Genomic DNA, 57,671 nt, shown 5'->3' on the forward strand with positions numbered 1-57,671 from the left:
AATATCGGTAACCTGAATAATTTTTGGCCAATTTTTGAACCGCTGTATTTGAAGTCTCAAACTTTCCATCTTTGTTTTTAAAATAAGCATCATAATACAATGCTTCTGCTGCTAATTCTCCTTTGGCAATCGTAAGCAATTTAGCATATCCTGCTCTCGCTTTTGTTTCGTCTCCTGTTTGCATTGCGGAGCGAGCAATGATAATTTGCGCATCACTTTTTACATTGTCATCAGTTTTTGGATTACTCAACACTTTATCAGCATAAATAACCGAGTTTGAATAGTCTTTTTTATCGTAATAACATTTCATCAAATTAGATTGTGCAAATACTTTGTTTTGAGGAAAGTCAGCTTCATTTTCGAGACGAAGCAATACGGGAATCGCTTTTGCATTATCATTGTTTTTCAATAAAACTTGAGACAATCGAGCTAAGGATTGTTCCGTAAATTCACTTCTGGGCTGACCGACTACGTATTCATAATTAGGAATAGATTTGGTTTCCAACCCTTCAGCGAAGTATGCTTGCGCCAAGTAGAAATTAGCCTGTAAAGAATGAATTCCTCTTGAAAAACTGGCATTGTACGCCATAAATCCAGAAATAGCCTGCTTGTTATTGTTCTGCTCAAATTGCTTTAATGCAGATTCATAAGTGTCATTATCTAAATCCACATCGGTAACTGCAACAAAATCTAGAGTTCTTACCCAAGTTGCATATTCAGCTACTCTTCCACCGTCAACATAAATCAATCTTGCCGTTGAAACCGCCTCAAGTGCCGCAGGAGTTTTAGGAAAATCAGATGCTACTTTTTTAAATTTAGTTAAAGCATCCGCATTTCTATCAGAGTTATAGTAAATTAATCCTTGACGCAAAATTGATTTTGCAGTATAAGATCCGTTCTTAAATTCAGAAATTAGACGATCGAATGTTTTCAAAGCCAAATCTTGTTTTCCGCTTGCAACATAAGTGTTAGCCAATTCGTACATGGCATCGTCACGATAATTGGATTTTGGATACAATTGTAAAAAGGAATTCAACTCCTCAATTTTTTTATCATTTTTGGCAACAAAACCATAACAAATTGCTTTTTGATAAAAGGCATAATCGGCATCAACACCCTTCATATCAATCGCCTTATTGTATGCCTCCATTGCAGGCCAATATTTTGATGTTACAAATTGACAATCTCCTAATCTTAGGTAAGAATCAGTCAATCGTACTTTATCGTCTTTTACTGTTTCAATTTGGTTTTGAAAGTAAGTCGCCGCCTGATCGTATTCTTTCAATTTGAAATAAGCATAAGCGATATTGTAATTGATGTTTATATATTCTGGCGCAGATGAAGCACGAGACGATCCTGAAAATTGTCTAAAGCTCAATGATGCATTTTTATAATCATCTAAAACATACTCCGTTTCTGCTTTCCAGAAAGTAGCTCTTGCTGTCATGGCCAGATCAATTTGCCCATCGATAGATTTCTTAAACATTTTTAATGCTTCTGCATAGTCCCTGTCAGCATATAATTCTAATCCTCTATAAAAAGTAACTTTTTGATACACCAATTTATTCTCAGGACTTCTATTTTTTTCCAATAAAAACAATGCTTCCTTATAATTTTTTGAAGAGATATAGGAATCAATCAACAATCTTTCTACGACCGAACGGCTAGCGTTATTCGGATATTTTTTTGTAAAACCCAACAAAACCGCAGGTACACTTTGGTACGAATTCCCTATTTCATAACTTAATTTTGCATAGTTTAAACTCGCATCTTCTTGGATTGAAGTATCAAACTCCATTTCAGAGGCATTTTTAAAAGCATTCAAAGCTTCCTGCTTTTTATCTAACTTCAGATAGCTTTCCCCTAAATGATAGTAGGCATTTTGTGCCACAAAATCTTTTCCGTTTATGATCTTATTGAATTGTGAAATGGCGTTTTCAAAATCACTTTGCTTGTAATGCGCATAACCCAATTGGTAATAATCAGTATTATTCCATCTTCCTTTTTTTCCTTTGTATGCTGCCAAGTAAGGAATCGACTGCTGATACTTTTTTAAATTAAAATAGCTTTCGCCAATGATTTTATTCAGTTCTGACTTTTCAATCGCATTCGATTTAGCCATCGCTTTTTCTCCCAGCTCAATTGCTTTTTGAAAATTACCCAGTTTAAAATTCATGTCGGCTTGGTAATATGAAAGCTTTTCTTTGTATTTATCTTCCCCAGAAACGGCATCAAAATACTTAGTTGCTTCCTTATAGTCATCCCCTTCATAAGCGATAAAACCTAAATAATATTTAGCTTGAGAACCGTACTCTTGAGAGTTTACAACCTTATTAAGATAAGTGGTTGCTTCTTTTTTATTTTTCGAATTAAAGAAACTGTATCCTTTTTGGAAATTAAATTTATCCCTATCACTGGCACTCAATTGACTTTCATTAACCTTTTCAAACCACTGTAATGCTTGAGGATAGTTTCCCTGATCAAAATAATAATGGGCCACTTCTATAAACGCCTGATTACTCTTGGCACTTGTAGGATAATCTGAAACGAAACGCTCCATAAGCATGTCGGCATTAGCCTGGTTCATACGGATCGCGCAAGTCGCGTCATAATAAGAACAATCTGATTTTAGTTCGTCATCATTCGTTTCCGATTTTACTTTTTCAAATATAATTTGGGCCGAAGCAAACTGACCATCATTAAACAACAAAAGTGCTTTATTAAAATCTTTTAAATCATGGGTATATATCGTTGACTTTTGTGCCGACACAGAAAAGGATGCAACAAAAACCAGTAAAAAGAGAAGCCAGGAAAGTTTACGCATTTTATTATTTTTTAATATTCAAATGTATCATATTCTATGGTCTATAACGAATCACCTTTCGGTTTTATTATGAACAAATTTTTTAACAAAGGCAATTTAAGCTCGTAACGGTACTTCTGCCTATCTCTGAAAATCACAAATCGTCGTACAATTGGATTCCTACGACTATCATTATTCCTTCCAGTATTTATATTCGTATCAATCCGTCTTAATACATGAAATTTATTTTGAATACCACCGTTATCTTATTACTTTTACCCAATAAACAAATGCTAATTATGTCTCAAGCTGTACTGTCTTTAAAAAACGTAACCATTTATCAAGAAGATAACGTTATTTTATCTAATATTAATTTGGAAGTAAACCATGGTGAATTCTTGTACATCATTGGAAAAACAGGATCAGGAAAGAGTAGTTTGATGAAAACGCTTTATGCTGACTTACCATTAGTAGAAGGTGAAGCACACATTGTAGACTTTGATTTAGCAACCTTAAAAGAAAATGACATACCGTTTTTGAGAAGAAAAATAGGTATTGTATTTCAAGATTTCAAATTACTGCCGGATCGTACGATTAAAGACAATATGCTATTCGTACTCAAGGCCACAGGATGGACCGTTAAAGAGGATATGGACAGAAAAATTGACGAGGTATTGGATAAAGTTGGTATGAAAGATTATGCCAACAAAATGCCACATCAAATCTCTGGTGGAGAACAACAACGTGTTGCCATTGCCAGAGCATTGCTTAATGACCCCGAACTTATCCTTGCTGATGAACCAACGGGAAATCTAGATCCACAAACAAGCGCTGAAGTACTTGAAGTTTTGAGAAAAATCAACGGTAATGGAAAAACGATAATAATGGCTACCCATGATTATGCCTTGTTAATGAAATTCCCGTCGAAAACATTGAAATGCGAAGACTCTAAAATATTTGAAGTGGTTCAAAGAACGGTGTAATGCTTTCTATCCTTATTCCAATATATAATTACAATGCGTATCCTTTAGTAAAAGAATTGCATTCGCAGTGTTTGGAAGCCAAGATTGATTTTGAGATTATCTGCATTGATGATGCTTCTCAGGAGCATCATCCCAAGAACAGTGCAATTCAATTTTTATCACATTGCGTCCATAGTGAATTACCCAAAAATATCGGAAGAAGTTCCATTCGAAACTTATTAGCCTATAAATCAAAACAGGAATGGTTGCTTTTTTTGGACTGTGACACGTTTCCTGAAAGTTCTAGTTTTATTGCTAACTACATCTACCAAATTAAAACGGCAACAAAAAAATCTTTTTTTGGCGGACTACTTTATACTAGGGAAAAACCAACTGACGAACAATTGTTACGATGGGTTTATGGGAAGAATCGAGAAGCTATTTCCTTATCTGAAAGAAAAAAAAATCCCTATAAAACAACATTCGTTTCTAATTTTGTGATACAAAAATCTGTTTTTGAAACGATTTTGTTTGATGAAAGAATCGGCACGTACGGATATGAAGATTACACTTTTATTGCCGCTTTAAAGCATCAAAATATTGCCGTTGAGCACATCGAAAATCCAGTGTTTCATCTGAATTTAGAAACATCCGAACTATTCCTTGCAAAAACTAAAATAGCTCTTGAAACACTTTTGTCCATTTCTGAAAACAATTGCAAAGTCACAACGGAAAGCAAAATAACTAAATTGCACAAAACACTTTGCTTTTTAAAAATGGATTCTTTGGTTTCTACATTATTCCCGAGACTTCAAATAAAACTCGAAAAAAACCTTACCTCAAAAAAACCGTCTCTAATTGCATTTGACATCTATAAAATAGGTTATTTTTGTTCCTTAAACAGCAAATAGATGCCTTTCTTTTCGGTCATAATTCCACTTTTCAATAAAGAAAATTTCATTGAAGCCACTTTAAAAAGTATCTTAAATCAAACCTTTACCGACTTTGAAGTAATCATAGTTAATGACGGCTCGACAGATAATAGTGAGAAAATAATTGCCGTATTTAAAGATCCCAGAATTCGCAGTTTTACAAAAGTGAATACCGGAGCATCATCGGCAAGAAATTACGGAATCGAAAAAGCACAATCCAATTACATTAGCTTTATAGATGCTGACGACTATTGGTACCCTACATTTTTAGAAGAAATATTCGGAAAAATCAATCGTTTTCCTGACATCAAAGTTTTTTCAGCAGCAATAGAAATCGAAACTTCAAAAAGGACGTTTCCTGCACACTATTCAATAAAAAAAACGGGGGATTATGAAATTGTAAATTACTTTACTGCAAGTACTAAGGAAACCGTAATATGTACTTCCTGTGCTGTTTTTAACAAAACTGTTTTCGAAGAAATAGGAACTTTTGACACCTCGATAAAGAGCGGTCAAGACACGGATATGTGGATTCGTGTTGGCTTAAAATATTCTGTTTTGTTTTCTTGGAAAATTTTAGCCAGGTATGTTTATGATGAAAATAGTTTGTCAAAAAACAAAAACTATTTAAATACAAAAGTTGATTTTTTAAAATTTAACGAAGACGAAAAAATAAATCCCAATTTGAAAAAATTTCTTGATTTGAATCGGTTTTCGTTAGCTATAAAATACAAATTAGCAGGAAATAAAATGCTATTTGAGAATCATTACAGCGCCATTGAGTTAAAAAATTTAGCAGTGAAAAAAAAGATTCTACTACTACTTCCCTCTTTTATTTTGAGACAACTAATTGCTTTAAAAACGGTTTTAACGAACTTCGGTTTTGGCTCATCGGTTTTTAAATAATTTAAACTCTTTATAATCGCGGATATAATCAGCTTCATCAAATACAGCTGAAGACATAACCAGACAAACCGCTCCCGACGAAAAATTCTCCAATTCTCTCCAAATTCCATCTACTATCAACAATCCGATATTAGGTTTGTTAAGTGTCATTACTTTTTTGGACTTTCCATCTTTTAATACCACATCAAAGCTACCGCTTAGTGCGATTAAAAACTCTCGCTGCTCCATATGGCAATGGCCTCCTCTTTTACTTCCGCCAGGCACATCATATAAATAATATACTCTTTTAAAATCAAAAGGAATGGTGTCTCCTTCCACTACCGAAAGATTGCCTCTACGGTCCTTGATTTTTGGAATTTCAATAAATTGAACATCATTATTAGTTGTCATTGTTTTAGTGCAAAATGGATTCCCATTGTTTTGAAATAGTTTCTGAAGATAAATGCGCCACACTTTTGGAGGCGTTTTTTTTACAAATAGCATACAACTCGCGATCTAAAATCATACTGTTAAAGGCAGCTGCGAGATTAATAGCATTATAATTTTCTACTAACAAACCGTTATACTCATCGATTACTATTTCCCGTGGTCCTGAATTACAATCAACAGCTACAACCGGTGTCCCTAATGCAAGGGATTCTACAATCGACATTGGAAAACCTTCGTAATGACTTGTTAAAACCGTAAATCTCGCATTTTGAACAATAGCAAACGCATTGCTATTAAAAGGCAAAATTGTTACATAACCGTCCAGTTGAAATCCTTTAATCGAATCTTGAATCTTGTTTAAGTCGGGACCATCTCCCATGAGGAATAGTTGAAATCCCTGCAAAAACAATTTGGAGATAAAAAAAGCTTCAAGCATTAAGTTGAAATTTTTTACTTTTTCATCAAATCGCCCAAAAAACAAGATGTAATCTACAGTAGTCGCAGTACCCTTATTAATTTTTGTTCTAGAAAAGTCAAAAGGATTATATATTGTCTTCGTATTCTTTAAATCAAATTTCAGTTTTATCTCTTTTTCAATAGCGTTTGAAACACATACTATTTTAACTGCCTTTCGATACAAAAACTGAGACCAAAATGCAGACTTTGGAAAGTAGTTTTCTAATTTAAAACTATGAACTATCATTATCTTTTTTCTCCCTCCGTAAATCCAATTCGTGATTAATTCTCTTAGCAGATTATTTCTAGGCCTATTATCGATTATATAACTAATCTGTTTCTCCTTTAAATAGTCGTTTAATAGAAATCCCTTTTTTATTTTCTTAAAAAAAGGAAATCGACTTTCACTATCTATTCCCAAATTCAACAACTCTCCTGCATATTCATAATCAACGACATCATTTATAATGATAGTATGCACTTCTATATTTGAATTTTCCAACATAAAACTTAACAACGAAGCAAATTTTTCCGCTCCCCCATTTCCTAATGAGTTCGAAATTATAGCGACTTTATTTTTGTTTTTTACCATTCCTGTCTAAAAGTAAATATATTTGTCAAATATACATAAAAATGAAAGTTTTACTTGTTGGCGAATTTAGTAGATTACACAACTCCCTTAAAGAAGGCTTACAGGAATTGGGACATGAGGTTTCCATTGTAGGACACCAAGACGGTTTTAAAAACTATCCGATTGACTATCCAATTAAAAAAAAATGGGACAGCGGTTTCTTTAAAAAAATTAAAGTCGGAATTTATTTGCTGTCTGGATTTGACGTCAGCTCCTATTTGACTTACCGACAGTTTAAAAAAAATAAAAATCAGTTTACCGGATTTGATGTTGTACAGCTTATCAACGAAAACAGCTTTTATTGCAACTTTTTTCATGAAACAAAAATTCTAAAACATCTCTTTAACAACAACTCGAAAACTTTCTTGTTATCTTCCGGTTATGACTATTTAAACGTAAAATATTGCTTTGAAAACCCTAGCTACAAATCGATAATTCAAGCGTATTTATTAGGTCGAATAAGTACAAAAAGCTTTGAAAACGTATTGAAATTCAAAAAAAAATCGTTTAAGAAACTTCATCAATTTATTTACTCAAACATTAAGGGCATTATTGCCTCTGACATGGACTACCATTTTCCTTTGCTTCAAAATCCAAAATATTTAGGTCTAATTCCCAATCCAATCAACACCACCAAAATTGACTTTAAGCCATTAGAAATCGAAGAAAAACGATCATTTTTCACGGAATCAACGAAGCTAATTATCAAAAAAAAGGAAATGATTTTTTCGAAAAAGCATTAAAAATAATCGAGTCTAAATACGGGGACAAACTAGAAGTTATTACAACACGAAATATTCCTTATGCCACTTACATAAATTCCTATAATAAAACGCATATACTGTTGGACCAAACGTATTCCCACGACCAAGGCTACAACGCTCTTGAAGCAATGGCTAAAGGAAAGGTTGTTTTTACAGGCGCAGAACAGCAATTCATGGAGCATTATAAACTGACCGATAAAGTTGCCATCAATGCCATCACTGATGTAGATTATCTGGTTAATGAATTATCCTTTTTAATTGAAAACCCCCATGAAATTCTTGCAATTGGCAAACGCGCAAGAGCATTTATAGAAAAAGAGCATGACTATATCAAAATAGCGGAACAGTATATAGAAACTTGGAGAACAAGCTAAAACAAACTTTTCCTAAAATATACCCCAATACCAATTAAGTACAAGAAGTACGTCAAGGCATGCGCCATCACAACCCCCTGAAGCCCATAAATTGAAACTAAAAATATACTGGAGAAGTAGGTAATAGAAAGAGATAACAATTCAGCAACAATAAAGGAAACCGTTAACTTTTTCGCAAAAAACTGATAACCTAAAATCAATGAGGCCACTTTTAATACATCTCCTACTAATTGCCAAAAGAACAAACCGGTAACCTGTAGAAATTCCTGCGTAAAAAGTAATTTAACGATAAAAAAACGAGTAAAATAAACAATAGTCACTCCTAAAATAAAAACGGGTAATATCCCTTTATAAAAACTCCAAAAAACAGTTTTTGTTTCCTGAGTGTTTTTCGCTACTGAAAGCTTAGGTAAGAAATACACCGCCAAAATAGTAGTTACAAAAAGTAAATAATAGCTCGAAATACGGGTCATCGTTTCCCAATATCCTGCTTGATCGATGCCTAGAGTTTCAATAATATTATTCCGAATTGCTAAATAAACCAGAGGCCCTAATACAGAGGAAACCAATGCCATCATAGAATACGACGATAATTTTTTTATGATCGCGAAGTCAAAAGATCTGCCCTTGATTGTTTTAAAAATATTTATTTCTTTATTTAAAAAATAAACGCTCACAAAAAACAGTAAAGCTGGCGTACTAACAAGTGCTACCAAAGCACCCAAAGTTCTATACTCAACAATCAGAATGATGGAAACCAATAACCCTATTACATTCCCTATACTGTTGACCCAGATTACCTTTTTATAACTACCTAAACCATTGAGTACTGCAATCAAAAAAAGCGAAACCACATACCAAGGCAGGGCCAATGCTAATGCTTTGAAAACAGACTGGTATTGATAATTAGTACCGAATATTTCTTGGTTCCAAAATGCAGCAAAGAAAAATAAAACACCGCTTAAAAGAAGGGCAACAACAACTAAACTTATAAAAACAGTAGACAATATTTTTTGAAGACGCAGCTTGTCTTCTTTGATTTCGGCAACATATTTTACGATTCCGTTTTGAAAACCTAAAGTAGAGACGCTTTCTAATGAAGTCAGAAAATTTCTGAGATTCCCAACTAACGCCATACCACTTGGCCCAACAAAAACAGCCAGCAATTTTGAAGTTACCAGCCCGATTCCAATTTTTAAAATAATACTCAAACTATTTAAGGAACTAATTTTAAACAGCTGGGAGCGGTATATTTTTTTCAAAACTTCCAAATCAATACTTATTTAAAATTGCTATAATAAAAGTGACTTCTTCAGTAGTCAAAACGGGACTAATAGGCAAACTCAACACCGTTTCATGTATTTTTTCAGTAATGGGAAAAGACAGCATATTATAATCGGGTAATGCTTTTTGTTTATGAGGTGGAACCGGATAATGAATCACGGTCTGTATTCCATTTTCATGCAAATATTGCTTTAATTCCATTCTATTTTCTGTTCGAATGACAAACAAATGAAATACATGATTGTTGGATAAATTCCATTTGGGCAATTGTATTTTATCATTTTCAATTTCTGTTAGATACCTTTTTGCAATCGTTCTGCGTTTTTCATTTTCGGCATCTAAATGAGGTAATTTCACATTTAAAAAAGCGGCTTGTAACTCATCTAATCTTGAGTTTACTCCCGCATAATCATTATAATACTTGGTTACTGAACCATAATTACGAAGTGAAAAAACTATTTGGGCTAATGCCGAATCATTTGTAGTTATAGCACCACCATCTCCAAGTGCCCCTAGATTTTTCCCAGGATAAAAACTAAAAGCAGCCGCATCACTACGATTACCTGCTTTTTGTAGTTTGCGATTTGGAATTTGGAATTTGGAATTAGCGATAGCGCCGTGAGCTTGCGCAGCATCTTCTATCACAAGTAAATTGTGATTAATTGCGATTGCATTTATAACTTTCATTTCTGCTAATTGTCCGTACAAATGAACAACAAGAATCGCTTTGGTTTTTAAAGTGATTTTTTCTTCGATTAAATCAGAGTTGATATTATAAGTTTCGAACTTTGGCTCGACCAGAACCGGAATTAGATCCGCTTCTAAAATAGCTAGAATACTGGCAATATAAGTGTTGGCAGGAACAATAACTTCATCACCTTTTTTTAGCTTTGCTAATTCAATGTAGCCTTTAAAAATCAAAACCAAGGCGTCAAAACCTTTCCCTACCCCGATGCAATATTTAGCCCCGCAATAAGTTGCAAAATTACTTTCAAAAGCTCTGACTTCTTCACCCAGAATGTACCAGCCATTTTCTAAAACTGTTTTCATTTTCTGTTGAAAAGCAGTTTCATACGGAGTATTTATTTTTTTTAAATCTAAAAATGGTATCATATGAGAATCATTTTATAAAAATCCTGACTATAAACAGAGCAACCTAGCTCCTCTTTTTGTCTCAAAAGACCAGTATGATATCCTTTTTCATTATCGTCATTCACAATTCCCATATCAAAAAATTGTTTCCCTTCTCGCTTGTATTTTTTTATTAAATTAATGAATAAAAAATCCAATGCACGCAACTCCTCCCCTTTCTTAGTAGTAGCACCATACTGTGATTTTACAACTGTATCTGTTTCAAACAGTGTAATTCCGGCAATTATATCATTGTTATGATACACAGAAAACTGCTTGATGTTATCCGGAAAATTACTCTTTAACTTTGTTATTTCTTGTAGGGTATGAACTGGATTAGCATCGTATTTCTCCAGTAATCTAGGTTCTAAAACCAATTCCCAAAAAAATTGTAATTGCTGTTCTTGAACTATTTCTAAATCGAGATCTTCAATTTTTCTAAAATGCTTTAATTTACTTTTTGAAATAGTTAATGGCAGTGCTAAATTTATGGCCAAATTCATTTCTTTTTTATCTAGAAACGCTCCGTTTTTAAATAGAAAAAAATCTATTTCATGATTCCCCCCAGAAGAATAAAAAGAAGGAATAGGTTTAAAATAAAAAAAATGCATTCCTTTCTCTTTCAAAAAAAACAAAAGAGATTCAATAATATCAGCAACTATTTCTCCATTTACTTTAGAGGAATAGACCAGTCCGCCATAAGTCAAACCTTGATGGGAATAAACAGCCTCTCCAACTCTGTTTGCAGGCAATACCGCAATTAACTTATCTTCCTCAAAAATCAGTAACGAATAATCTTGAAATCGCTCCTCATGGTATTCCATAAAATCACGATGAAAAAGAAAGGTAGCATTTTTGGCTTTGCTTATAAAAGCATTCCATTGGTCGAAGTATTTAGATTCGTATTGTTTTACTATGTATTTTTTCAAAGTCAATTTTTAAACATTGGGAAATTAGACAATTATTCGATAAATATCTTACTATTTATCGAATTAGATTTGTAAAAATAAATCACTAAATTTAGATCCGCTACTTTAAATTATCTATGAAGCAAAAATTACCTTATTATTTTTTTACTTTAATTCTTATTCTATCTTCTTCCATGTACGGACAGGATATTTCGCTGTACCATCAATATAACGGGAGATATGATTTTGTTTTTTTTGGAAACACTTTAAACACCTTTGAAAACGGCACTGGGGGACCTTGCGTAATTAATACAAGTTCATCAGCATTACTATCCTTAAACCCAGATGATGAAATAGAAAATGCTTACCTATATTGGGCTGGCTCTGGATTTGGTGATTTTTCAGTAAAGCTAAATGAACAAGATATTACTGCCCAACGAACCTTTAGAGTCACTCAAGGTTCGTCAGGACTTCCTTTTTTCAGCGCTTTTGCTGATATAACGGCACAAGTTAAAAGTACCGGAAGTGGCGTTTATAATTTAAGTGAATTAGACTTAAGGGACGTACTAGATTACTTTTGCTGGAATGGAACCAATTTTGGAGGTTGGGCAATTGTCGTGGTGTATAAAAATGCTAATCTACCCTTAAACCAACTTACTGTATATGATGGTTTACAGTATGTCCCGGATCAAATAAACATTACCCTTAACAGTTTAAATGTTATTGACAATAAAGATGCAAGAATAGGATTTGTTGCCTGGGAAGGCGACCGATTTATCAGTGTTAATGAAACCCTAAGTATCAATGGAAATCCAATCAGTAATTTACCCTTGAACCCCGTAGACAATGCATTTAACGGGACCAACAGTTTTACAGGTTCCACTTCGCTTTACAATATGGATTTAGATGTATATAACATTCAAAACAACATTAGCATTGGAGATACTTCGGCACAAATCCAACTTACTTCCGGCCAAGATTTTGTGATGATCAATGCCATTGTCACCAAATTAAACAGCCAATTACCAGATGCAACACTACGTATTAATAACCTCGATCTAGCATGTGACTCTAGAAAAATCGCTGTTGATTACAGTGTGTATAACACAAATAGCACCGCTATTATTCCTGCTGCAACACCAATCGCAATATATGCAAATGGAATATTGATAGGCACTACGAAGACCCAAAATAGTATTCCAATTGACGGAAAAGAAAACAATAAAATTACCTTAGACATCCCCGAAAACATTAAAAACACCTTTGATTTAGAGTTTTCTGTCGATGATAACGGAACTCGAATCGGAATTGTAACGGAACTGAACGAAGAAAATAATTTAAGTATTATTAAAAATATTTCTTTAAGGATTTCTCCAAAAATTAACCCAGTACCTGACCTGGAATCCTGCAACCAAGGTTTTGGAATTGGTTCTTTCAATTTTTCAAATTATGAAGAACTAGTCAAAGTAACTGCTGAAGACGCCGTTAGTTTTTATACGTCGCTGGAAGGGGCAACTCTTGGAGTCGAAAATGGCGCCAATACAATATACAACACTTATAATTTCAGTACTGATAAAGCTATCACGACTATTTACATTAGAATTAAAAATGAGTACTGTTATAGCATTACTTCTTTTCACTTAACCACTAAAAATTGCGCTCCAACAGTTTACAACTTTATTTCCCCCAATAATGACAATCGCAATGACACCTTTACAAATAAAGGACTCCGTGATGTTTTCTTAAATTTTAAAATATCGATATACAGTCGCTGGGGTGCATTACTATGGCAAGGCAACAATAGCACAAGTGATTGGGATGGTTACGCCAACAAGGGAATGCTGTTAGACAACCAAAGATGCCCCGACGGAACTTATTATTACGTTATTGAACTAAACGATTCTGACTACCCGATTCCGTTAGTCGGTTTCTTGTACTTATCTAATTAGTTTTAGATTAACAATCTAATTTTTTTCTAAAGTGGGCAAATACCATTTGAATTTTACCGCCATCAAACGAACTACAATAATCACCAGCGAGCTAATTAGATATAAAATATCATTATCCAAATTGAATTTTCTTAGAATAAAAAAAATAATTCCACCCAGAATACAAATGGTAGCATAAATTTCTTTTCTGAAAATTACCGGAATCTCCGCGCATAAAATATCTCGAATAACGCCGCCAAAGCAAGCGGTCATTGTTCCTAAAGCAATACAAACGATAGGATGCAGCCCAATATTAATTCCTTTTTCGAGACCTATCAAGGTAAAGACCCCTAGTCCAATGGTATCAAATAGAAATAGTGATGTACGCAGTCTCTCGAATTTTTTTCTAAATAATAGAGCTAAACCAAAAGAGAGACATATTACATATACATACTCTAAATCAAGCATCCACCCCACGGGTGTTGTTCCAATCATCACATCCCGCAAGGTTCCTCCACCTACCGCTGTTACAAAGGCAATAATAAATACACCAAAAAGATCAAGCTTCTTACTCATGGCAGTCAACGCTCCCGACAGCGCAAAAGCAATTGTTCCAATGATATCCAATAAATGAAACATGCCTTTTGTGATTTTAAGTTGAGGAATCCAAATTGTTTTGTCTACAACATTTGCCACAAAATTAAAAAAAAATACTAGTGTAGAGTAAATCCGGCCAACATATATATAGAATCTCTTTTCCCATTTAGAAATATTCTGTTTCAATCTTTAAAAACTGCCTTTTCTCTATGTATCTTTGTTTCCTAAATATTAATTAAATTTTAGAATATCTTGAAACAAATCACTTCAATTCAAAATCCATTCATAAAATCTTTGGTATTATTACAAGAAAAAGCTAAAAACCGCAAACAAACAGGTACTTTTTTAATTGAAGGAAAACGCGAAATTTCCTTGGCGCTAAAAGGAGGTTATAAAATAGAGACAATCTTATTTTATCCTGAAATCTGTACTGAAATTGAGGCAAAAAAAATATCGAGAACTACTGAGCTGATTGAAATTAACAAAGATGTATTTCAAAAACTGGCCTATCGTGATACCACAGAGGGTATTTTGGCTATAGCCAAAACAAAATCGCAACAGTTGTCTGATTTAAAATTATCAGACAACCCATTGATTCTTGTTGCCGAAGCACCGGAGAAGCCAGGAAACATTGGTGCTTTATTGCGAACTGCTGACGCAGCTAATCTTGATGCCGTAATTATTGCCAATCCCAAAAGTGATCTATATAACCCAAATATTGTGCGTTCTAGCGTAGGCTGTTTATTTACAAACCAAATTGCGTCTGGAACGACAGCAGAAATTATTGCTTTCCTAAAAGAAAGAAAAATCAATTTCTATTGTGCCACATTGCAAAATTCAACAGCGTATCATACGCAGGATTACACCACGCCTACCGCACTAGTTGTCGGTACGGAAGCAACTGGCTTGACCCAAGAATGGCGTGATGCTGCGACCCAAAACATTATAATCCCGATGCAGGGTGAAATCGACAGTATGAATGTTTCGGTTGCTGCGGCGATATTGATTTTTGAAGCTAAAAGACAACGAGGATTTTAAATTAACATTTTTTGATTTCAAAAATAAAAAAGAAAAACACAATTCAAAAAACAAGAATATGAAAAATAAATTATTCGCCCTACTAACATTAATCACAACAACTCTTTCTTTCGGACAAATAACAGAACCGCAAGTTGATGCATTGGTGAACAAAACCTTAACCGCATTTAATGTCCCTGGAATTGCAGTAGCGATTATAAAAGACGGACAAGTGGTTCTTGCCAAAGGGTATGGAGTAAAATCTATCGATACAAAAGAAAAAGTGGATACCAATACTCTATTTGGTATCGCTTCTAACAGTAAAGCTTTTACAAGCGCATCCTTAGCCATATTAGTGGATGAAGGAAAAATAAAATGGGATGACAAAGTCATCAAATACCTCCCTAATTTTAAAATGTATAATGATTATGTAACGCAGGAATTCACAATTCGTGATTTATTGACCCACAGAAGCGGACTTGGCCTTGGAGCCGGAGATTTAATGATTTGGCCTGACGGAAGTAATTTTACTGTGACTGATATTGTGCAAAACTTACAATATTTGAAGCCTGTTTCAGGATTCAGAACTAAATATGATTACGACAATCTTTTGTATATTGTTGCCGGCGAGGTAATTCATTTAGTCAGTGGAAAAAGCTGGTGTGATTTTGTCGAAGAGCGAATTATGGAGCCATTAGAAATGAATCATAGCGTAGCTTCTTTTGTTCGCTTAAAAGACACTACTAACATCATTGCGCCTCACGTACCCATAAATGGAAAGCTGAAAATGATTAAACGTTACCAAAACCAACTTTTTGATGCAGCTGCCGGAATTTATTCTAGTGTGAACGATTTGAGCAAATGGGCCATCATGCAAATGAATAATGGAAAATATGGTCCTGAAAACAAGCAGTTATTTTCAGAAAAAGAGCATGATGAAATGTGGCAATTGCAAACTATTATTCCAACTAAAACGAGCGCTCCCTATAATACCCATTTCAATGGATATGGGCTAGGTTGGTTTTTAAGTGATGTAAAAGGATACAAACAAGTGACACATACCGGTGGTCTGGAAGGAATAGTGACGCAGACTACCTATATTCCTGAATTGCAGTTAGGAATTATTGTATTGACAAACCAACAATCAGGCGCTGCATTTAATGCTATCACAAACACAATAAAAGACAGCTATTTAGATATTGCCTCAGAGGATTACGTAACTATATACCGTAACCGTATTAAAGCCAATGAAGAGAGCGCTGACAAAGTGACTGGTGAAGTTTGGGCTACAGTTGCCAAAAACAAAAAAGACAAAGTAAAAATTGACTTAGCTTCAGTCACGGGAACGTATCAAGACAAATGGTTTGGAGATGTTGTAATAAGCGAGAAAAAAGGAAAGTTGTTTTTTGAATCTAAACGTTCTTCTCAGCTCAGCGGAGAGGTGTTTTTCTATGAAAAAGAAAACTATGTGGTAAAATGGAATAATGCCTATTTACATGCAGACGCACATCTGTTTTTTACCTTTGATGAAAACGGAAAAGCCATTACTTTAAAAATGAATCCCATATCTGCTTTAACCGATTTTAGCTATGACTTTCAAGATTTGGATTTTATTCGAATCGAAAAAAAATAACCTTCAAATATTCTTCAAAGAAAAGCCGGATTGTTAAATATTAGGCAGTAATTTATCGCTTGCATATTTGCTAACTTATAGTTATTTTTAGAAAATGAATCATGCCGTTATGACAGAAATAGATATAGAAAAAGAGAACAAGGCAATTGCTCAGGAATACAAAGAACTACTACGTATCAGTTACCAAACTTTGTCTGCAGAAGACAAAAAACTGGTCCGTAAAGCTTTTGATGTTTCTGTGGAAGCCCATAAAGAACAACGAAGAAAATCAGGGGAAGCCTATATCTTCCATCCTATCGCCGTGGCAAAAATAGTCGCCTCAGAAATAGGTTTGGGTGCAACTTCTATTGCCGCAGCATTATTACATGATGTTGTGGAAGACACTCCTACCACCGTTAAGGATATTGAACGGATTTTCAATCCAAAAGTGGCGCAGCTTGTAGAAGGATTAACTAAGATTTCACTGGTTCAAAAGGACATGAACGTATCGATGCAAGCCGAAAATTTCCGTAAAATGCTGTTGACGCTTAATGATGACGTACGCGTTATTCTTATAAAAATAGCCGATAGATTGCATAATATGCAGACTATGGATTCGATGGAAGATTCCAAGCAAATTAAAATTGCTTCCGAAACATTATACATTTATGCTCCTCTGGCCCACCGTTTGGGTTTATATAAAATAAAAAACCAATTAGAAGATTTAGGGTTAAAATATACCGAACCAGAGGTATTCAATGATATTGTCAGCAAAATAAAAGAAACCAAAGACCAACAGGATGCTTACATAAAAGACATCTCTGAAGTAATTAAAACCTCTTTAGATACTGAAGGAGTGGAATACATTATAAAAGGTCGCCCAAAATCGATTTATTCCATCAGAAGAAAAATGCTGGCCCAAAATGTAAGTTTTGATGAAGTCTACGACAAGTTTGCGCTTCGCATCGTATACAAAGCAAATCCACATGACGAAAAGTTTCTGGCTTGGAAAATATATTCCATTGTAACCGACCATTATCGTCCAAGTCCAAGTCGTTTGCGCGATTGGATTTCCTCTCCAAAATCTACCGGATATGAAGCATTACATATTACGGTAATGGGACCAAAAGGGCGTTGGGTAGAAATACAAGTACGCAGCGAACGTATGGATGAGATTGCAGAAAAAGGGTACGCTGCACATTACAAATATAAAAATGGTGCCACAGAAGAAGGTGGATTGGATACTTGGTTGAACTTGCTTAAAGAAGCACTCGAAAATTCAGAAACCAGTGCCGTAGATTTTGTTGAGGATTTTAAAATGAATCTGTACTCCAAAGAAATTTACGTTTTTACGCCAAAAGGAGATATCAAATCCTTGCCAAAAGGAGCTACTTCGCTGGATTTTGCGTTTAGCATACATTCCGAAATAGGTATTAAGACTCGTGGGACGCGTGTAAACGGAAAATTAGTTCCTCTAAATTATGAACTAAAAAATGGCGATCAGGTAGAAATCATAACTTCTCAAAATCAAAAGCCCACTATTAACTGGTTTGATTACGTTACCACATCCAGAGCAAAAAATAAAATTAGAAATGTATTAAACGAAAATACCAAAAAAATTGCCGAAGACGGAAAAGAAATCCTTACTCGTAAATTAAAGCACCTAAAAATAACTTTAAGTGAGAGCGTTGTTAATGAATTAGTCAATTTTTTTAAATTAAAAACTAGTTTAGATTTGTTTTACAGAGTTGGCGTGGGGTCAATTGACAATCAGCAATTGAAAGACTATGCTGCCCAAAAAAGCAACGCCTTAATCAATTTCTTTAAAAGCAAAATAAAACGTTCCGGACCAACTGCTGATGCAGACGTCCACAAACAGGTATTGAGTAGTAATTATGATATGCTTGTGTTTGGTAAAGAACAAGATAAATTAGACTACAAACTGTCAGCCTGCTGTAATCCAATTCCAGGGGATTCGGTTTTTGGCTTTGTCACCATAAATGAAGGTATAAAGGTGCATAAAAAAGATTGTCCAAATGCCATTGCAATGCAATCCAACTATGCGTATCGTATTATGCAAGCCAAATGGATTGATTCGTCGCAACAAGAATTTAGGGCCATCATAAATATTACGGGAATGGATACTTTAGGACTTACAAATGAGTTGACAAAAGTGATTTCCAATAATATGCAGGTCAACATCCAAAGTATATCCTTAAATGGAGATGCTGGACTATTCAAAGGACAATTAATAGTTGTCGTTCAGAATAGTAATTTACTGAATAAACTTATCGATAATATTAAAAAAATCGACGGAATCGATAAGGTAACGCGAGTTTATAAAAAATAACAGTATTGGATTAAAGTATAACTATCGCTCTTTTTAACTCGTTGAGGACTGCAATAATTAATTTCTTTTTGTTTCAAAACTCACAAATTATGCTCTTATAAGTCCTTAAACTTGAAAACTATTAGAATAAATAATTTATCTTTGCCAGATATGACACTCATTTCCACAGATAACAACAAAAACCAAGAAATTGTAAAAAATGTTTTTACAATGTATCTTGAAAAAAAAGGGCATCGAAAAACACCGGAACGTTATTCTATCCTTCAAGAAATTTATGAAAGTGAAGAGCATTTTGATATAGAAAACCTTTATATCAAAATGAAAAACAAAAACTACCGTGTCAGTAGAGCTACCCTATACAATACAATCGAGTTATTATTGGACTGTGCTTTGGTTCGCAAACATCAGTTTGGTCAAAATCAAGCACATTACGAAAAATCATACTTCGACAAACAGCATGATCATATTATCATGACAGATACCGGAGAAGTGATTGAATTTTGTGATCCAAGAATACAAAGTATCAAACAAACAATCGAAGAAATATTTGATATTGATATTACCAATCACTCCCTCTATCTATACGGAGTTAAGAAAAAACCAAAACTCGAAAGTGACGTTGAAGAACAAAAAATTGACTAAAGGTTAAAATATTATAGCAAAAATTAATTAGTACGGACAACGGAAAAGTGGTCTAAATAACAAATAATAATTAGAATGACTGTAGATTTATTACTAGGATTACAATGGGGAGATGAAGGAAAAGGGAAGATCGTTGATGTTCTTACTTCAAAATACGATATTATTGCTCGTTTTCAAGGTGGACCAAATGCGGGACATACTTTAGAATTTGACGGAATAAAACATGTCCTTAGAACTATTCCTTCTGGAATTTTTCACGACAATAATATTAATGTTATTGGAAATGGTGTTGTAATCGACCCCGTTGTTTTCAAAGGTGAAGTTGACGGTTTAGCTAAATTTAATTTAGATATTAAATCGAAATTAATTATTTCAAGAAAAGCCCATTTAATTTTACCAACGCACCGTTTACTTGATGCAGCTTCTGAAGCTTCAAAAGGGAAAGCTAAAATTGGTTCTACTCTTAAGGGAATTGGACCAACTTACATGGACAAAACGGGTAGAAACGGAATTCGTGTTGGAGATATTGAACTAGAAGACTTCGAGGAAAGATATAGAGCACTAGCTGACAAGCATGAAGCAATGATCGCATTTTATGATGTAAACATTCAATATAATCTAAAGGAACTTGAAAAAGAATTTTTTGAATCTATCGAAGATTTGAAAAAACTTGACTTTATTGATAGTGAAGAATATTTACATCAAGCTCAAAAAGCAGGAAAATCGATCCTATGTGAGGGAGCACAAGGTTCATTACTAGATGTAGATTTTGGAACATATCCATTTGTAACTTCTTCTAATACTACTGCTGCAGGAGCTTGTACCGGTTTAGGAATTGCTCCTAACAAAATCAAAGAAGTATACGGGATTTTCAAAGCATACGTAACTCGTGTAGGTAGCGGACCATTCCCTACTGAACTTTTTGACGAAGACGGAACTACAATGGCACGTGTAGGAAACGAATTTGGATCTGTTACAGGAAGACAAAGACGTTGTGGATGGTTAGACTTAGTTGCACTTAAATACGCAGTTCAAGTAAATGGCGTTACACAATTGATGATGATGAAAGGTGATGTTCTTTCAGGATTTGAAACTTTAAAAATATGTACTGAGTATACTTACAAAGGTAAAAAGATCGCTCATTTCCCTTACAACATTGAGCCAGAGAATGTAACTCCAATTTACAAAGAATTCAAAGGTTGGAAAGCTGATTTAACTGGTATGACAACATACGAGGAATTGCCTATCGAACTAAAAGAGTATATCGAATATATCGAGCAAGAAATTGAAATTCCTATAAAAATTGTTTCCGTAGGACCAGATAGAAAACAAACTATCCTTAAATAAGATTAACTAGCGTCCCGATTCATCGGGACGTTTTTTATTTTAACTTTATCCAAGTCCATTTCAAAAAACAAGAAAAATAAAATTTTGCCTACAATTACATACGAATGAAGGATCCTAAAATAGAAATAAAAAAAACCGAATTACTTTCTGACAACTGGTACGTTTTAAACAAAGTCACTTTCGATTATCAAAAAAATGATGATTCTTGGATTACCCAAAAAAGAGAAGTCTACGATAGAGGAAATGGATCTGCGATACTACTTTACAACACAAAACAAAAAACAGTCATTCTAACTCGTCAGTTTCGTTTACCAACGTATCTAAACGGAAACAAAACAGGTATGATGATTGAGGTTTGCGCGGGAATGTTAGACCAAGACAATCCAGAACAATGCGTCATCAGAGAAACCGAAGAAGAAACAGGATATCGCCTCACGACAGTTCATAAGGTTATGGAAACCTATATGTCTCCGGGTGCCGTAACTGAAATTTTATACTTATTCGTTGGCGAATATGACGAATCTATGAAAGTGAATGAAGGCGGCGGAGTAGCACATGAAGAGGAAAATATCGATGTGATGGAAATGTCTTATGACGAAGCTTATGCGATGATTGCGTCTGGCGAAATTAAAGATGCTAAGACAATCCTCTTATTGCAGCATGCTAAAATTAACCAGCTCGTTTAAAACTCTCTTTTTAGAATTTAGAATATGAATAACCAGACAAAAGGTGTTTTATTCGCATTATGCGCTACCCTTCTTTGGTCGGTGAATTTTGTGATTGCCAGCGGAATAAAAGGCCATATTCCGCCTGTAGGATTGGCTTTTTGGAGGTGGACAATCGCTTGTGTCGTTTTAACCCCTTTTGCCATTAAGAGCACCATTAAAAATCGTCTTGTAATAAAGCAAAATATTCGTTTCCTTGCCATTACTGCGCTACTTGGAATAACCATATTTAGCACGCTAATCTATTTTGCCGGCAAAACGACATCTGCTGCCAACCTATCTTTAATTGCCTTTTCCATTCCTTTATTTATCGTGGTACTATCCCGAATTGCTTTTAAAGAAAAAATAAGCAATACGAAAATCGTTGGCATTGCAACAATAATATCGGGTGTTTTAATACTGCTCACTAAAGGCTCTTTACAATCCTTACTTCAAATACATTTGACAACTGGTGATTTATTAATGTTGATTGCTTGTTTTTTCTTCGCCAGTTATACTACTTTAATTCGGCTGAGACCAAAAGAATTACCCCCTAAGGTCTTTCTATTCTGTATTTTTGTTTTGGGAGTACTTTTTCTTTTTCCAATGTATCTTTGGGAACACCTTTCCTATCAGAAAATTGTTTTTGACTCCACCACCATTTTCGCTACAGCTTATGTAGGTGTCTTCGCCTCTCTTATCTCCTATTATTTATGGAATGAAGCCATTTCACTAATAGGAACTCAAAAAACAGCGATGATCTATTACTTAATACCTGTATTTAGCGGTTTTTTAGCTTATTTTTTTCTGAATCAGAAAATTATTCTGAGCCAAATCATTAGCATGGGAATCATTATTTCCGGTTTGCTAATTACCAATCAAAAAAAAGCCTGATCCTGTCACACTCTTTTTAAGCATAAAAAAACCGATTTCATTATACTTTTCTAATCTTAAAAATCCTCAAAATCTTATTTGTTAGGTTGAGGCGTCATTCGTAAATAAGGCTTTATTTGCTGATATCCCTTTGGAAACTTTGCAGGTATCTCGTGATCTGGAATTGAAGGAGAAATTACCACATCCTGTCCGTCTTTCCAATTTGCAGGTGTTGCAACACTATAGTCAGATGTCAACTGCAAACTATCAATAACACGGAGGATTTCATCAAAATTCCTTCCCGTCGATGCTGGGTAAGTAAGTGTCAATTTTATCTTTTTGTCAGGCCCGATTATAAAAACGGAACGAACAGTGAAGGTTTCATTTGCATTTGGATGAATCATATCATACAAATTAGCCACTTCTTTACTTTCATCAGCTATAATAGGGTATTGTAAAGTAACATTTTGAACTTCTTCAATGTCTTTTATCCACTTCAGGTGCGACTCCAGTCCATCAACACTTAATGCAATCACTTTTGTATTGCGTTTAACAAATTCAGGGTAGTAATTTGCAACGGTTCCCAACTCTGTAGTACAAACAGGAGTAAAATCGGCGGGATGTGAAAACAAAACACCCCAAGAATCCCCTAACCACTTATGAAAATTAATTTTCCCCATTGTCGTATCTCCTTCAAAATCTGGAGCAATATCTCCTAGTCTTAGTGTTGCCATGATTACTTTCTTTTACTTTAACTAAAGTTAGTCAAAATAATAATACATTCGACAAGTATTTCAACAATAAAACAAAACTAGTGTGCGGTTGTTTTCATTTTTACATTGGGCAAAAAATACGTAAACACACCTAATAAGGGTAGAAAAGAACTGATTTTATAAACATATTCTATACTTGTCTGATCAGCCAGATAGCCCAAAAGCGCAGACCCCAAACCTCCCATTCCAAAAGCAAAACCAAAAAATAATCCAGAAATCATACCCACTTTACCCGGCATCAATTCTTGAGCAAATACTAAAATCGCCGAAAATGCCGAAGCAATAACGATTCCTATGACCACTGATAATATTCCGGTCCAAAACAAATTAGCATACGGCAAAAGTAGGGTAAAGGGAGCCGCTCCCAAAATTGAAACCCAAATGATGTATTTCCTTCCAAAACGATCGCCTAAAGGTCCGCCAATTAATGTTCCCGCTGCTACAGCGGCTAAGAACAGAAATAAATGAAATTGAGATTCTTGAATACTGAGTCCAAATTTATGCATCAGGTAAAATGTAAAGTAGCTCGACATACTGGACATATAGAAAAATTTCGAAAATATTAAAAGCAGCAACACTCCTATTGAAATTTTTATCTTTCTCTTCGAAAAAGGAACAATTTCTTCCTCGCTCGTTATTTTTTTAGAAGCACGTAAATTCAGATGATTTTGGTACCAAACGGCAATCTTAGTCAAAACGAATATTCCTAAAACACCTACTAGTACGAACCATATGATATTCGATTGTCCGTAAGGTGCCACAATTATAGCGACTAACAATGGTCCGATGGCACTTCCTGTATTGCCACCCAACTGAAAGATGGATTGCGCCAAACCTCTTTTTCCCCCAGAGCCTAAAAAAGCGACGCGGGACGCTTCCGGATGAAATATCGACGAGCCGATACCCACAAGAGAAACCGCCACCAATATCATCCAAAACTGAATAGATACAGATAATAATGCTAATCCAGAAATAGTAAACACCATGCCAATTGCCAATGAGTAAGGTTTTGGCTTTTTATCAGTATAAAAACCAATAAACGGTTGTAATAAAGAAGCTGTCAGCTGATATACAAACGTAATTAACCCAATTTGGGTAAAATTCAAATTAAAATTTTCTTTTAGAATCGGATAAGCTGCTGGAATAACCGATTGCATTAAATCATTTATCAAATGAGCAAAAGCGATGGAAAACAAAACCGAATAAATTGTTTTTTGAACTAAGCCAGGATTCTCTGATTTTGTATCAGTGGTGGAAATAGTATTCATATCGGAATAAAAAATTAAAGAAAACGAAACACAAAATACCAAAAAGCTAATGTGACAAAAGAAATAGGAATACCAAAACCAATCATCATACTACTTAAGCGAGGCTTTAAACCATGTGTAGTAGCCAATATACTGGCAGTTATCATTGGTGCCATTGCTGACTCCATGATGGCTACTTCAATCATTTTAGAATTTTGATTCAAAATTACGATGTACAACAAGTAGATTATAGCTGGCGTCAATACTAGCTTATACAACAATCCAAGTCCCAAAAATCGCCAATGTTGGCTCCTACTTTCAAAACGCAACTGCAGCCCTACCGAAACCAATGCCAATGGGGTAACTCCACTACCTACTTTTTGGAGAATATACTGTATCCATTCATGGAAATCAAAATTAAATACGTTCATCAAACAGGCTACAATAAAAGTGATAAAAGGAGGAAATAACATTATTTTTTTAAAAATCTGTATACCATTTGGCTCCCCTTTTGAGTACATGGTAGCCACTAAAATCCCTAAGGTGGAAAGCACCACGAAAGTACCCGGCTGATCAACTAATATGGCTGTTTTCATTCCTTCCTTACCGTATAGCGCTTCAATAATAGGAAACCCAAGGAAAGAGGTGTTTCCAAGGCCTGCCGTTAAGATTAAGCATCCGGTCAATTTTTTAGACCAACCATACTTATTGCCTAAAAAGCGAAATAATAGAAAGGCAACCACAAATCCAATCCATGCCACTCCAATGGGAAATAACAGCTGATTATTCCAATGAATTTTCGGAATGTAATACAACGCCAAAGCCGGAAGGCAAACATAAATTACAATCTTATTCAATAACTTATAAGTGCTGGTAGGAAACCTCTTTACTCTTTGTAATACAATCCCGAGAATTAGATAAAAAAAGATAAGAATAAAGTTCGTCATAGCGTAATAAATATTACCGCTAAATTAACACTATCACTTGGTATAACTCTTACTATTTTAAATTGTAATAAACTTTTTTTCAACAAGTAGATTTGAATAGGATTTGATAAATTATTCTCTTTAAAAAACAGATAAAGTTCTAATAATTCATGTTTAAGTGCTAATTTTACTAAAATGACTTTAAGCTTTGGAAAACGACAAAATAAAACAAACTGCCCGCAGTGAGAAAGCTGGAATTTCACAGCCAGAAATTTTTAGCCCGTCTGTTGTAAAAAACATTCAAAAATACAGAAAAATACAGCCTTCATCTGAAGAACTAGTTAAGGGCATTTTATCGGGTAATATAACCGCTTTAAGTCGGGCCATTACTTTGATAGAAAGTACAAATCCAGCTCATTTGATTAAAGCCAATACCGTCATTAAGGCCTGTTTACTTCATGCGAAAAAATCAGTTCGAATAGGGATAACTGGTGTTCCAGGTGTTGGTAAAAGCACGTTCATAGAAGCGTTTGGAAAACATTTAACCGGATTAGGAAAAAAAGTAGCTGTACTCACTGTTGATCCTAGCAGTACTATATCACATGGAAGTATTTTGGGAGATAAAACTCGTATGGAGGAATTAGTCAAAGACAGAAACGCCTACATTCGCCCCTCTGCGTCAGGAGACACATTAGGTGGTGTAGCCAGAAAAACACGCGAAACAATTACACTTTGCGAAGCTAGCGGCTTTGACACGATCATCATAGAAACAGTAGGTGTAGGCCAAAGCGAGACAGCGGTACACAGTATGGTGGATTTCTTTTTGTTACTAAAAATTGCCGGAGCCGGTGATGAATTGCAAGGTATTAAAAGAGGCATTATGGAAATGGCAGATGCAATTGTCATCAATAAAGCGGATGGCGATAATATTCGCAAATCGAAACTTGCGAAAACGGAGTTTAACAGGGCACTACATCTGTTTCCAGCAAAAAAATCAGGTTGGATACCCACAACAGCAACCTGTAGTGCAATTACTTTAGAGGGAATACCAGACGTTTGGGACACGATTGCAAAATTTATCGAACAAACGAAAGGCAACGATTATTTTAACGTAAAACGTTCGCAACAAAATGAATATTGGATGCTAGAAACCATCAACGAACAACTGAAACTAAATTTTTATAACAATACCGAAATTCAAACATTATTGGAATCAAATAAAAAAGCGGTGCAAAACGGTGAAATATCACCATTTGCAGCCGCCCAGTTATTGTTAGAAAAATATTTTAAAGAGTAAATCCATTTGATATATCATTTAGATTCACATTAAAAGAAATATTTATTAATGGTTACTCTTTCTCGTAACGTTCCATTTCTCTATCATAAAATTCATTAGCCAATACTATCAATCCTTCCATTTCGAGATTTAACTCCCCTTCATCAAGATCCTCAGCTTCTTCAATAAATTCTACTTCATCGTCTTTAAGGTTAATTATGAATCTTGGATAATCTAAGTGAACGATAAAAATATCTTCCTGAAAATCAGTGTTATCGCCTAATAAAAATTTGGGTAATTCCATTTATAAATGTTAAATCATTAATTACTAAATTCATTGCAACGATTAAGCTAATAATCGTTGCAACAAATATAATCTATTTATCAGAAAGAATGATTGAAGAACTCCCCTTACCATCCATAAAAATAATTTTCGTGTTTGGTGATGCGGCCAATTCTTTTTGTGCTTTTATAGATTCATATTGTAATTGCTTCTGTGTTAACCCAAGTGAAATAATTCTTTGGTAATCAGCAATACCTTGCGCTTCCACTCTTTTACGTTCTGCTTCTTGTTTTTCTTTTTGAAGCACGAATGTCATTTTTTGCGCATCTTGTTCCGCATTAATTTTGCTTTCAATAGATGCTTTTACAGAAGCTGGCAAATTGATGTTTCTTATCAATAATTGCTCAAGAATTAAACCTCTTGATTTAAAATCGGCTTCAATAGTTTTAAAAATACGATCTTGAAACTCAATTCTTTTAGTAGAATACAAGGCTACTGCATCGTAGTAAACTGCATTGTCACGGATACGTGTTCTAGTTACCGGTCTTACAATTTTATCAATATAATTAACCCCTATTTCTTTAAATATTGTTGGAGCGTCTATACCGGACACACGGTATAAAACCGTTAAATCAATCACCACCTCAAGTCCATCATTTGACAGTACTCGAATGGCATCATCACCTTGTTGAGCTCCTTCAGACTGGGATGAAGACATCGTGTAATTTTGGGTTTGAATATCAAAGTCCGTAACATCCAGAAGTGGATTAATTACATTCAGACCACTTGTAAGAATCTCCGGCTGTACACTTCCATACAAAGATGTTACTCCTACCGTTCCCGCATTAATTTGCTTAAATGCTGATGTAAAAATTCCTCCAACAATTAATAAAATACCGATAATTTTAAAAAGATTTGAAAATTTCGATAATGGATTTTGATCCGTTTTTAAAGTAAAGCTAGTAACCACTAAGATTAAGCCTAGAATAATAAGTATTATCATGTGTTTTAATTTTGAATGCTTATTAGCCTTGAAAGACCAATAAACGAATTAGAAGTAACAATGTTTGAACAACATTATTTTATAGATTTCTCCAATACTAACTTTTTTGTTAGTCGAGAAAAGCGAAGATACAAAAATAAAGCGGCAATAGATAATCCTACCAGTAATCCTATCCAAATCCCAGCAGCTTTCAAATCAGTATACAAGCCCAAGTAAATTGAAATCGGAAAACCAACAACCCAATACGCCACAAATGTAATATACATCGGTACTTTCACATCCTGCAAACCTCTTAAAGCGCCTAAAACAACAACCTGAATTCCGTCCGAGATTTGGAAAAATGCCGCCACAAATAATAGTTGAGAGGCTATTTCAATAACTTCCTTGGTCTCACCCAGATGCTTCATATCATTGACATTCACAAATAACTGAGGTAAATATTGATGAAAAACTACAAAAATAAGAGCAAATACAGTCTCAAGAAGTATTGCCAATAAGAATATAGATCGCGCCACTAGCTGCAATTTAACATAATCCATCAGTCCTTTCTGATTCCCCACTCTAATCGTTACAGCCACACTCAAACCCATGGCAAACATAAAAGTCAAAGAAGATAAACTCAACGCAATCTGATTAGCAGCTAGGCTCGTCGTTCCCAAAAGTCCAGAAAGCCAAATTGCCCCTGTAAACAAACCTACCTCAAAAAACATTTGCATAGAAGAAGGAAAACCTAAGCTGATAATCTTATTGAGCATTTTTTTCTTGATTTCTTTTAAACTAAAGTTTTCAAAATAGGGATGAAATTTTGGTTTTCTAATCAGGATGTAATGCATAAAAACTAACATAACAATACGAGAAACAATCGTACCAATCGCAGCTCCCACAATTCCCATTTTAGGAAAAACCCAAATCCCGTAAATCAAGAAGTAATTGATAACCACATTAATGATATTCCCAATGATCGTTGCCCACATAGAGCTTTTAGTATCTGATTTCCCATCAGCAAATTGCTTGTAAGCCTGAAAAATAATAAGTGGAACAAGTGAGAAAGCAACGATATCAAGATAAGGCTTTGCCATTTCGACCACAATATCCGGTTGACCCATTAAAGAGATTAAAGGCTTAAAAAAGAATATAATCAGAAATAATGTGAAACCTAAAATCGTGCATAAAAATAACCCATGATGAAATACGCTTCTTCCCTCTTCAACATTATTATTCCCGTCAGTTTCTGCTGCCAATGGAGTTATGGCCGTAGAAAAACCAATACCTAATGACAGGGCTATAAAAATAAAACTATTACCTAAAGAAACCGCTGCCAACTCTGTTGGCCCTAGTTGTCCTACCATAACATTGTCTACGATTCCAACAATTGTATGTCCTATCATCCCCAAAATGATTGGATAGGCTAGCCTTAAATTATAAGAAAACTCTTGAGTATATTTAGAAAAATTCACTTTACTATTTTTTGATGGCAAATATAATTAGAAGCTTTTGATTGTTCCGGAATTATATAAGAAAATCAGATAATTCTATAACTTTTCAAGCTTTTCATCGATATACATTTGCACCAGTCACCTTGATGGTATTTAAACAACCCGAAAAGACGAAATTTTATTTAACAATATAATTCATATTATGAAAACTGCAGGAAAAATTAAAATGGTATTCGCTTTAGCAATCACAATGATGTTTGCAAGTAATGTACAAGCTCAAGAAACAAAAGAAGTGAAAAATTACGATCAAGGATTCCGTTTAGGGATAGGTCTTAATGGAGGGGTACCTACGAATACAGATTTTTACAACTATTCTTTAGGTGCTGATGTTAGACTTCAATATGACTTATCTGAAAGAACATCTTTAACTTTAACTACTGGTTTTACTAACTTGTTTATTAACAACGGTGTTAAAGATTTAGGTTTCATTCCAGTAAAAGCTGGTTTCAAGGCATTCGTATGGGAAGACCAATTTTATGTGTTAGGTGAAATAGGTGGTGGGCTAGCGGTAACAAACACTGATGTAAACAAAAAAAATACGTACTTATGGGCTCCAGGTCTTGGATATGCTACTAAAGATATTGACGTAAGTGTGCGTTATGAAGCATATACAGAATATGATACAAACCAGATAGCGCTTCGTGTAGCTTATGGTTTTAAACTATAATATTCTTTTGAATTAGTAAAAAAAATGCTCTGAATTTCAGAGCATTTTTTTTATTCTTTTGCCAAAATATCTTTGTATAACTCAATGTTTTCCTGAATTTCATCATCCATTTCCGGCATTTGAATATCCGTATGTTTTTGCATTTCCTCCCAAATAATTTTACCCACGATATAGCGGCACATTTCTTTATCGTCTGCAGGAATTACGTACCAAGGCGCATACGCCGTAGAAGTATTGTTTATCGCTTCTTCATAATAACGCATATAATCATCCCAACGCTCTCTTTCTTTAAGATCCCCGACGGAGAACTTCCAATTGTGTTTTTTTTCTTCTAAACGTCTCAATAAGCGCGCTCTTTGCTCCTCTTTGCTCATATGGAGAAAGAATTTCAGAATAATAGTTCCGTTTTGGGTAATGTGTTTCTCAAAATTCCTAATTTGCTCCATCCTGTTTTCCCAAAAGGCAGGTGTAATCGATGAAACGTCTTCTATCCCCGGTAAGTTTTCATTTAAAATATATTCAGGATGCACCCTGGTAACTAGTACATTCTCATAATGCGTTCTATTAAAAACGGCAAATTTTCCTTTTTCCGGTAATGCCAAATAATGGCGCCATAAATAATCATGTTCCAGCTCGTTCGAATTAGGTGTTTTAAAACTATGCACCACAACCCCTCGCGAATTAAAGTACTTAAAAACTTCTCGAATCAAACTGTCTTTCCCTGAAGTATCCATGCCCTGCAAACATATCAAAACCCCATACCTGTTGTGGGCGTACATCGTATCCTGCAAATCACTCAACTTATCGATGATATCCTCTAATTTATCCTTTTTTTTGTCATCACTCGCACCACTATCTAAATTAGTCGGAAGTTTTGACAACTCTATCTTGTTATTAACTTTAAAATCTTCCAGATTAATTGATTTCATAGGGAATACTTTATCTTTACTTTCTCAAATATAACGAATAATCAGGACTACTCTTGATAATTTTTTGGAGCTTTTTCCAGCTATCCACTTCAATCTATTGTGCCGCCCCCGAAGCTTCGGGACCTGGCACAATAGGATTTTCGCTGCTATCTGGGCTAGGGGTTTACGTTTTCAACATCTAATTATGAAAAAAATTACATTAGAATTATTCACAAGTATTATAGGTATTGGTGCCGCATCTGGACTTTTCTTCCAAGACCATTTTCTCTATTTAATTGGCGACAACAGTAGCTTTTTATACGAATACAACCTCACTGATACTAGCCTCAACAAATACCCACTCCTGCAAAATCCGAGTCAAAACATTCTAAAAAAGGACAAACACGACTTTGAATCTCTAACTCATTTTCAAGACACACTCTATATCTTTGGCTCAGGCTCCACCGCACAAAGGAATGCGATGGTCGAATTTGATTTAAAAACAAGAAAGAAAACCATGACTAATAATCTGGTTGATTTATATGCAGTCATGCAAAGTTTTGGATACATCAAATCGGAAGATTTTAATTTAGAAGGCGTTATTTATGATGGCGAAAACTGGTATTTATTCAACCGTGGTAATGGGAGCGAAAACAAAAATGTTATTTTCACTCTTCAAGCTAAAAAATTAAACGAAGAATTCAGTCTTCTTTCTAACGATTACAAGCTCCCAAAAATAAAAGGGGTTCGTACCAGTTTTACTGATGCAGTCCTGATTGATGGAAAAATTTATTTCTTAGCCACAGCCGAAAACACCGCCTCTACTTATGAAGATGGCGAAATTCTGGGAACTGTTATTGGTCGCATTGACATTGAAACGATGAAAATAGATTTTACAAAAAAAATTAGCCCCACAAATAAATTTAAAGGGCTAACCTTATTTTCAAAAAACAAGAACCAAATCCAGTTTCTCCTTTGTGAGAACAAGGATACTTTAGAAAGCACCATTTACAAACTAAGTGTAGAACTCAACTAACGAAACAGAAGGTTATTTCTATAATTTAGTAGTCTGAACCGTTTCCCGGTTCTTCTGCTCTTTTAGAATATCACTTAGAAAAGGCGTGGTTTGTTCCTCAATTTCCTTTTCTGAAATATCTAATGCCTTCTGATTAGCAACTAATTGCAACCATGGTTTAGGCGCTATAAAATCATAACTACCAAAAACAATTACAGGAGTCCCTTTTACTTTAACCGTTTCTGAATCGGCTAATTGCCACTCATCAGCCCACTCATATAAAAGTTTAGCATCTTTCTCCTGAAGTCTCAAACAAGAATGAGAGGCCGGATAACCCGGTAAGCTATATTCATGCCATCCCACACCCAGTTTATTTTCTACGTTGAAGTTCCAACGCAAATCCCACTCATCATCAAATGTACTTGTAGTTTCCTCTGCTTTCCAATTCGTAAAGAAGAGTCCCGTTGGTGTTTTGTATTTTTCACTCCCCATATTAGTGGGTCCAGCATAAGTCAACTGTCCTTTTTCATAAGCGGCAAATGTTTGTGTCGGGTACGAAAAAAATATGATTTTTTTTACGTCTTTTAAGTACGAAACTGTCAATGGAAATGGTAGATAGAACTCAATATCTCCGCTCATATCCCCCGGAATTAAGATCGAATCCATTTGCTTCAGATTGGTAGCATCGGTTCGGTTAACAGCATAAGCTATACCAAGCATTTTGTCATCGCCTGCATGTGCAGCTAACCATTGTTTCGTGTTTTCTAGATGATAAGAAACACTCTTCGGTTCTTGTCGTGTGATGACCGGAACACTTTCCACGCTTTCCACGCTTTCAACATTATCCTGTTGTTTGCATGAAACTATAAGAATCATGACACTAATATTCAAAAGAAGGGCTAATTTTTTCATAGTTACAATTTATACTACAAAATTGATCTATTTTAACATTTAAAATGTTATATAATTATTTGAATTATTTATCTAATTTAAATGTTTAGACCTAGTCGAAATTAACTTTTTTTTTGCTTTCTGTTTTGCCATTAAAAAAAAGAATGGCTTAACTTTGCTTAAAGAAAAATAAAATTTGTAATTGACTTATTACGGTGAAAATTGACTGACTTAGCTAAAAAATTAAAAAAAAACTCACCTTCACTTGGTAGTATTTTCTTTTTATTGATATTACTATTAAGTACTGCTGTATTATCAAACCAATTATTTAATCTAAACAGTTCTAATCATGAAACATCGTTTTTTTTCACGAGAATAGCGATCTGGTTTTGTTTACTGTTCGTCTATATGTATGCCATTATAATAGAAAAGCGACCTTTGCTATTATGGAAAGAAAAAAAATATGCATTAGGGTTTTATATAAAATCAATTATCTCAACAATGCTAGTTTTGATCTTGGTAGTATTCGCTTTAAGCTTAACCTTTAAATTAGCCGATTCAAATATTGACAGTGAAAAGATGAAAGTTCTTGTTCAAGTTTTTAAAAAAAATCGACTTCTACTTGTTTTCACTTGTTTAACTGCTGGAATTACTGAAGAAATAATCTTTAGAGGCTATTTACTACCAAGATTGGAAATTCTGTTAAAAAATAAAAATTTATCAGTCATTATATCAAGCATATTTTTTGGACTTATACATTATGGTTACGGAACTAGTATTCAAATAATTGGCCCCATTCTAATAGGGCTTGTATTTGGAGTTCATTACCAAAAATACAGAAATATTAAAATTTTAATAATTTGTCATTTCTTATGGGACTTAATTGCTTTGCTTGTAAAAACTGGCCAAACACAATAGAAAACATCAATACTCTTAAAAATAATTCATAAACAAAAATAACATGACTGACTTAAAAAATAAAAATGCGCTAATTACAGGTGCCGGAAAAGGAATTGGAAAAGCAATCGCTATTGCTTTGGCGAAAGAAGGCGTGAATGTAATTTTAGTGTCCCGTACCCAATCTGATTTGGACGAGGTAGCAACGGAGGTTAATAACTTAGGAATAAAATCATTGACACTTACAGCTGATGTCTCCGATATTTGTTCGGTAGATAAAGCCGTGGCACAAGCCTTGGATAAATTTAAAACAATTGATATATTAATTAATAATGCCGGAATTGCCGCTTTTGGTAAATTTCTAGAACTCGAACCTAAAGCATGGGAGCGTATCATTCAGGTGAACTTAATGGGAACCTACTATACTACCCGCGCGGTCTTACCTAACATGATTGAAAGACAAACTGGAGATATCATAAACATTTCCTCGACTGCAGGATTGAAAGGAAATGCATTAACCAGCGCGTACAGTGCATCTAAATTTGCTGTTTTAGGACTAACAGAATCCTTAATGCAGGAAGTTCGAAAACATAACATTCGCGTCACTGCCTTAACTCCGAGCACGGTTGGCACTGAAATGGCCAAAGATTTAAAACTAACAGATGGTAATCCTGAAAACGTAATGCAAGCTGAAGATGTAGCCGAATTAATCATCGCTCAGTTAAAGTTAAACCGACGCGTATTTATTAAAGATGCAGGCATTTGGTCAACAAACCCATAAATAATTAAGGGAATTGTCAAATAGTCAAATGGCCACAAGTCAAATACAATCTTGACTTAAATAAAAAACCATTGAAAGATTAAGTTTTACCTTAATCTCTTAATGGTTTAATAGTTTAAACTTTAAATTATTTTAAAGTACCTACACCTCAATCGCTACAAATTCCATTCTAACACTGCCATCAGTATCAATTGTAGTTAAGTTGATTTCATGCAAGGTATTCACTAATTCCGGATTCCATGGTGTTTTTACTTTAACGTAGTTTTCTGTAAAACCATGAATGTAACCCTCTTTATTTTCGCTTTCAAAAAGAACTGTTCTCGTACTTTCCAACTGGCTTTCATAAAAAGCGCGGCGTTTTTTAACCGATAATCCACGCATCATTTTACTTCTTTTCACACGGACATTTTCAGGCACCACACCCGCCATTTCCGCAGCTTCAGTATTATCACGTTCAGAATACTTGAATACATGCAAATAAGAAATATCCATTTCATTCAAATAACGATAGGTTTCCAAAAAATGCTCATCGGTTTCACCGGGAAAGCCAACAATCACATCCACACCAATACAGGCATGAGGCATCACTTCTCTAATTTTATTTACTCTTTCAGTATATATTTCGCGCTGGTAACGACGCTTCATTAATTTCAGAATATCGTTACTTCCAGATTGCAATGGGATATGAAAATGCGGTACAAAAGTTCTGCTTTTCGAAACAAATTCTATCGTTTCATTTTTCAATAAATTAGGTTCAATGGACGAAATTCGCAAACGCTCTATCCCTTCTACTTTGTCCAATTCCTGAACCAATTCCAAGAACGTATGTTCATGTTTTTTGTTTCCAAATTCCCCTTTTCCGTAATCCCCAATATTCACACCGGTAAGAACAATTTCTTTGATGTTCTGCTGCGAAATTTCGTAAGCATTTTTTAAAACATTTTCCAATTCATCACTTCTGGAAATCCCTCTAGCAAGTGGAATCGTACAATACGTACATTTGTAATCACAACCATCCTGCACCTTCAAGAAAGCACGGGTTCTATCGCCTATCGAGTAACTTCCCACATAGAAATCAGCATCAGCTATCTCGCAAGAATGTACTTCACCAAAATCATTTTTAGACAAATCATTAATATAATCGGTAATTTTAAATTTCTCTGTAGCTCCCAGAACCAAATCAACTCCATCAACTGCTGCTAATTCTTCCGGTTTCAACTGCGCATAACAACCCACAGCGGCTACAAAAGCTTTATTGTTGAGCTTCATTGCTTTTTTGACCACTTGTTTAAACTGCTTGTCTGCATTTTCAGTAACCGAGCACGTATTAATCACATACATATCAGCGACTTCTTCAAAATCAACACGGTCAAAACCTTCGTCCTGAAAGTTTCTCGCAATAGTAGAGGTTTCTGAAAAATTCAGTTTGCATCCAAGCGTATAAAAGGCAACTTTTTTTCTGTTTTCCATAGGGATAAACTACGTTTTTAGTAGTAACTTATTATATTTACATCTTTGTAAAAAGAGTTTGCAAATTTACGTACAATATTCTTTAAAATGAAATCAATAATTACCTATATATCAACGCTTTGTATTGTATTAACATTTGCTTCTTGTGGAAAAGACAGTACAAAAAATAAAGATCATCTTGTTTTTCGTTACAATGAAAGCTCTAATATCACTTCGCTTGACCCTGCTTTCTCAAAAGTACAATCGAATATATGGGCTTGCAATCACATTTTCAATGGTTTACTCCAATTGGACGAAAAATTAAATATACAACCCGATATAGCTAAATCTTGGTCTGTTTCTCCCGATGCAAAAACCTATACTTTTACCTTGCGAATGGACATCTATTTCCAAAAGCACATTTTATTTGGCAAGGACAGTACGAGAACCGTAAATGCATCTGATTTTGAATACAGCCTCAACCGATTACTCGATGAAAAAGTAGCTTCTCCCGGCGGTTGGGTTTTACAAAACGTAGCCAGCTTCAAAGCAGAAAATGACAGCGTTTTTCAAATCAAACTGATCAAGCCTTTCCCCGCTTTCTTAGGGCTAATGACTATGAAATATGCCTCCGTAGTACCTAAAGAAGTCGTTTCTCATTATGGTAGCGACTTTCGATCTCACCCAATAGGAACTGGCCCTTTCCAAATGAAATTATGGGAAGAAAATGTAAAACTAGTTTTGCGCAAAAATCCCTTGTTTTATGAAAAAGACGAGAAAGGAAATGCACTGCCTTACTTGGAAGCCGTTGCCATTACCTTTTTACCGGATAAGCAAAGTGGTTTTTTACAATTTATACAAGGAAAATTAGATTTCACTTCAGGCCTAGACCCTTCCTATAAAGATGATATTCTAACACAAACAGGAGAATTGCAGCCCAAATACAAAGACGAAGTTAACTTAATCACCGGACCCTATCTGAATACTGAATATTTAGGTTTCCGTATGGACGGCGACAATAAAGCCGTATTAGACTTACGCATTCGTCAAGCGATGAATTACGGTTTCGACCGGCAAAAAATGATTACCTATTTGCGAAATAATATGGGAACCCCAGCAGTAAACGGAATCATCCCTACAGGCTTACCTAGTTTTAATAATGCCAAAGGATACACCTACGATAGCGAAAAAGCAAAAGAGTTGGTGAGTGAGTATAAGAAAGCCACAGGTGATAAAAACCCCGTAATTCAGCTAAGCACTAATGCGTCTTATGTCGACATTGGAGAGTTTTTACAAAGGGAGTGGCAAAAAATAGGATTAGATGTACAAGTAGATATCAGCCCTCCTTCCACTTTACGCCAAGCCATTTCTACCGGAAAAGTTTCTTTTTTCAGAGCGAGCTGGATTGCTGATTATCCCGATGCCGAGAATTATTTATCCCTGTTTTACAGTAAAAACTTCTCTCCGGATGGCCCAAACTACACTCATTTTAAAAATGAGGAATTCGATCGTCTATACGAACAGGCTTTTAAGGAAACTAATGACCAAAAACGTTTTGTTTTGTATCAGAAAATGGACAAAATCATTATTGATGAAGCGCCAATAATTCCTTTGTTTTATGACAAGGTTGCTCGATTCACCAGAAAAGATGTTTCTGGATTAGGAATTAACCCGTTGAATTTATTGAGCTTGAAAAAAGTAAAAAAGAACATCCCTAAATCGTAACACTCAAATGAAAAAAGCTATTATATTCTTTCTTCTTTTTCAGGTGCTAACCACAAATGCTCAAAATAGTATTGAATGGGATGGTACCTACCAACTACAATTAACAGATTTTCAATCAAAAGCCACTCAAATAGGAGCTGAGGTTAGCATTACCAGTATACATACTGCTTCAAGCCTTGATTTTGGATTCATGATGAATAATGTAGAGTTTATGTTTACCAAAAACTTCAATTCGAAAGTAAACTGCTCTTTCCAACGAGATGCAGGATCTTTAATCGCTCCAGATACAATTACGGCTAACAAACTACTGGATTTTGCGCGTTATGAATTTGACTTATCTGAACTCTATGCCCGTAAATTGCGTAAAGAAATCTACGAGCAGAAAGGAACTTTTTCTGATGTCAGTTTTTTAAAAGTTATATATGACCAAATACAAAATAAATATGCCGAAGAGCATGCCATGGCAACAAAAACAACTAATCTAGGCCTTGACACAGTGAAACTAACTGCGCTGCATACCGAAGTATCAAAACAAATTCAGAACTATCCTGATTTTTGTAAAAGTTGCAAACCACCTAAGAAAAAGAAATAAAATCGTTAATTCAAAATAAATCTACGTACAACCTCAGCAACACCATGATTATTATTTGAAGCTACAATAACATTAGCTCTGTCTCTCAATTCAGGAGTGACATTATCGACCCAAACACCTAGTCCTGCATATTCAATCATCGTCAAGTCATTCCCTGCGTTCCCAACAGCTATGATTTCACTTTGGTGAATACCTAGTTTCTCTGCCAATATTCTTATACTTGCCGCTTTGTCTATACCAGTTTGTGCCACTTCCAGGAAAAAAGGCTTTGACATGCTGACGCTCAAATGAGGCATGGCCAATTTCAAGTCTTTTTCTACTTCTTTTAGATAACTTGGCTCTTCCAATAAAATACATTTTACAGCCGATGAATTAACGGCTGCCCTGAAATCCACCACTTTATTATGCACTAAACCTGTAATATTAAGCTCAATATCGATGTATTCTGAATTCGTTTCGCTCACTACTTTACCATCAATATACGTAATGATATGGGTTTTACTTTTTAGGCTATATTCATATAATTCGTGAATTTGTTCCTTAGTCAAGGTCTGCTCAAAAATTACTTTATCCTCCTTTAAATCTGTAATTACAGCACCATTATAAGAGATCATGTACGAATTGTCCATTTTCAATTCTCTGGCATACGCTATCATTGCAGGCGTTGGTCTCCCTGATGCCAAAATAACATAAACCCCTTTTTCCTGAGCTTTAAAAAGCATCTCTTTATTTTCTTCCGAAATTGTATGGTCGTCTGTCAACAAGGTATCATCCATGTCTATAACCAGCATCTTATATTTCATTTATCTTTTATAATTATGATAAACCCATTAAAAAAGAAAACCCTGATACCATAATAGCTACCCAGGGTTTTCTTTTTTAAATCATCGGTCCTTTAAATACTTAACCTAAATTCCTCAATAACCGGGTTTGCCTTTGCAAAATCAGTTTCTTGTATAAAAACCTCCACAGCAGAACCCGAGCTTCCAAAACCGGCTAATCTAGCAGATTGAATATTATCCTTCATGACTGTATCAACACCTATCGCTTCAATTTTTTCTTTTAAAGCCATTGCCAATATTTCGCTTCCTGAAAACACTTTCATTAATCCCATCTTATTTATTTTATGTTATTTTGTTTCCTCTTCTTCCTCATCCTCTTCTTCAGCTTCTTCAATTTCAAATAGATAGGGCTCTACCATCATTTTATCGGCAAGGCTTTCTATTCGGTCGGTAAGTCGTTCTGAGAAAATAATTCGTTGTGTTTTATTGATGCTGTTTGACATACGCATCAGTTTAGTTTCATGGCGCAATTTTAAAATAGAATCTGCATCATCAATAATAAACATTTTCAATCTGTTTACATTAAAACCGGCAGTCGTAAACATTTCACCCAACTTATTAGGTGTCCCTACCAACACATCAACTCCACCAGAAATATAATTCTTGTCATATTCCATATCGCCCCTATCATGCACTCCGTAAACCACCAAATCAGTATGCCTTTCGAATTTTTCGAAGATGGCTTCCATTTCTAACACTTTGGCTTTATCTTCCACGATAATCAAAGCACGAGGCGACTGTTCTCCCTCGCAAACCAATTGTTGGATCACGTTGATAACAATAGTTGTAGATTTCCCACTTCCTTTTGGTGCGATAATAATACAGTCAGCACCACTTTTTAAAGCAGAAAAAGTCTCTTTTTGTAATGCATTGGCTTGGGTTAAACCGATTTCAACTAATCCTTCTCGTAACTTTTCGTTTATTTTCTTTAATTTCATTTCTTATTATTGAAAGAGTAAAAAACAGAAAAATTGAATCCCAATCGTTCTGCTTTTTAATCATTAAGTTATTTTTATTTACTGGCAAACAACTTCACGTCATTTTCAGAAATTTCACTCCCGCCCAGGATAATTAAACGCTCCACGACATTACGCAATTCACGAATATTTCCAGTCCAATCGTATTCCTGCAAAAGTTTGACAGCGTCTCCAGAAAATTTCTTCACTGCATTTCCTTGCTCAGAAGCAATTTTGTCTGCAAAATGAGAAATTAGCTTTGGAATATCTTCGCGTCTTTCATTCAAGGAAGGCACTTTTATCAAGATTACAGCTAGTCTGTGATATAAATCCTCACGGAAACGACCTTCGGCAATTTCAGTTTTCAAATCTTTATTGGTAGCCGCCATCACACGAACATCTACTTTAATATCTTTCTCTGCCCCCACTCTTGAAATAACACTTTCTTGTAACACACGTAATACTTTGGCTTGAGCCGAAAGACTCATGTCTCCAATTTCATCTAAGAAAATAGTTCCTTTATCTGCAGCTTCAAATTTACCAGCACGATCTTTTACCGCTGACGTAAAGGCCCCTTTTACGTGTCCAAACAATTCACTCTCTATCAATTCAGAAGGAATCGCAGCACAATTCACTTCGATTAAAGGAAAGTTAGCGCGTTCACTTTTCTCATGCAACTGATGCGCAACTAATTCCTTACCGGTTCCGTTTGGCCCCGTTATAAGCACACGCGCATCTGTTTGAGCTACTTTATCAATCATCAATTTTATGTGATCTATTGCTTCGCTATCCCCAATCATCTGGTAATTCTTGCTGACTTTCTTTCTTAAAATCTTATTCTCAACTACGAGTTGTTTTTTGTCCAATGCGTTTCTAACCGTATTCAACAATCTATTTAAATCAGGTGGTTTTGATATATAATCGAATGCACCGAGTCGCATCGTATTAATAGCCGTTTCCATATCACCATGCCCAGAGATCATAACAATTGGAATTTCCGGTTTTATTTTTTTGACCGCTTCAAGCAATTCAACACCATCCATTTTTGGCATTTTTATATCGCACAAAACAAGATCGTAATCGTTATTTTTTATCTTTTCATAACCCACTACACCGTCTTCAGCATCTTCCACCTGATAGGTATCGCTCTCCTCAGAAAGTATTTTGGTAAGTACTCTGCGAATCGCCGCTTCGTCTTCTATGATTAATATTTTACTCATATCTATTTTGATTATTAATACCTGGCTTTTTGAAGTTCCGAATCAACGAATCAACGAGCAACCTCATAAACTTTAATATTTAAGCCATTTGTATAACTCTTTCCATGTAGGTTTCTTTCCATACATCAAAATTCCCACACGATATATTTTTGCTGCAAACCAAACTACCGAAAAGAAAGTAGTAAATAACAAGCTTACGGAAATGGCAATTTGCCACAAAGGTACACCAAACGGAATTCGCATTAACATAACAATAGGTGATGTCAGCGGAATCATAGAAAAAACGACTGCTATAGTACCATGCGGATCATTAATTACGCTAAAAAAACCTACATACACGCTAAGCATTAAAGGCATAATAATAGGTAGAAGAAATTGTTGTGAATCGGTTTGATTGTCAACAGCGGCACCAATTGCAGCATAAAAAGAGCTATATAGAAAATACCCCCCTATGAAATAAACTACAAACCCTATCAGTATACTCGCTATTGGCAAGTTCCATAACTCCTTGATATACATTTGAGCAGTACTGGCAAATTCGTTCTGCGCCTGCTGCATTAATTCCGGTGACACCCTTGCTGTTGGCCCCACATTAACTCCAAAAAATACAGAAGCGGCAAACATCAGAGAAAGGCCTATTAAAGCCCATATAAAAAATTGAAGAATACCTGCTAATGAGGTTCCAATAATTTTACCAATCATCAACTGAAACGGCTTTACCGATGAGATAATTATTTCGATAATACGATTTGTTTTTTCTTCTATCACACTTCGCATGACCATATTACCATAAATAATAATGAACATCATAATCAGATATCCAAATCCACCACCAATGGCAATTTTTATTTCATTAAGTCCTTTTACACTTTCCTCTCCTGAAGCTTTCGCCAAGCTAATATTAACCTTTGACTGGGCATTTCTAATCGCTAAAGTATCCAAATTTGCTTTTTCCAGATTGGTTTTAGTAATTTTGTTAGCAACAATATCCTGAATCTTTTCAATAAATACAATACTGGGGCTGCTATTAGATATAAATTTTATTTTATTTTCAAAATCGGCAACATTGGACGTATTCGGAATCAACAATACCCCTTCATAACTTTCATTAGTGATGCTGTCTTTGAGGAATTTCGCATCAATTAAAGATAAATCAACGTATTTATATTCACTTTTCGAATTGTTTTGCGCTATAAACTCTTTGACAAACAACCCTGATTCGTCATGAATTGCAATTCGTTTCGTTTCTGCTTTCATCGAACTTAAATACCCTACAAATGCGGCAATACCCACAAATAGAAGCGGACTTAAAAAGGTCATAACTATAAAAGATTTATTACGCACTTTGGCGACAAACTCTCTTTTTATGATTAATGAAATAATGCTCATTTAGATTTTTTATTAATGATTTTTGATACTTGATTTCAGAATTTAGAAATCATAGCATTAAAATTATTTACTTATCGCTTACCGTTTGAATAAATATATCATTTACACTAGGGATTTTTTCCACAAAATGGGTCACTTGTCCCCGCTGCGTCAGAACATGAAGCAACTCATTTGGCATGGCATTTCCCAATTGGATTTCCAGTTTCAATTCTTTGTTTAATGATTTAAAATTGGCCGTCCCTACAGTAAATTTTTGGGTGATGTCATACATCAGACCTTCCACATTATCGGATACAATACCAACCTCAAAGCTATTGCTTTTGAATTGTCTTTTGACATCGTCTAACTTTCCTTCTATCAGTTTATTTGATTTGTGGATTAATGCAATATGATCACACAGTTCTTCCACACTTTCCATTCGGTGTGTAGAAAATATTATAGTAGCGCCCTCTTCTCGCAACGCCAGAATTTCATCTTTAATTATGTTAGCATTCACAGGGTCGAAACCGGAAAAAGGTTCGTCAAAAATCAACAGTTTAGGTTTGTGCAACACACAAACAACAAATTGAATTTTTTGAGCCATTCCTTTAGATAGTTCTTGAATTTTTTTATTCCACCATCCTTGAATTTCCAATCTCTCAAACCAATATTCCAATTGTTTTTTAGCTTCTGCTTTTGTTAGCCCTTTCATTTGTGCCAAATACAAACATTGCTCTCCTACTTTCATACTGTTATACAACCCTCTTTCTTCTGGAAGGTAGCCTATGTACTGTACGTGTTTGGGCTGCAATTTTTCACCATCAAGGATAATGGAACCACTATCAGGCAACGTAATTTGATTTATGATTCTTATTAACGATGTTTTTCCGGCACCATTTGGACCTAAAAGCCCATAAATACTGCCTTTAGGAACTGTTAATGAAACTTCGTTAAGCGCTACGTAATCACCATATTGCTTCACGACTTTATTGACTTCAAGTAGGGTACTCATGCTGAAATTTGAATTTGTGTAAAAGTAAATAATTAGTATCGAAATAGATATGATTGTTACATAAAAAAACCCACCCTTATTTTCACAAGGATGGGAAACTTATATTTAATTTTTAACCTTTATAAAAATTATGAAAACATGTCTTTTACCTTCTCGAAAAATGATTTATCTGATTTTTCAGGATTTGGAATAAAATGTTCATCACTAATATTGCTTTCGAAAAACACTTTTTGTTCTTTACTTACGGTTTTAGGAGTCCATACATTTACATGCACTAACAAATCTCCACTTGCGTACCCATTTATATTTGGAATACCTTTTCCTTTAAGTCTAAGAATCTTACCGGATTGAATTCCTTCTTCTAATTTGATTCTTACTTTTCCGTTTATAGCTTCGATATCTTTTGAAATACCAAGAACTGCTTCAGGAAAACTGATGTATAAATCGTAATGCAAGTTCTCTCCTTCACGCTTCAAAAGTTCATGCTCCAACTCTTCGATTGCTACAATTAAATCTCCCGGAACACTATTTCCCGGAGCATCGTTTCCTTTGCCAGAAACTTTCAACTGCATCCCGTCAACTACCCCAGCAGGAATTTTAATAGAAACCGTTTCATCTTCAGTAATCATGCCTTGAGAATCTGCCTCTGCAGGTTTTTTATCTAAAATCTGACCTGATCCACCGCAGGTAGGACAGGTAGATGCTGATTGCATTCTTCCCAGAATCGTATTGGTAACACGCATTACTTGTCCTTGACCATTACAGGTAGAACACGTTTTATAAGAAACACCTGGTGCTTGAACTTTACGTTTTACTTTTACTTTTTTCTCAACACCATTAGCTACTTCTTCTAATGTCAATTTCACTTTGATTCGTAGGTTGCTCCCTTTAGTTCTACGTTGACCTCCGCCTCCGCCTCCAAATCCGCCACCACCACCAAAGGCGCTACCGAAAATGTCACCAAATTGGCTAAAGATATCGTCCATGTTCATTCCGGCATGACCGCCTCCGCCACCGCCGAAACCTCCAGAACCATCAAAAGCTTGATGACCGTATTGATCGTATTTCGCTTTTTTGTTCGGGTCGCTTAAAACCTCATAGGCTTCAGCAGCTACTTTGAACTTATCTTCTGCCGATTTGTCTCCAGGATTTTTGTCAGGATGATGCTCTAATGCTTTCTTTCTGTACGCTTTCTTAATGGCTGCTGCATCAGCACTTTTTGAAATCTCTAATATCTCGTAAAAATCTTTTTTCATCTTAATTTTTTCTTGTGAATGTACAGACCCAATTCATGGCGTCTACACCTGTCCGCATTACTGCCCTATAACCACTTTAGGAAATCGAATAATTTTATCTCCCAATTTATATCCTTTTTCAAGAACATCTACAATTTTCCCTTTCATCTTAGCTGAAGGAGCGGGAATTTGAGTTATTGCTTCAGCAAAATCTGCATCAAATGCATCGCCAGCCTTAACTTCCACTTGCTCTAACCCCTTTGAAACCAGGGTGTTTCTTAATTTTTCATGAATTAGCTCTACTCCTTTCAAAAGTAATTCGTCATCAGATTTAAGCATTTCGACCATTGCTCTGTCAAAATCATCTAAAACTGGTAACATAGCTAAAAGAACCTCTTGATTTGCAGTTTTATACAACTCTAAACGTTCTTTTGAAGTTCGTCTTTTATAATTTTCAAACTCTGCAAATAATCGTAAATATTTATCTTTTTCTTTCGCTAAATCTTGCGTCAATTGCTCTTCAACGCTTAACTCATCAGCAACAACTTGCTCTTCATTCACATTGTTATCTAATGTTACATCATCCATCTCATTATCGATTTCTGTATTTTCAGTAGTCATATTACTTTTATTTTTAAAAATATCTTTAAACTTCATTTTTTTCACTTTTCTTTGAATTGCAAAAGTACTGCCAAATCTAACTAAATGTCAAATTGTCATTCTTTTTTTTTAATGGCAACTATTTATCAGGTAGAACACTAAAGTTTATATAAATTTAAAATTTAGTAAAATTTTAAGAATATTACGCTCTAGTTTCTATAAGTTTGTTACTCGTTCTAATCTAGATTAAATTTTCAATCTATCAAAAACAAATTTAAGGTTGGTTTCTAAATAATTATTAATTCGTGAATACCTTATATTAAAAAAAGCTTTGTTAATTAACAAAGCTTTTTTTTATGCGTAAAATTTAAGTTACAATTTACAATAACGCCTTTTTTAAACCTTCAAAATCAAGTGAAACCTGCTCTCCGCTGACTAAGTTCTTCAGTGAAAAAGAATTTAAAGCTATTTCCTGTTCCCCTACTATTACGGCAAAAGGAATATTTCGCTTATCAGCATGTTGAAACTGCTTTGCCATTTTTGCGTTATCAGGATACAATTCCACTTTTATGCCTGCTGCTCTTAACTTTTGAATTGCCTGTAAGGCATAAAACGCTTCTGCATCTCCGTAATTAATAAATAACCCTTTTGATGTTGCGGTAACGGTTTCTGGAAAAAGGTTCAATTCTTCCACAACCAAATAGATGCGGTCCAATCCAAAAGAAATCCCAACTCCGCTCATATTTTTCAATCCGAAAATCCCGGTCAAATCATCATATCTGCCACCTCCACCGATGGAACCCATAGCCACTTCTCTAGGAGGTCCCACTTCAAATATTGCCCCGGTATAATAATTCAATCCACGCGCAAGGGTAACATCAAGATCTAATATTGCCGATGACAACCCCAATTTCGTTACATTTTCACAGATGAAGCGTAATTCTTCAACCCCTTTCATTCCTTCTTCCGAAGAGGCTAAAAGAAGTCCTAATTTTTCGATTTTCTCTGTAATGGTTCCGGTGAAATTGAAAAGAGGCTGGACCTTTTCTATCGCTTCCGCCCCAATTCCCTTCTCTATCATTTCTTTTTTTACACCGTCCTCACCTATCTTGTCCAATTTATCAAGCGCAACGGTAAAGTCAATTAATTTATCGGAAGCCCCTATTACTTCAGCAATTCCAGATAATATTTTTCTATTATTAATTTTGATGGTCACCCCTTTCAAACCCAATTCCGTAAAAACAGTGTCATAAAGCTGTACTAATTCCACTTCCTGCCACAAAGACTTTGACCCAACTACATCGGCGTCACATTGAAAAAACTCTCTAAATCGTCCTTTTTGAGGTCTGTCTGCACGCCAAACCGGTTGGATTTGATATCTTTTAAATGGGAATTCGATATCGTTCTGATGTTGTACCACGTATCGGGCAAACGGAACAGTCAAGTCATAACGCAATGCTTTTTCTGAAATACTCGATGTCAACTTCGTACTGTCCTTATCATCCAAATACGCCACATTGGCTTTAGCTAAATAATCTCCAGAATTCAAAATTTTAAAAATCAGACGGTCTCCTTCTTCTCCATATTTCCCCATTAAGGTCTCTGAATTTTCAAACGAAGGCGTTTCTATCGGTTGAAAACCGAATTTCTCGAAATTATTTTTAATGATTTGGATGATATATTGACGTTTTGCCACCTCAGCAGGTGAAAAATCTCTTGTTCCTTTAGGGATACTCGGTTTTGATGCCATTATTTTTAATTTAAGTTTTACTATTTAGGATTCAGGATTCGATTGATTGACAAAAAAATGCCAATTCGTAAATTCCTAATTCGTAAATTCAAGTTGCAAATATCTTATTTTTAAAATAAATAATACTCCTTCCAAAACAAACTTGTAACAAAAATTGTATTTTCGTGTCAAACTACCATGATGTTAAATTTATTCAAAGAAAACGTACGAATTGCTTACGGCTCAATCAGAACCCAAATATTACGTACCTCTCTCACCGTATTAATTATCGCTATAGGAATTACAGCCTTAGTAGGTATCCTGACTGTGGTTTCTGCTCTAGAAAACACCCTATCCGCCGATTTTGCGTCGATGGGAGCCAATACTTTTAACGTAAATCAATACGAAAACGTAACACAAAGACGAGGAGAGGAACGAAAAATTATAAATCCTATTATTTCGTACCCCGAAGCAGTCGATTTTAAAAACAAATACGACTATCCCTTCACGGAAACTTCCCTATCGTTTACTGCAACTTCTACTGCAGAGGTAAAATATGAAGCCACGAAAACAGACCCTGAAATTACCGTTGTTGGCGTTGACGAATATTTCCTGACTAACTCCGGTTTAGAAACAAGCCTAGGAAGAAATTTTACAGGTTTTGATATTGACAACAACAACTATGTTTGCGTAGTAGGCTCTGATTTTGGTAAAGGACTGCTTAAAGATATCAACCCTATTGACAAGACAATATCGATACGCGGTGCCCGGTTCAAAGTCATTGGTATCCTGAAAGAGAAAGGCTCCACTTTTGGCAATAAACAAGATTTAAGAGTTTTAATTCCAATACAAGTCGCCCGGTCCTTGTTTACGGCACCAAATATTAATTACACGATGAGTGTCATGGTTTCCAATAAAGAATTATTGGACCAAGCCTTAGACCACGCCATCATTACCATGCGTAATGTTCGAAAATTAAGCCCTGTAAGAGACAATAATTTCGGAATTGTACGCAGTGACGACCTCATCAATAGAATCCTAGGTATCACGAAATACCTTGGTTTAGCTTCGTGGCTGATAGGAATTATAACCGTTCTAGGATCTTCTATTGCCTTGATGAATATTATGATTGTTTCTGTTACTGAAAGGACTCGGGAAATAGGGATCAGAAAAGCATTGGGAGCCAAAAGGTCCACCGTCGCCATTCAATTTTTTATAGAGACTTTACTCATTGGTCAACTCGGCGGAATCGTTGGAATAATTTTAGGGATATTAATAGGTTACGCAATCGCGACTGCCTTAAGCTTTGAGTTTGTAATTCCCTGGATAGCTATCCTGGCTGCTTTTTTAACCAGTTTCATGGTAGCGATTGTTTCCGGATTGTACCCTGCAATTAGAGCCGCTTATCTAGACCCTATCGAAGCGTTACGATACGAGTGATTCTGAAGTTCTGCGTCAGTTTAGTAAAAATCAGTTGTAATGAAAGTTGAGCAAAAAAATAAAAGAAGTTTTGAGAAATAAAACTGAAAAATTTTCAATTCAGAAAAAGTAAATTATCAGTATTTAAATAGTTTGCTTATAAAATTTGAGAACGGAACTATTGATAAAAACGAAGAACTAAAGTAAAAGTAGAATACGTTATTAATGAAATATCAAATTTACAAACCTATGTAGAGGAAAAATTTAATCTTATTGAAGAAGGAAAATTCAAGAATCGTTATATGCTGTTGGGATTACCTTTAGGACTAAGATTGGGTTTGCCGTCTGCTACAGCAATTGAAAAAATAGGATTAAGACTTATAATTGCTGTGCCAATTGGGTTTTTAATAGGTAATTATTTAGATAAAAAAGCAGAAAACGAAAATAGAATATTATAACCCTAGAGAAAAAAAAGGCAGCTTTATAAGTTTCCAAAATAGTTGTTAAAAATATTAAATCGCCCCTCGCATCATCCTATCATTCCCATAAATATCTTTTCGCAATTCAATGCCTTTAAATTTCAACTTTTCAAGCAACTCAAACATGTCTTTCCCTAAATATTGATTTATTTCAAAGAATAGCTGCCCGTTGTCCAAAAGATTTTTCTGCGCTAATGCTGCAATTTTTTTGTAAAAAATTAAGGCATCATCATCTTCCACAAAAAGAGCCAAATGGGGCTCATTTTCCAGAACATTTTTTTTGATTTCCTGTTTCTCTAAATTCCGAACATAAGGAGGATTAGAAATAATGATATCAAATTGCTGATTTAAATCCTCGGTTTCCAAAATATTCTGAATGATGAAGGTAACATTCACTTGGTTTAGAGTCGCATTTCTTTTGGCTGTAGCCAATGCTTTTTCAGAAACATCAATCGCATAAACTTCAGCATTCGGAATGTTTTTAGCCAATGAAATAGCTATACAACCACTTCCAGTTCCAATATCCAATACCTTCAACTTCTTATTTCCTACTTCGCTCCTCGAACTTTGAATAATCCATTCCACTAATTCTTCAGTCTCGGGTCTCGGAATTAATACATTTTCGTTTACCTCAAAATCCAAACCATAAAAACTAGTTCTCCCTAACAAGTATTGAATAGGAATCTCCAGCTTCAGTTGTTCCAAGATGGAGTTCCAAAGAGCCATTTCATCTTCCAAAAAAACCAACTCGGGATCCAAAACCAAATCAATTCTTTTTAACTGATGCTTATCCTCCAGTATCAGGTAAAAAAAACTCTCTGCTTCGCCTTCATCATAAGTCGAAAGTAGTTCTTGAATAAATTGGCTTCTGTATTCTTTAATTTTCATTGTGTTTTTATTGCTTTATGAATGAAAAACTCATAATTCATAACTTATAATTTCTTCAACATCCAAACCGGACAAGACACATGTCCCGTGCTACCCATTGGAGCATCGATGTATTCAAAACCTACTTTTTTGTATAATTTTTGGGCATCATGCATAAAAGGCATCGTTTCCAGATAACAATTTTCGAAACCAAAGTCTTTCGCGCTTTGTAAACAAACAGCCATTACTTGACTGCCTATCCCCAGACCACGTGTTTCCGGTAAAAAATACATTTTCTGCAATTCACAAATGGTTTCAGCTTCATTTTCAAGTGGAGCGATTCCTGCCGAACCTACAATTTTTCCGTTACTTTCAACAACATAATAAACCGATTTGGGCTTGTTATATTCCTCAAACATTAAATCTAAATAAGGGTCTGCATAGGCAGTTCCTACTTTTGGGATATTCAATTCATCAAACACCGCTCTTATTAACTGGGCAACGGCTGCATTATCCCTTTTTTCGATTTTTCTAATAATCCTATTTTCCATTCTATGTAACTACTTGTTTATAAAAAGACAAAAATAGAAATTGTTTGTTGTTATTTTCAAAAGTTTCAAAACTAATGCCAAAGATTCTATGCTAACCCCAAAAACAACTACTTTTGCATCGTGAAAATACATGAAAAATACATAGAGCGATGCATCCAATTAGCCAAAAACGGCTTAGGAACAACCTATCCAAATCCGATGGTGGGCAGTGTAATTGTTTATAAAGACACAATCATAGGAGAAGGCTGGCATAAAAAAGCGGGGGAACCCCATGCCGAAGTAAATGCAATCAATTCGGTAAAAGACAAATCTCTATTAAAAAAAGCTACCATTTATGTAAGCTTAGAACCCTGCAGTCATTTTGGAAAAACACCTCCCTGTTCTGATTTAATCATAAAAAATGAAATTCCACAGGTAGTTATAGGAACGATCGACCCTAATATAAAAGTGGCGGGCAACGGAATAAAAAAATTAATCGAAGCCGGAATAAACGTAACGGTCGGTATTCTTGAAAACGAATGCCACGGGCTGAACAAACGATTTTTTACTTTTCATCAACAGAAAAGACCCTACGTGATTTTGAAGTGGGCAGAAAGCCAAGACGGCTTCATTGCCCCAAAAGTAAAGTCAGAACAAAAACCAGTTTGGATCACAAACAGCTATTCAAGGCAATTGGTTCATAAATGGAGAAGTGAAGAACAGGCTATTCTTGTGGGAACACAAACAGTAATTGATGATAATCCAAAATTAGACGTGAGAGATTGGACGGGAAATAATCCTACCAGAATCGTTTTGGATCAAAACAATCGCATAGCAGAAAACACTCATGTGTTTGATAATCAAGTGAAAACAATTGTTTTTTCAAAAACAAAAACGAATGCCATAAAAGAAAACCTTATCTTTGAAATTGTTGATTTTGAAAAAAATATGGCAAGCCAAGTGACTGATGCGATGTATAAACATCAAATTCAATCGGTAATTATAGAAGGAGGCCAGCAAACATTGCAGACTTTCATTGATGCAAATCTCTGGGATGAAGCACGAATTTTTAAAGGAAATATCCATCTTATAGAAGGTACGAAGGCTCCAAAACTAAACTGGTCTTATTTGGAAAAATATGCAATCGGTCAAGATGAACTTATAATATCCAGAAACCATGATTAATGCAATTATTTTTGATTTTGGGGATGTCTTTATTAATCTAGACAAACAAGCCACTGTTGACGGATTACGAAATTTAGGGCTTACGGATTGGAATGACGATTTAAACCAGCTAAATATTCAATTTGAAACTGGTCAAATCACCCGAAATAATTTTATTGAAGGGATTCAAAAACACATTCCGAATGCTAGTAAAGAGGAGATTTTAAAAGCATGGAATGCCATTTTACTAGATTTCCCTTTATATCGATTAGAATTTCTACAAATGCTATCTAAAAAGTACCGCTTGTTTTTACTCAGCAACACTGATGCTATACATATCGAAACATTCGAACAAAATAATGGTGCCTCTTTCTACGGTGATTTTTACAAGTGCTTTGAAAAAGTTTATTTTTCGTTTGAAATAGCAATGAGAAAACCAAATCTTGGAATTTACAACTACGTTTTAAACGAACATGATTTGCAGGCAAAACGGACTTTATTTATCGATGATAGAAAGGAAAACACAGACGCTGCGCTATCATTAGGTTTTGAAGTATGGAATTTACAGGTAGGCAAAGAAGACGTAGTGGACTTATTCAATAAAAACATAATTTAGAAAACCCTTTTGGAAGTTAAAGACACATACAATACCATCGAATTTACGTCGGAAGAAATACTACATAAAGAAAAGAACAGTAAATTTTTTGGCTCTGCCTATCCGATTCAATCAGAAGACGAAGTAAAAGACATTATTGACGTTTTAAGGAAAAAGCATCCACATGCAGGTCATTTTTGTTATGCCTACCAAATAGGAACAGATAACCTTTCTTACCGTGCGAATGATGACGGAGAACCAAGCAATAGCGCAGGAATGCCTATTTACGGTCAAATACAGTCCTTTTCTCTTACAAACACTCTTATAGTAGTCGCTCGGGTTTTTGGAGGTGTTAAATTAGGTGTTGGCGGATTGATTTCCGCTTATAAAACCACAGCACAACTCACGATTGAAAGTTGTGAAATTATCGAAAAAACGATAGATATTCATTATCAGGTTTCATTTGATTATAAAAACATGAACAAAGTCATGCGAGTAATTAAAGAAAAAAAGCTCGAGATTGTAACTCAGGAGATGGAAATGAATGAAGAAACAGGATTACCTATTGGTAAAATCGAGGTTAAAACGCGAAAAAAAAATGCCGAAATGATTTTCGACATCTTCAATTCTATATTCGAGATAGAAATTAAAATTAAGGAATAATTATTTTTAAATCCCAATATTTTTAAATCCGCAATAACTTCTCCGTTACATACTCAGGCGGAACCGTCGGACGGCCTGTTTTAATGTTCACAAAAACCAAAATTGACTTGCCAATTGTTAACAACTCATCCTCTTCATTATAAATTTCATAGTCAAACTCAATCTTAACAGTCGTCTGACTTTTAAAAATAGTTTTCACCCGTAGCAAGTTATCATAACGGGCTGGCTTTTTATAATTTATGTTCAAGGAAACTACCGGAAGCATAATTCCATCTTCCTCCATCCGTTTGTACGAAATCCCAATGTTTCTAAGCCATTCCACGCGTCCCATCTCAAAATATTGGGCATAATTTCCATGATAAACAACCCCCATCTGATCCGTTTCAGAATACCTTACCCGCACATTATACTCATAATCTTTCATACTATATTGTTTATTTTTTTATTATAATTTCATCTCCTATATACTACTTACAACAATATTACTACATAATCAACAACTAAATATTTTTTTTTATAGAAATTTGTTCACATATTTGTTACCCCGGAAAATAATGACTTTTAAACCATTATTTAATAAGACAACGATTACTAAACAAAATAATTTACACAGAATTTATGAACAAAACTGCTCAATCAGTATGGGAAAACTGTTTGTCTTTTATAAAAGACAACATTCAGGATCAAGCATTCAAAACTTGGTTCGAACCTATTAAATCAGTTGAACTTACCGATAACGCATTATACATTCAGGTACCAAGTAAATTTTTCTACGAATGGTTAGAAGAACATTATGTAAAATTATTAAAAGTAGCCTTAACTAAAGAACTAGGCAAAAATGCAAAGCTACTTTACAAAATTAAGATGGAAAACACTTACGGCAACAAACAACCTTTTACGGAACAATTGCCAAGTTCAAATCGCGCACCCATGAAATCGCAAAATATCGATGCTCCTTATAAAAATCTGGATCCGGAATTAAAAAATCCTTTTGTAATCCCTGGAATCAGAAATTTAAAAATTGAATCACAACTGAATGCGAATTATAGTTTTGACAACTTTCTTGAAGGAGATTCAAACAGGCTGGCTCGTTCAGCAGGTATGGCTGTTGCTAACAAGCCAGGTGGAACTTCATTCAACCCCTTATTGATTTTCGGTGGTGTAGGATTAGGTAAAACACACTTAGCACATGCAATAGGTGTAGAAATTAAAGATAAATATCCCGAAAAAACAGTTTTATACATTTCAGCTGAAATTTTCACCCAACAATATATTGATTCGGTAAAGAAAAACAACCGAAATGATTTTATTCATTTCTATCAGCTTATCGATGTTTTAATCATTGACGATGTACAATTCCTGTCCGGTAAATCTGGAACTCAGGATGTGTTTTTCCACATCTTCAATTACTTACATCAAAACGGAAAACAAGTCATTCTTACCTCTGATAAGGCACCCGTTGACATGCAAGATATTGAGCAACGTCTATTATCCCGATTCAAATGGGGACTCTCGGCAGAATTACACCAACCGGATTACGAAACAAGAATTTCTATCTTGAAAAACATCCTGTATCGCGATGGTGTCGAAATTCCAGAAGAAATCATAGAATATGTAGCCCGCAATATCAAATCGAACGTTAGAGAACTTGAAGGAGCCATAATCTCCCTAATCGCTCAATCTTCTTTCAACAAAAAAGAAGTGACAATCGAATTGGCAAAAAGCGTCGTTGAAAAATTTGTGAAAAATGTCAAACGCGAAATTTCTATCGATTATATTCAAAAAACAGTTTCCGATTATTTCCAATTGGATTTAGAAACATTACAGTCGAAAACAAGAAAAAGACATGTCGTACAAGCACGACAGTTGGCTATGTTTTTTGCAAAGAAATTCACAAAAGCTTCTTTGGCAAATATTGGACACCAAATAGGAGATCGTGATCATGCTACTGTATTACACGCTTGCAAAACGGTTGACAATCTAGTAGCCACTGACAAACAATTCAAGAAATTTGTTGAAGATATCCATAAAAAACTAACGCTGTAAACGAATTATGTCCGTAAAAATTTTAATGGTTTGTTTAGGAAATATTTGTCGATCACCTCTAGCCGAAGCGATTTTAGCCTCTAAACTTCCCGTAACTAAATTCACTGTAGATTCTGCAGGAACAGGAGATTGGCATATCGGTCATGCTCCTGATGCACGTTCGATAGCTGCGGCAAAAAATCATAACCTTGATATATCCCGACAAAGAGGACGTCAATTCAACGCAGCTGATTTTGAGATCTACGACTATATCTATGTAATGGACCAATCCAATTACACAAATGTGATCAATCTTTCAGAAAACCCAACTCATAAAAACAAAGTACAAATCATCTTAAATGAATTGTATCCCAACGAAAATGTAGATGTTCCAGATCCTTATTTCGGAATGACAAACGGATTTGAAATTGTCTACGCTATGCTGGATGAAGTTTGCGATATCATAGCCGACAAATTAATAACCAAGCACGCTTAAACCAACATTCTTAGGATTTTTACCCTCGCATGAAGGTTTGATTTTCTATTTAATCCTGTATTTTTGCAAATAACATAGATTAAAAACATAAACGCACCCGCAATGAAACCAGCTACTCTTTTAGGAAAACTATATTTAATCCCTACAACAATGGGAGATTGTGACCCGATGGATGTTTTACCGCAGACCGTAAAAAAAACCATAGATTTCATTGATTACTATATCGTTGAGAATGAAAAAACAGCTCGTAAGTCAATCAAAGAAGTACATCCTGAAAAAAAACAATCTGAATTAATTCTTTTTGTTCTAAACAAACGTACCGAAGTGAAAGAACACCAAGACTTCATCCAACCTTTATTAGAAGGTAAAAACGTGGGGCTGATGAGTGAAGCAGGATGTCCTGGTGTTGCAGATCCTGGCGCTGTAATTGTTAAACTAGCACACGAAAAAGGCATACAAGTGGTGCCGTTAGTAGGACCTTCTTCCATACTTTTGGCCATGATGGCTTCTGGAATGAACGGGCAAAGTTTTACATTTCACGGATATCTACCTATTGACAAAGATGAAAAAAGAGCTAGTTTTAAAAGTCTAGAAAGAACTTCTTTCGAAAAAAATCAGTCTCAAATTTTCATTGAAACACCGTATCGTAATAATAACTTACTAGAAGATTTATTACAGACTTTGCATCCGGAAACCCATTTATGCATCGCCACAGACATCACATTACCAACAGAATACATCAAGACCAAGAGGATTTCGGCTTGGAAAAAAGAAACAATCGACTTGCATAAACGTCCAACCATTTTTATCATTCATAAAATGTAATTTTTGTAGCTATGATACTATTTTTTTTATATGGTAGATAAAAAGAATAAAAATAAAAAAAAGAGACGCTATCATATTTGTATTAGGAATGTTTGCTTTTTTAGTCTTTGAAATCATCTATAATTGGGATGAATCACAACAAGGTTTTCTGGATGGAAATAATAACTTTAAGTAAGAGTTTCCAAATTAGCACAGGCATTATTTTTATATTACAAACAGATTGAACACCTGTTCTCAGAATGATATCCTTTTCAAAATCCTTAAAACTATTTAAAACGAAAGCAGCTACAAAATTCTTTACCGGAGTATTACTGACTATGGTTGCTATATTTGTTTTCGAAAGCATTTACAATTGGAAAGAATCCAAAGACTCCTTTATGAAGTCCTATCATGAGGGAAGAGATTCCGGTTCTACTATCATCAAAAAATGATACCCCCATCCATAAATTAAAGAATAATGATGAAAAAGAATCCAATTAATAAAAGGTTTTTTTACCCACTTGTTTTTTCAGTAATAATTGCATTCCAGCTATATAAAGATTGGGATGATTTTATTTTAGGCCTCACAGGAAACTAAGAGCTCGTAATTCAAAATAATTATTTTAAATATTGATAATCAATATTTTATACTTAATTTTATTTGCCCTTAATCTTTAACTTAATCAATTATGTTAAATTTTAAAAAATAAAATTATGAAAAACCGAATTTTTAAGGGAGGATTAGTAGTCGTTATTATGTCTTTGATAGTAGCCTGCAATCAAAAGAAAGAAGTTCCCGCAGTAATGGTAGACAAAGAGGCAATCAAAACTGAAATTCAAGCGATGGAAGATGCTTTTGCTGAAGCCTACAATAACAGTAACGCCGATGGAATAAATTACTATGCGGAAGATGCCGTTAGTTTTTCAAACGGTAAAATGCCGTTAGAAGGAAAAAAAGCAATTCATGAATCCATAAAAAATGAATTACTCACCTTCCCGAAAGGCTCAAAAATCGCCTTCGAAACTCAAGAAATCCATGCTTCAAATGATGGAAATATGTTAGTGGAAATTGGAGGATACCAGGTAAA

58 protein-coding genes (2 of these 58 cut by a window edge) are annotated in these 57,671 nt (G+C 34.8%); 30 read left to right on the top strand and 28 right to left on the bottom strand.

Annotated features, from left to right (window positions below):
• Window positions 1-2,824: the 5' portion of a tetratricopeptide repeat protein gene (locus tag CXF59_RS08900; RefSeq protein WP_101137471.1), read on the bottom strand. The gene continues 191 nt to the left of window position 1, outside the view; only the first 2,824 of its 3,015 coding nucleotides appear in the window; it begins with the start codon at window positions 2,822-2,824; its stop codon lies off the left edge, out of view.
• A gap of 278 nt (window positions 2,825-3,102) precedes the next feature.
• Between CXF59_RS08900 and CXF59_RS08905 the strand changes: the two genes are divergently transcribed.
• The 3 genes from CXF59_RS08905 to CXF59_RS08915 are packed head-to-tail and all read left to right on the top strand — an operon-like array spanning window position 3,103 to window position 5,603.
• On the top strand, window positions 3,103-3,786 hold the full coding sequence (locus CXF59_RS08905) for a cell division ATP-binding protein FtsE (protein ID WP_101138495.1): 684 nt from the start codon (window positions 3,103-3,105) through the stop codon (window positions 3,784-3,786).
• A complete protein-coding gene (locus tag CXF59_RS08910) occupies window positions 3,786-4,676 on the top strand; it encodes a glycosyltransferase family A protein (RefSeq protein ID WP_101137472.1) in 891 nt (296 codons plus the stop codon). The genes CXF59_RS08905 and CXF59_RS08910 overlap by 1 nt, the downstream gene beginning before the upstream one ends.
• On the top strand, window positions 4,677-5,603 hold the full coding sequence (locus CXF59_RS08915) for a glycosyltransferase family 2 protein (RefSeq protein ID WP_101137473.1): 927 nt from the start codon (window positions 4,677-4,679) through the stop codon (window positions 5,601-5,603).
• Here CXF59_RS08915 and CXF59_RS08920 read toward each other — a convergent pair.
• A complete protein-coding gene (locus CXF59_RS08920; protein ID WP_101137474.1) occupies window positions 5,586-5,993 on the bottom strand; it encodes an FdtA/QdtA family cupin domain-containing protein in 408 nt (135 codons plus the stop codon). The two genes, CXF59_RS08915 and CXF59_RS08920, sit on opposite strands and share 18 nt — an antisense overlap.
• A 4-nt stretch (window positions 5,994-5,997) precedes the next feature.
• The gene (locus CXF59_RS08925; RefSeq protein WP_101137475.1) at window positions 5,998-7,080 is read right to left on the bottom strand and encodes a glycosyltransferase; all 1,083 of its coding nucleotides are present in this window, start codon (window positions 7,078-7,080) and stop codon (window positions 5,998-6,000) included.
• Between the two features lie 41 nt (window positions 7,081-7,121).
• Here CXF59_RS08925 and CXF59_RS08930 point away from each other — a divergent pair, with 41 nt between their 5' ends.
• A complete protein-coding gene (locus CXF59_RS08930; RefSeq protein ID WP_369828551.1) occupies window positions 7,122-7,862 on the top strand; it encodes a hypothetical protein in 741 nt (246 codons plus the stop codon).
• 101 nt (window positions 7,863-7,963) lie between these two features.
• Window positions 7,964-8,257: a glycosyltransferase gene (locus CXF59_RS15755; protein ID WP_369828552.1), complete on the top strand. Its 294-nt coding sequence runs from the start codon at window positions 7,964-7,966 to the stop codon at window positions 8,255-8,257.
• Here the strand turns inward: CXF59_RS15755 and CXF59_RS08935 are convergent.
• The 3 genes from CXF59_RS08935 to CXF59_RS08945 form a co-directional block, all read right to left on the bottom strand.
• Entirely contained in the window at window positions 8,254-9,468 is a 1,215-nt protein-coding gene (locus tag CXF59_RS08935) for an O-antigen translocase (RefSeq protein ID WP_232758802.1), read from the bottom strand. The two genes, CXF59_RS15755 and CXF59_RS08935, sit on opposite strands and share 4 nt — an antisense overlap.
• 61 nt (window positions 9,469-9,529) lie before the next feature.
• The gene (locus tag CXF59_RS08940; RefSeq protein ID WP_101137476.1) at window positions 9,530-10,654 is read right to left on the bottom strand and encodes a DegT/DnrJ/EryC1/StrS aminotransferase family protein; all 1,125 of its coding nucleotides are present in this window, start codon (window positions 10,652-10,654) and stop codon (window positions 9,530-9,532) included.
• On the bottom strand, window positions 10,651-11,601 hold the full coding sequence (locus tag CXF59_RS08945) for a FemAB family protein (RefSeq protein ID WP_232758804.1): 951 nt from the start codon (window positions 11,599-11,601) through the stop codon (window positions 10,651-10,653). The genes CXF59_RS08940 and CXF59_RS08945 overlap by 4 nt, the downstream gene beginning before the upstream one ends.
• 116 nt (window positions 11,602-11,717) lie before the next feature.
• Between CXF59_RS08945 and CXF59_RS08950 the strand changes: the two genes are divergently transcribed.
• On the top strand, window positions 11,718-13,529 hold the full coding sequence (locus CXF59_RS08950) for a gliding motility-associated C-terminal domain-containing protein (protein WP_101137478.1): 1,812 nt from the start codon (window positions 11,718-11,720) through the stop codon (window positions 13,527-13,529).
• A gap of 15 nt (window positions 13,530-13,544) precedes the next feature.
• Here CXF59_RS08950 and CXF59_RS08955 read toward each other — a convergent pair whose 3' ends face one another.
• Window positions 13,545-14,147 (bottom strand): trimeric intracellular cation channel family protein, encoded by a 603-nt coding sequence (locus CXF59_RS08955; protein ID WP_101138497.1) that lies wholly within the window; start codon window positions 14,145-14,147, stop codon window positions 13,545-13,547.
• Window positions 14,148-14,357: 210 nt separating this feature from the next.
• On the opposite strand from CXF59_RS08955, the gene CXF59_RS08960 reads away from it, so the two are divergent.
• The 7 genes from CXF59_RS08960 to CXF59_RS08990 all read left to right on the top strand — a co-directional run bounded on the left by CXF59_RS08960 (window position 14,358) and on the right by CXF59_RS08990 (window position 22,671).
• Window positions 14,358-15,143, top strand: coding sequence for an RNA methyltransferase (locus tag CXF59_RS08960; protein ID WP_101137479.1), 786 nt, complete (start codon window positions 14,358-14,360; stop codon window positions 15,141-15,143).
• 58 nt (window positions 15,144-15,201) lie between these two features.
• Window positions 15,202-16,755: a serine hydrolase gene (locus tag CXF59_RS08965; RefSeq protein WP_198554666.1), complete on the top strand. Its 1,554-nt coding sequence runs from the start codon at window positions 15,202-15,204 to the stop codon at window positions 16,753-16,755.
• A 109-nt stretch (window positions 16,756-16,864) separates the two neighbouring features.
• Complete coding sequence (locus tag CXF59_RS08970) at window positions 16,865-19,084, top strand: bifunctional (p)ppGpp synthetase/guanosine-3',5'-bis(diphosphate) 3'-pyrophosphohydrolase (RefSeq protein ID WP_101138498.1); 2,220 nt, start codon at window positions 16,865-16,867, stop codon at window positions 19,082-19,084.
• A gap of 150 nt (window positions 19,085-19,234) precedes the next feature.
• Window positions 19,235-19,726 carry a Fur family transcriptional regulator gene (locus CXF59_RS08975; RefSeq protein ID WP_101137481.1) on the top strand — a complete coding sequence of 164 codons (492 nt, stop codon included), beginning with the start codon at window positions 19,235-19,237 and terminating at the stop codon, window positions 19,724-19,726.
• Between the two features lie 75 nt (window positions 19,727-19,801).
• Entirely contained in the window at window positions 19,802-21,073 is a 1,272-nt protein-coding gene (locus CXF59_RS08980; RefSeq protein WP_101137482.1) for an adenylosuccinate synthase, read from the top strand.
• Between the two features lie 104 nt (window positions 21,074-21,177).
• Window positions 21,178-21,759: a GDP-mannose pyrophosphatase NudK gene (gene nudK, locus CXF59_RS08985; protein WP_101137483.1), complete on the top strand. Its 582-nt coding sequence runs from the start codon at window positions 21,178-21,180 to the stop codon at window positions 21,757-21,759.
• A 24-nt stretch (window positions 21,760-21,783) separates the two neighbouring features.
• Window positions 21,784-22,671 (top strand): DMT family transporter, encoded by an 888-nt coding sequence (locus tag CXF59_RS08990; RefSeq protein ID WP_101137484.1) that lies wholly within the window; start codon window positions 21,784-21,786, stop codon window positions 22,669-22,671.
• A gap of 74 nt (window positions 22,672-22,745) precedes the next feature.
• Here the strand turns inward: CXF59_RS08990 and CXF59_RS08995 are convergent, their stop codons facing one another.
• The 3 genes from CXF59_RS08995 to CXF59_RS09005 form a co-directional block, all read right to left on the bottom strand.
• Window positions 22,746-23,384, bottom strand: coding sequence for a peroxiredoxin (locus CXF59_RS08995; RefSeq protein ID WP_101137485.1), 639 nt, complete (start codon window positions 23,382-23,384; stop codon window positions 22,746-22,748).
• Window positions 23,385-23,461: 77 nt separating this feature from the next.
• Window positions 23,462-24,691, bottom strand: a complete 1,230-nt coding sequence (locus tag CXF59_RS09000; protein ID WP_101137486.1) for an MFS transporter — start codon at window positions 24,689-24,691, stop codon at window positions 23,462-23,464.
• A gap of 14 nt (window positions 24,692-24,705) precedes the next feature.
• Window positions 24,706-25,617: an AEC family transporter gene (locus tag CXF59_RS09005; RefSeq protein ID WP_101137487.1), complete on the bottom strand. Its 912-nt coding sequence runs from the start codon at window positions 25,615-25,617 to the stop codon at window positions 24,706-24,708.
• A 187-nt stretch (window positions 25,618-25,804) separates the two neighbouring features.
• Between CXF59_RS09005 and meaB the strand changes: the two genes are divergently transcribed.
• A complete protein-coding gene (meaB, locus tag CXF59_RS09010; RefSeq protein WP_101137488.1) occupies window positions 25,805-26,893 on the top strand; it encodes a methylmalonyl Co-A mutase-associated GTPase MeaB in 1,089 nt (362 codons plus the stop codon).
• 52 nt (window positions 26,894-26,945) lie between these two features.
• On the opposite strand, the gene CXF59_RS09015 is transcribed toward meaB, so the two are convergent.
• From CXF59_RS09015 to CXF59_RS09025, 3 genes are all read right to left on the bottom strand, one after another.
• Window positions 26,946-27,176, bottom strand: coding sequence for a hypothetical protein (locus tag CXF59_RS09015; RefSeq protein ID WP_101137489.1), 231 nt, complete (start codon window positions 27,174-27,176; stop codon window positions 26,946-26,948).
• Window positions 27,177-27,249: 73 nt separating this feature from the next.
• Window positions 27,250-28,158 carry a prohibitin family protein gene (locus CXF59_RS09020; RefSeq protein ID WP_101137490.1) on the bottom strand — a complete coding sequence of 303 codons (909 nt, stop codon included), beginning with the start codon at window positions 28,156-28,158 and terminating at the stop codon, window positions 27,250-27,252.
• 74 nt (window positions 28,159-28,232) lie between these two features.
• Window positions 28,233-29,615 carry an MATE family efflux transporter gene (locus CXF59_RS09025; RefSeq protein ID WP_101137491.1) on the bottom strand — a complete coding sequence of 461 codons (1,383 nt, stop codon included), beginning with the start codon at window positions 29,613-29,615 and terminating at the stop codon, window positions 28,233-28,235.
• Window positions 29,616-29,796: 181 nt separating this feature from the next.
• Between CXF59_RS09025 and CXF59_RS09030 the strand changes: the two genes are divergently transcribed.
• A complete protein-coding gene (locus CXF59_RS09030) occupies window positions 29,797-30,321 on the top strand; it encodes a hypothetical protein (RefSeq protein WP_101137492.1) in 525 nt (174 codons plus the stop codon).
• Between the two features lie 50 nt (window positions 30,322-30,371).
• On the opposite strand, the gene CXF59_RS09035 is transcribed toward CXF59_RS09030, so the two are convergent.
• Window positions 30,372-31,250: a PPK2 family polyphosphate kinase gene (locus CXF59_RS09035; RefSeq protein WP_101137493.1), complete on the bottom strand. Its 879-nt coding sequence runs from the start codon at window positions 31,248-31,250 to the stop codon at window positions 30,372-30,374.
• A gap of 184 nt (window positions 31,251-31,434) precedes the next feature.
• On the opposite strand from CXF59_RS09035, the gene CXF59_RS09040 reads away from it, so the two are divergent.
• Complete coding sequence (locus CXF59_RS09040; protein WP_101137494.1) at window positions 31,435-32,265, top strand: hypothetical protein; 831 nt, start codon at window positions 31,435-31,437, stop codon at window positions 32,263-32,265.
• Between the two features lie 18 nt (window positions 32,266-32,283).
• On the opposite strand, the gene CXF59_RS09045 is transcribed toward CXF59_RS09040, so the two are convergent.
• Window positions 32,284-33,156: a L,D-transpeptidase gene (locus CXF59_RS09045; protein WP_101137495.1), complete on the bottom strand. Its 873-nt coding sequence runs from the start codon at window positions 33,154-33,156 to the stop codon at window positions 32,284-32,286.
• 387 nt (window positions 33,157-33,543) lie between these two features.
• Here CXF59_RS09045 and CXF59_RS09050 point away from each other — a divergent pair, with 387 nt between their 5' ends.
• Window positions 33,544-34,053 (top strand): CPBP family intramembrane glutamic endopeptidase, encoded by a 510-nt coding sequence (locus CXF59_RS09050; RefSeq protein ID WP_157824554.1) that lies wholly within the window; start codon window positions 33,544-33,546, stop codon window positions 34,051-34,053.
• A 43-nt stretch (window positions 34,054-34,096) separates the two neighbouring features.
• Entirely contained in the window at window positions 34,097-34,813 is a 717-nt protein-coding gene (locus tag CXF59_RS09055) for a 3-ketoacyl-ACP reductase (protein WP_101137497.1), read from the top strand.
• A gap of 141 nt (window positions 34,814-34,954) precedes the next feature.
• Here the strand turns inward: CXF59_RS09055 and mtaB are convergent, their stop codons facing one another.
• Entirely contained in the window at window positions 34,955-36,283 is a 1,329-nt protein-coding gene (gene mtaB, locus CXF59_RS09060; RefSeq protein WP_101137498.1) for a tRNA (N(6)-L-threonylcarbamoyladenosine(37)-C(2))-methylthiotransferase MtaB, read from the bottom strand.
• An 87-nt stretch (window positions 36,284-36,370) separates the two neighbouring features.
• On the opposite strand from mtaB, the gene CXF59_RS09065 reads away from it, so the two are divergent.
• Window positions 36,371-37,987 carry an ABC transporter substrate-binding protein gene (locus tag CXF59_RS09065; protein ID WP_101137499.1) on the top strand — a complete coding sequence of 539 codons (1,617 nt, stop codon included), beginning with the start codon at window positions 36,371-36,373 and terminating at the stop codon, window positions 37,985-37,987.
• 7 nt (window positions 37,988-37,994) lie between these two features.
• The gene (locus CXF59_RS09070) at window positions 37,995-38,579 is read left to right on the top strand and encodes a hypothetical protein (RefSeq protein ID WP_101137500.1); all 585 of its coding nucleotides are present in this window, start codon (window positions 37,995-37,997) and stop codon (window positions 38,577-38,579) included.
• Window positions 38,580-38,584: 5 nt separating this feature from the next.
• Here the strand turns inward: CXF59_RS09070 and CXF59_RS09075 are convergent, their stop codons facing one another.
• From CXF59_RS09075 to hisS, 9 genes are all read right to left on the bottom strand, one after another.
• Complete coding sequence (locus CXF59_RS09075) at window positions 38,585-39,382, bottom strand: Cof-type HAD-IIB family hydrolase (protein WP_101137501.1); 798 nt, start codon at window positions 39,380-39,382, stop codon at window positions 38,585-38,587.
• Window positions 39,383-39,474: 92 nt separating this feature from the next.
• A complete protein-coding gene (locus CXF59_RS09080) occupies window positions 39,475-39,693 on the bottom strand; it encodes a putative signal transducing protein (protein WP_101137502.1) in 219 nt (72 codons plus the stop codon).
• Between the two features lie 15 nt (window positions 39,694-39,708).
• Window positions 39,709-40,359, bottom strand: a complete 651-nt coding sequence (locus CXF59_RS09085) for a DEAD/DEAH box helicase (protein WP_101137503.1) — start codon at window positions 40,357-40,359, stop codon at window positions 39,709-39,711.
• A gap of 74 nt (window positions 40,360-40,433) precedes the next feature.
• Complete coding sequence (locus CXF59_RS09090; protein WP_101137504.1) at window positions 40,434-41,597, bottom strand: sigma-54 dependent transcriptional regulator; 1,164 nt, start codon at window positions 41,595-41,597, stop codon at window positions 40,434-40,436.
• A gap of 72 nt (window positions 41,598-41,669) precedes the next feature.
• Window positions 41,670-42,986 (bottom strand): ABC transporter permease, encoded by a 1,317-nt coding sequence (locus CXF59_RS09095; protein ID WP_101137505.1) that lies wholly within the window; start codon window positions 42,984-42,986, stop codon window positions 41,670-41,672.
• 67 nt (window positions 42,987-43,053) lie between these two features.
• Window positions 43,054-43,977 carry an ABC transporter ATP-binding protein gene (locus CXF59_RS09100; RefSeq protein ID WP_101137506.1) on the bottom strand — a complete coding sequence of 308 codons (924 nt, stop codon included), beginning with the start codon at window positions 43,975-43,977 and terminating at the stop codon, window positions 43,054-43,056.
• Window positions 43,978-44,105: 128 nt separating this feature from the next.
• Window positions 44,106-45,233, bottom strand: coding sequence for a molecular chaperone DnaJ (dnaJ, locus tag CXF59_RS09105; protein WP_101137507.1), 1,128 nt, complete (start codon window positions 45,231-45,233; stop codon window positions 44,106-44,108).
• Window positions 45,234-45,290: 57 nt separating this feature from the next.
• On the bottom strand, window positions 45,291-45,869 hold the full coding sequence (locus CXF59_RS09110) for a nucleotide exchange factor GrpE (protein WP_101137508.1): 579 nt from the start codon (window positions 45,867-45,869) through the stop codon (window positions 45,291-45,293).
• A 322-nt stretch (window positions 45,870-46,191) separates the two neighbouring features.
• Window positions 46,192-47,562 carry a histidine--tRNA ligase gene (hisS, locus tag CXF59_RS09115; protein ID WP_101137509.1) on the bottom strand — a complete coding sequence of 457 codons (1,371 nt, stop codon included), beginning with the start codon at window positions 47,560-47,562 and terminating at the stop codon, window positions 46,192-46,194.
• A 177-nt stretch (window positions 47,563-47,739) separates the two neighbouring features.
• Here hisS and CXF59_RS09120 point away from each other — a divergent pair, with 177 nt between their 5' ends.
• Window positions 47,740-48,981, top strand: coding sequence for an ABC transporter permease (locus CXF59_RS09120; RefSeq protein ID WP_198554667.1), 1,242 nt, complete (start codon window positions 47,740-47,742; stop codon window positions 48,979-48,981).
• Between the two features lie 281 nt (window positions 48,982-49,262).
• Window positions 49,263-49,418: a hypothetical protein gene (locus CXF59_RS14970; protein ID WP_157824555.1), complete on the top strand. Its 156-nt coding sequence runs from the start codon at window positions 49,263-49,265 to the stop codon at window positions 49,416-49,418.
• A 54-nt stretch (window positions 49,419-49,472) separates the two neighbouring features.
• Here CXF59_RS14970 and prmC read toward each other — a convergent pair whose 3' ends face one another.
• Together prmC and CXF59_RS09130 are read right to left on the bottom strand one after the other, a co-directional pair.
• Window positions 49,473-50,327, bottom strand: coding sequence for a peptide chain release factor N(5)-glutamine methyltransferase (gene prmC, locus CXF59_RS09125; RefSeq protein ID WP_101137511.1), 855 nt, complete (start codon window positions 50,325-50,327; stop codon window positions 49,473-49,475).
• 44 nt (window positions 50,328-50,371) lie between these two features.
• Complete coding sequence (locus CXF59_RS09130; protein ID WP_101137512.1) at window positions 50,372-50,857, bottom strand: GNAT family N-acetyltransferase; 486 nt, start codon at window positions 50,855-50,857, stop codon at window positions 50,372-50,374.
• Window positions 50,858-50,977: 120 nt separating this feature from the next.
• Between CXF59_RS09130 and ribD the strand changes: the two genes are divergently transcribed.
• Genes ribD through CXF59_RS09145 form a run of 3 tightly spaced genes read left to right on the top strand, consistent with a single transcriptional unit; the run spans window position 50,978 to window position 53,258 of the window.
• Entirely contained in the window at window positions 50,978-52,021 is a 1,044-nt protein-coding gene (gene ribD / locus CXF59_RS09135) for a bifunctional diaminohydroxyphosphoribosylaminopyrimidine deaminase/5-amino-6-(5-phosphoribosylamino)uracil reductase RibD (RefSeq protein ID WP_101137513.1), read from the top strand.
• Entirely contained in the window at window positions 52,014-52,616 is a 603-nt protein-coding gene (locus CXF59_RS09140; RefSeq protein WP_101137514.1) for an HAD family phosphatase, read from the top strand. Before ribD ends, CXF59_RS09140 begins: the two co-directional genes overlap by 8 nt.
• 9 nt (window positions 52,617-52,625) lie before the next feature.
• A complete protein-coding gene (locus CXF59_RS09145; RefSeq protein WP_101137515.1) occupies window positions 52,626-53,258 on the top strand; it encodes a YigZ family protein in 633 nt (210 codons plus the stop codon).
• Between the two features lie 22 nt (window positions 53,259-53,280).
• On the opposite strand, the gene CXF59_RS09150 is transcribed toward CXF59_RS09145, so the two are convergent.
• On the bottom strand, window positions 53,281-53,682 hold the full coding sequence (locus CXF59_RS09150; RefSeq protein ID WP_101137516.1) for a thioesterase family protein: 402 nt from the start codon (window positions 53,680-53,682) through the stop codon (window positions 53,281-53,283).
• Between the two features lie 194 nt (window positions 53,683-53,876).
• Here CXF59_RS09150 and dnaA point away from each other — a divergent pair, with 194 nt between their 5' ends.
• From dnaA to CXF59_RS09175, 5 genes are all read left to right on the top strand, one after another.
• A complete protein-coding gene (gene dnaA / locus CXF59_RS09155; RefSeq protein ID WP_016989846.1) occupies window positions 53,877-55,304 on the top strand; it encodes a chromosomal replication initiator protein DnaA in 1,428 nt (475 codons plus the stop codon).
• Window positions 55,305-55,311: 7 nt separating this feature from the next.
• Complete coding sequence (locus CXF59_RS09160) at window positions 55,312-55,779, top strand: low molecular weight protein-tyrosine-phosphatase (RefSeq protein ID WP_101137517.1); 468 nt, start codon at window positions 55,312-55,314, stop codon at window positions 55,777-55,779.
• 102 nt (window positions 55,780-55,881) lie between these two features.
• Window positions 55,882-56,604 (top strand): SAM-dependent methyltransferase, encoded by a 723-nt coding sequence (locus CXF59_RS09165; RefSeq protein WP_101137518.1) that lies wholly within the window; start codon window positions 55,882-55,884, stop codon window positions 56,602-56,604.
• Window positions 56,605-56,843: 239 nt separating this feature from the next.
• Entirely contained in the window at window positions 56,844-57,035 is a 192-nt protein-coding gene (locus CXF59_RS09170; protein WP_101137519.1) for a hypothetical protein, read from the top strand.
• A 262-nt stretch (window positions 57,036-57,297) separates the two neighbouring features.
• Window positions 57,298-57,671, top strand: partial view of a DUF4440 domain-containing protein gene (locus CXF59_RS09175; RefSeq protein ID WP_101137520.1) — the 5' portion only. 121 nt of this gene lie beyond the right edge of the window; only the first 374 of its 495 coding nucleotides appear in the window; the start codon lies at window positions 57,298-57,300; its stop codon lies beyond the right edge, outside the window.

It is taken from the genome of Flavobacterium sp. ALD4, assembly GCF_002836475.1.
Lineage (GTDB): Bacteria > Bacteroidota > Bacteroidia > Flavobacteriales > Flavobacteriaceae > Flavobacterium.

Coding starts and splice junctions, on each gene's coding strand:
- CXF59_RS08910 (WP_101137472.1), top strand. CDS start 3,786: ATGCTTTCTATCCTTATTCCAATATATAATTACAATGCGTATCCTTTA.
- CXF59_RS09095 (WP_101137505.1), bottom strand. CDS start 42,986: ATGAGCATTATTTCATTAATCATAAAAAGAGAGTTTGTCGCCAAAGTG.
- CXF59_RS09020 (WP_101137490.1), bottom strand. CDS start 28,158: ATGATAATACTTATTATTCTAGGCTTAATCTTAGTGGTTACTAGCTTT.
- CXF59_RS09000 (WP_101137486.1), bottom strand. CDS start 24,691: ATGAATACTATTTCCACCACTGATACAAAATCAGAGAATCCTGGCTTA.
- CXF59_RS09130 (WP_101137512.1), bottom strand. CDS start 50,857: ATGGAAAATAGGATTATTAGAAAAATCGAAAAAAGGGATAATGCAGCC.
- CXF59_RS09030 (WP_101137492.1), top strand. CDS start 29,797: ATGAAAACTGCAGGAAAAATTAAAATGGTATTCGCTTTAGCAATCACA.
- CXF59_RS08970 (WP_101138498.1), top strand. CDS start 16,865: ATGACAGAAATAGATATAGAAAAAGAGAACAAGGCAATTGCTCAGGAA.
- CXF59_RS08955 (WP_101138497.1), bottom strand. CDS start 14,147: ATGTTTCATTTATTGGATATCATTGGAACAATTGCTTTTGCGCTGTCG.
- CXF59_RS08925 (WP_101137475.1), bottom strand. CDS start 7,080: ATGGTAAAAAACAAAAATAAAGTCGCTATAATTTCGAACTCATTAGGA.
- CXF59_RS09005 (WP_101137487.1), bottom strand. CDS start 25,617: ATGACGAACTTTATTCTTATCTTTTTTTATCTAATTCTCGGGATTGTA.
- CXF59_RS08965 (WP_198554666.1), top strand. CDS start 15,202: ATGAAAAATAAATTATTCGCCCTACTAACATTAATCACAACAACTCTT.
- CXF59_RS09120 (WP_198554667.1), top strand. CDS start 47,740: ATGATGTTAAATTTATTCAAAGAAAACGTACGAATTGCTTACGGCTCA.
- CXF59_RS08940 (WP_101137476.1), bottom strand. CDS start 10,654: ATGATACCATTTTTAGATTTAAAAAAAATAAATACTCCGTATGAAACT.
- CXF59_RS09045 (WP_101137495.1), bottom strand. CDS start 33,156: ATGAAAAAATTAGCCCTTCTTTTGAATATTAGTGTCATGATTCTTATA.
- prmC (WP_101137511.1), bottom strand. CDS start 50,327: ATGAAAATTAAAGAATACAGAAGCCAATTTATTCAAGAACTACTTTCG.
- CXF59_RS09015 (WP_101137489.1), bottom strand. CDS start 27,176: ATGGAATTACCCAAATTTTTATTAGGCGATAACACTGATTTTCAGGAA.
- hisS (WP_101137509.1), bottom strand. CDS start 47,562: ATGGCATCAAAACCGAGTATCCCTAAAGGAACAAGAGATTTTTCACCT.
- CXF59_RS08975 (WP_101137481.1), top strand. CDS start 19,235: ATGACACTCATTTCCACAGATAACAACAAAAACCAAGAAATTGTAAAA.
- CXF59_RS09035 (WP_101137493.1), bottom strand. CDS start 31,250: ATGAAATCAATTAATCTGGAAGATTTTAAAGTTAATAACAAGATAGAG.
- CXF59_RS09085 (WP_101137503.1), bottom strand. CDS start 40,359: ATGAAATTAAAGAAAATAAACGAAAAGTTACGAGAAGGATTAGTTGAA.
- dnaA (WP_016989846.1), top strand. CDS start 53,877: ATGAACAAAACTGCTCAATCAGTATGGGAAAACTGTTTGTCTTTTATA.
- nudK (WP_101137483.1), top strand. CDS start 21,178: ATGAAGGATCCTAAAATAGAAATAAAAAAAACCGAATTACTTTCTGAC.
- CXF59_RS08995 (WP_101137485.1), bottom strand. CDS start 23,384: ATGGCAACACTAAGACTAGGAGATATTGCTCCAGATTTTGAAGGAGAT.
- CXF59_RS08905 (WP_101138495.1), top strand. CDS start 3,103: ATGTCTCAAGCTGTACTGTCTTTAAAAAACGTAACCATTTATCAAGAA.
- CXF59_RS09065 (WP_101137499.1), top strand. CDS start 36,371: ATGAAATCAATAATTACCTATATATCAACGCTTTGTATTGTATTAACA.
- CXF59_RS09165 (WP_101137518.1), top strand. CDS start 55,882: ATGAAACCAGCTACTCTTTTAGGAAAACTATATTTAATCCCTACAACA.
- CXF59_RS08980 (WP_101137482.1), top strand. CDS start 19,802: ATGACTGTAGATTTATTACTAGGATTACAATGGGGAGATGAAGGAAAA.
- CXF59_RS09080 (WP_101137502.1), bottom strand. CDS start 39,693: ATGGGATTAATGAAAGTGTTTTCAGGAAGCGAAATATTGGCAATGGCT.
- mtaB (WP_101137498.1), bottom strand. CDS start 36,283: ATGGAAAACAGAAAAAAAGTTGCCTTTTATACGCTTGGATGCAAACTG.
- CXF59_RS09150 (WP_101137516.1), bottom strand. CDS start 53,682: ATGAAAGATTATGAGTATAATGTGCGGGTAAGGTATTCTGAAACGGAT.
- dnaJ (WP_101137507.1), bottom strand. CDS start 45,233: ATGAAAAAAGATTTTTACGAGATATTAGAGATTTCAAAAAGTGCTGAT.
- CXF59_RS09100 (WP_101137506.1), bottom strand. CDS start 43,977: ATGAGTACCCTACTTGAAGTCAATAAAGTCGTGAAGCAATATGGTGAT.
- CXF59_RS09170 (WP_101137519.1), top strand. CDS start 56,844: ATGATATCCTTTTCAAAATCCTTAAAACTATTTAAAACGAAAGCAGCT.
- CXF59_RS08990 (WP_101137484.1), top strand. CDS start 21,784: ATGAATAACCAGACAAAAGGTGTTTTATTCGCATTATGCGCTACCCTT.
- CXF59_RS08920 (WP_101137474.1), bottom strand. CDS start 5,993: ATGACAACTAATAATGATGTTCAATTTATTGAAATTCCAAAAATCAAG.
- CXF59_RS09070 (WP_101137500.1), top strand. CDS start 37,995: ATGAAAAAAGCTATTATATTCTTTCTTCTTTTTCAGGTGCTAACCACA.
- CXF59_RS09075 (WP_101137501.1), bottom strand. CDS start 39,382: ATGAAATATAAGATGCTGGTTATAGACATGGATGATACCTTGTTGACA.
- CXF59_RS09055 (WP_101137497.1), top strand. CDS start 34,097: ATGACTGACTTAAAAAATAAAAATGCGCTAATTACAGGTGCCGGAAAA.
- CXF59_RS09110 (WP_101137508.1), bottom strand. CDS start 45,869: ATGAAGTTTAAAGATATTTTTAAAAATAAAAGTAATATGACTACTGAA.
- CXF59_RS09160 (WP_101137517.1), top strand. CDS start 55,312: ATGTCCGTAAAAATTTTAATGGTTTGTTTAGGAAATATTTGTCGATCA.
- CXF59_RS09140 (WP_101137514.1), top strand. CDS start 52,014: ATGATTAATGCAATTATTTTTGATTTTGGGGATGTCTTTATTAATCTA.
- CXF59_RS09040 (WP_101137494.1), top strand. CDS start 31,435: ATGAAAAAAATTACATTAGAATTATTCACAAGTATTATAGGTATTGGT.
- CXF59_RS14970 (WP_157824555.1), top strand. CDS start 49,263: ATGCTGTTGGGATTACCTTTAGGACTAAGATTGGGTTTGCCGTCTGCT.
- CXF59_RS08950 (WP_101137478.1), top strand. CDS start 11,718: ATGAAGCAAAAATTACCTTATTATTTTTTTACTTTAATTCTTATTCTA.
- CXF59_RS09090 (WP_101137504.1), bottom strand. CDS start 41,597: ATGAGTAAAATATTAATCATAGAAGACGAAGCGGCGATTCGCAGAGTA.
- CXF59_RS08930 (WP_369828551.1), top strand. CDS start 7,122: ATGAAAGTTTTACTTGTTGGCGAATTTAGTAGATTACACAACTCCCTT.
- CXF59_RS09050 (WP_157824554.1), top strand. CDS start 33,544: ATGTATGCCATTATAATAGAAAAGCGACCTTTGCTATTATGGAAAGAA.
- CXF59_RS08915 (WP_101137473.1), top strand. CDS start 4,677: ATGCCTTTCTTTTCGGTCATAATTCCACTTTTCAATAAAGAAAATTTC.